The sequence below is a fragment of the Nodosilinea nodulosa PCC 7104 genome (assembly GCF_000309385.1).
GTDB lineage: Bacteria > Cyanobacteriota > Cyanobacteriia > Phormidesmidales > Phormidesmidaceae > Nodosilinea > Nodosilinea nodulosa.
On record NZ_JH976537.1, the window covers coordinates 1,509,885 to 1,566,297 of the forward strand.

Here is a 56,413-nt window from a genome sequence, read left to right on the forward strand (position 1 = left end):
TAGCCACATGCTGATCCCCCCTGCCCCCCTTAAAAAGGGGGGTAGAAGTCCCCTTTTTTAAGGGGGATTTAGGGGAATCTCCACTTTTGCTACAAAAAATAGGACTTTTCAAACATCCTCTAAATAGCTGACTCAAACCGCTCGGGAGCTCGCAGACTCGCCCAGCCTCAGCGCCACAGCCATAATCATTAGGGATTCCCCAGGGCTGCACCTGTAAACTGCAATAAAAGCCTTTGCTCAATTGAGCAAAGGCTTTTGAGGATTAATCGTTCTGCCCCAGGGCTAATCTGCGAAAAATCCTAGGAAGAAAATTAATTTAGTCTTTGTCCAGATTTTCGCGACGAATCTCATCTAGACGGGATGCATCTTTATCCAGATTCTCCTGGCGTAGCTGATCAAAATCTACGCCGCCAGCAACTTCTTCCAGCTGGTCATCGGATAGAGATTCGTCTTCGGCGGCGGTTTTTGCGGTATCTTCAATCATTTGGAAATCCTCCTGTTTGGATTGCCTACTCATCCTAAAACTCGCCACCAAGATTTGTCTGCCTGAAAAAATCGGCGCTTGACCCTAAGCCAATTCTTAACGCTGGCTGAGAGACAAATTAAAGCGACCTTAATTGACGCTATTAATCTTGTTTTCTGAGACTTTCAGCGGAGATATTTTTGCTCTTTCAGGGATCTAGTTACGGACATCCACTTATCAGCAAAATAGTCGGCTCTAGCCATTAAAGAAATGTAGCCTCGACATCAAAAAGACGCTGACGAAGGCTCAAGCTGCCGGATAAAATCTTTTACTTATGTAAAGTAATGCTTTCTATGTAAAGCCCCTCTAGGATGAGTTTGTTGCATCCATTGGGCCGATGACAGACACACTGCTGCGAGTGCTCAGTAATGCCGATCTAGACTGGATGATTTCCTGCGGTGAACGTCAGACCCTGGGGGCAGGCCACGGGGTATTGCACCCTTACACCGTTCCCGATCGCGTGGTTCTGGTCATTGAGGGCAGTCTGGGGGAGAGCTTTGCCGCCGCCCAGGGGGCCGTTGACGACGCCCTGCTGATTGACGAGCTGGGGCAGGGGGAACTGGTAGGCTTTAGCCCGCTGCTCGATGCGCCCAACGTGACGGCGGTGAAGGCGCTGAAGTCAACGCAAATTTTGTCGCTGCCGATCGCCCAGATCCAGGCCAAGCTGGCGGAAGATATTGCCTTTGCGGCCCATTTCTACCACGCGATCGCGCTCATGCTGGCCGATCGCCTGCGCCGCCTGTTCGAGCATCCCGGTCGAGTGCGGTTTTGGGGCGACGGCGCTGGCAGCGACGTGCTGACGGTATTTGGCGAGCTGCGCGACAGCGACATCGACTGGCTCACCGCCTTTGGCCAGATCGAAACCATCCCCGCCGATCGGGTGCTGCTCCAGGCGGCGCGTCCGGTGGAGTCGCTCTACATTTTGCTGGACGGGCAGATGGGGCTATCGGCTCCCCAGGACACCTTTAACCCCCTGGCCCTGTGCTTTTTGGGGCTTGAGGCCAGCACCCCGGGCCAGCCCGCCTTTGCCACCCTGACCCAGGGCAGCATGCCGGGGATTATCTCGTTTTTAGACTTTCGGCCCCTGCCGGTGACGGTGCGATCGCAGAGTGAATGCCTGATCTTCGCCGTGCCCCGCCAGACCCTGGCCACCAAGCTCCAGGTGGATGACAGCTTTGCCTCCCGGTTTTACCGCGTCATTGCCATGCAGATTATGGCCCAGCTGCAGGCCATGGGCATGCGCCTGCTAGAGCCGGGGAAGCCCGCCGCCATGGACGACGAAGAGCTCGACATGGACGACCTGCACCAGGTCTCCGAGGGGGCCAAAAAGTTTAACTGGATGCTGGCCCAGCTGGGGGTAAACGGCCATGGCTGAGCGAGAAAGCCTATTTCGCCAGGAATCGCTGGAGCGGCTGTCGTCGCCCGAGCGGCTGGATGAGCTGATGAAGCTGGTCACCCTCAAGACCTGGCTACCCCTGGGCACCCTCGGCCTGCTGCTGGGTCTGGGTCTGCTCTGGAGCATCGTTGGGCGTGTGCCCATCACCACCACCGGCAAGGGGCTGCTGGTGCAGGACGACAACTCGCCGCAGCTGGTGGCCCTGCTGATTTTTGACAACCGCTACCGGGGGCAGCTGCGGGCGGGCATGCCGGTGGTGCTAATGCCCGAAACCCTGGTCTCGTATAACGCGCCGGGGGTGCCCGCCGAGGTCACGGAGATTGTCGACTCCGGTGCCCTCACCCTGAGCCAGGCCCGCCAGGGAAAAGACCCCTACGCGGGCGGCTTTGAGGTGCTGGCCCACCTGACCCCGATGGCCCAGGCCATGCCCCCCAACACGATCGCGCCGGGGGTGGCGGTGGAGGGGCGCATCACCCTGGCCCAAAAGCCGCCCATTGTGTTTGTCCTGCCGTTTTTAGATCGGTAATGGTTTTCCTGATTCCTTCCACCAAACCGCGCTTCAAGCGGGTCAAAACCCCCACCGTGCTGCAAATGGAGGCGGTGGAATGTGGGGCGGCGGCCCTGGGCAAGGTGCTGGGCTACCACGGCAAGATCATTCCCCTGGCGGAACTGCGCCAGGCCTGCGGCGTGTCGCGGGACGGGGTGACAGCGGCCAGCCTGCTCAAGGCCGCCCGCAGCTACGGCATGGAGGCCAAGGGCTTTAAAAAAAGCCTGGAGCGGGCGCTGGAGCTGGAGCCGCCGTTTATTGTGTTCTGGCACTTTAACCACTTTCTGGTGGTCGAGGGCCAGGATGCGCGCTGGATTTACCTCAACGACCCGGCCACCGGCCCCCGCCGGATTAGCCCCGCCGAGTTTGACGAGGGCTACACCGGCATTGCCCTCACCTTTGCGCCGGGGCCAGAGTTCCAGCAGGGCGGGCAAAAGCCAAGCGTGACGCGATCGCTCTGGCAGCGGCTGCACCGCTCCTGGGGCATTTTGCTGCTGGCCCTGCTGGCGGGGCTGTTTCTGGTGCTGCCCGCCCTGGTGCTGCCCGCCCTCAGCCGCATCTTTGTCGATTCGGTGCTGCTGGCGGGGCGGTCTGACTGGCTGCCCTACCTGCTGGTGGGGCTGGCGCTGACGGCGGTGGTGCAGGGCTGGCTGACGGCGCTCCAGCTCAGGTACCTGCGATCGCTGCAAATCAAGCTGGCCGTCGGCACCACCAGCCGCTTTGTGTGGCACGTGCTGCGCCTGCCCGTGGGCTTCTACGCCCAGCGCTTTGCCGGGGAAATTGCCAGCCGCATTCGCCTCAACGACGAGGTGGCCAGCGTGCTCTCGGGCCGCCTCACCAGCACCTTGATCAGCCTGGTGCTGGTGCTGTTCTACGCTGCGGCCATGGCCCAGTACGACCTGCTGCTGACGGCGATCGTGGTCGGCTTTGCGATCGTCAACGTCGTCACCTTGCAGTGGATTGCCCGCGAGCGGGTGAACGCCAACCTGCGCCTGGCCCAGGAGACGGGCAAAGCGGCGGGGGTGGCGATCGCGGGCCTGCAAACCATGGAAACCCTCAAAGCCTCCGGGCTAGAATCCGACTTTTTTGCCCGCTGGGCCGGGTACTACGCCAAGTCGATCAACGCCCAGCAGGACCTCGGCCTCACCAACCAAACCCTCGGCATTCTGCCCAGCTTGCTCTCGGCCCTGGCCAGCCTGGCCCTGCTGGTGTTCGGCGGCTGGCGCGTGATCAACGGCAGCCTCAGCATCGGCATGCTGGTGGCCTTTCAGCTACTCATGGTCAGTTTTCAGCGCCCGGTCAACAACCTGGTGCGCTTCGCCAGCACGTTGCAGACGTTGCAGGGGAATTTGACAAGATTGGATGATGTGCTAGGGAATGCTGTGGACCCGCAGCTTTTAGAAAACGAAGAAATTCAAAATTCAAAATTCAAAATTCAAAATTCTCTTACTCTCCCATCGTCCTCACCCCCTCACCCACCCACCCATTCACCCCTTCACCCACCCACCCACCGCCTCACCGGCTCCATCACCCTCCACGATGTCGCCTTCGGCTACCATCCCCTCGAACCGCCGCTGATCGACGGGCTGAGTCTGTCGATTCAGCCGGGGCAGCGGGTCGCTCTAGTGGGGGGCAGCGGGTCGGGCAAATCGACGGTGGCGAAGGTAATTGCCGGGCTGTACGAGCCGCGATCGGGGGAAATTTTGTTCGACGGCAGGCCCCGCCGTCAGATTTCCCGCGCGGTGTTGACCAACTCCATCGCCGTGGTGGAACAGGATATTTTGATCTTCGAAGGCTCGATTCGCGACAACCTCACCCTGTGGGACACCACCATTCCGGAGGTAGACCTGCGCCGCGCCGCCCAGGATGCCGCCATTGAAGCGGCCATTCTGGCGCTGCCCTACGGCTATAGCGCCTCGCTGCTAGAGGGGGCCGCCAACCTCAGCGGCGGTCAGCGCCAGCGCCTGGAGATCGCCCGCGCCCTGGTGGGAAACCCCTCGATTTTGATCTTGGACGAAGCCACCAGCGCCCTGGATACCGAAACCGAGCAAATCATCGATCAAAACCTGCGGCGGCGGGGCTGCACCTGCGTGATTGTCGCCCACCGCCTCAGCACCATCCGCGACTGCGACGAAATTTTGGTGTTTGAGCAGGGCAAGGTCGTGCAGCGCGGCACCCACGAAAGCCTCTGGGCCGAGGGGGGGCTGTACGGCAAGCTGATTCAAAGCGAAGGAGGGTGAGCAGAGTGAATGTGAGTGCTGAGAACATTTTGAGTGGTGCATTGCTTCGCGAATGCACCCTACAGCTTACGAAAGTGAGAGTTTGGCTGTTTATCTCAACAGATAGCCAACAGACTGCGACCGATCAACCCTCCAAATTTAGCAATTTTCCAGTTGATCCTTCCGTTGGGTCCAGGGCGGCGGCACGGCCCTGGTCGAGGGGGTCTGGGGACATTTCGATTGTCCCCAGCGGCAAGCTTGGCTTTACTAGATTTTGACCTACAGCACCTAGAACCCCTCTAAATAGTGCATTGCTTCGCTCTGGCGCTTGCACCCCCAGGAAACCCATAAACTTACCGCTACCATGCTGCAATCTGCGATCGCCCCTTTCCCCCGCACTATCACCGCCAACCAACCCCTGCTGCTCACCGATCCCACCCGGCTGTGGCAGGTCAAATCGGGCCGGGTCGCCATCTTTGCGGTGCCCATGGCCGACGGCCAGCCCAGCGGCGAACGGCGCTTTCTCTTCATCGTCGGGGCTGGGGAAGCCCTGTTTGCCGCCGATACTTGCTCCAACACCGGCCTGGGGCTGATCGCCGTCGCCGTCGAACCCGCCGAAATTGCCCCCCTGCCCCTGAGCGAAACCGACGATGCCGACTGCCCCACCCCCCTGCTAAAAGCCCTGATTGACCCCTGGATTCACCACTGGGGTAGCATCGACGGCTTTCCCAGAACCGCCCAAACCGGCCAGGTGCCCGAAGTCCACTACATTTCCCTCACCCGTGGCCAGGTCTGTCGGCCCGACACCCAGGTGCTGTGGATTCGCATGCAGGAGGGCACCGCCACCTGGATGGGCAATCCCAATTTTCCGATTACCGCCGCGCTGGGCTGCTTTCCCCTGGGGCAGGGCACCTATATGCAGGCCCAGGACCACATCGAGTTTTTTGCCCGCCCCACCGCCGAGGTCAAATCTCGCAAGGTTTTGCTGCGAGGCATCGCCCAGCTCCACCGCTACTGCTTTAGCACCCTGGAGCAGATCGACGCCCGCCACCAGCGCCTGAGTTTAAAGCGGTTCCAGCAGCGCCAGCAGCTCAACCAGGCCGTTACCGAGAACGTCGTCCACAGCCTGGCCGGAGTGCTCGACGGCGACGCTGCCGAGGCTGGCGAATCGCCCCTGCTGGCGGCGGCGGGGGCCGTGGGCAAAGCCCTGGGCGTCACCATTCAGCCCCCCGCCCCCTCGGAGAACGCGGCCCGGACGAAAGAACCGCTGGATGCGATCGCCCGCGCCTCCCAACTGCGGCTGCGCCGCGTGCTGCTGCGGGGCCAGTGGTGGCAGCAGGACAGTGGCCCCATGGTCGCCTACCTCAAGGGCGACGGGCAGCAGAGCCAGCGTCTCCCCGTTGCCCTGCTGCCCGCCTCCGGCAGCCGCTACGACCTCTACGCCCCCACCGGCCTCCCTGCGAATCTAGATGCCGGCGGTCAACAATTTTCCGCCCGGCTGCGCAAAGGAACCGGGAAGAATGCCCTGCCCACCCCATCACCCCCATCCACCCATCCACCCACCTCCCCATCCACCCATCCACCCACCTCCCCATCCACCCGCACACCCATCACCCCCACCCTCGCCCAGCACCTCGACCCCGTCGCCTTCGTCTTCTACCGCCCCCTGCCGACTGGCGATCTCAACGTCCTATCGCTGCTGCACTTCGCCTTTCGCGGCCAGGGCAAAGACTGGCTGATGATCGGCTTGACGGGGGTTGCCGTCACGCTCATTGGGATGGCGGTGCCCCAGGCCACGGCGGTGCTGGTGGATACGGTGGTGCCCTACGGCGATCGCGCCCTGCTCTGGCAAATTGGTCTGGGCCTGCTGGCGGCGGCCTTTGGGGCGGCGAGCTTTCAGCTGGCCCAGGCGATCGCCACCCTGCGGGTGGAAACCGGGGCCGATGCCCACCTGCAAGCCGCCGTCTGGGACCGCCTGCTGAAGCTGCAAACCGGCTTCTTTCGGCAGTACCCCACGGGCGATTTGGCCTCGCGGGTGTCGAGTATTTCGGCCATTCGCCGCAAGCTCAGCGGCTCGGCCCTGCAGGGGCTGTTTGCCGGTGTCTTTTCGCTGCTAAACCTGGGCCTGCTGATCTACTACAGCCCCACCCTGGCCGGGGTGGCCCTGGTGGTGGGGCTGCTGGTAATGGGCATCACCCTGGCCTCAGGCCTGGTGCTGGTGCGCCGCTATCGCCCGCTGCTCGAAATTCAGGGCCAGCTCTACGGCCTGGTGGTACAGCTAATCAACGGCATCGCCAAACTGCGCATGGCCGGGGCCGAGGAGCGGGCCTTTGCCGCCTGGGGCCAGCGCTACGGCCAGCAGCTCCGCCTCACCCTCAGCACCCAGCAGCTCGAAGATGCGGTGTCGGTCTTCAACACGGTGCTGCCAATTTTGACCACCGTGGCGCTGTTCTGGCTGGCCAGCCAAATGCTGGGCAGTGCCAGCGCGGGCCTCTCTACCGGCACGTTTTTGGCCTTTTCCGTGGCCTTTGGCACCTTTATTACCGGAGCCACCAGCCTTAGCAACACCCTGGTAGACCTGCTGGATGTGGTGCCCCTGTGGCAGCGGGCCAGCCCCATTCTCCACGCCGAGCCCGAGGTCAACCTGACCAAGGCCGATCCGGGCCAGCTGACGGGGGCATTTTCGGTCGATCGGGTCACTTTTCGCTACAGCGACGAGGGTCCGGTGATTCTCGACAATGTTAGTTTTGCGGCCCAGCCGGGGGAATTCATCGCCCTGGTGGGGCCGTCCGGCTCGGGCAAATCCACCGCCATGCGGCTGCTCTTGGGGTTCGACACGCCCCAGGCGGGCAGCGTCTACTACGACGGCCAGGCCCTGGCGGGGCTGGATGTGGTAGCGGTGCGTCGGCAGTGCGGGGTGGTGCTGCAAACCAGCCGCCTCAGCGCCGGGTCGATTTTTGAGAACCTGGCCGGGGGGGCGCTGATCTCCCTCGACGACGCCTGGGATGCTGCCGAGAAGGCGGGCCTGGCCGCCGACCTGCGGGCGATGCCGATGCAGATGCACACGGTGGTCAGCGAGGGGGGCAGCAACCTGTCGGGGGGCCAGCGTCAGCGCCTGCTGATTGCCCGCGCCCTGGCGGTGAAGCCCAAAATCATGCTGATGGATGAGGCCACCAGCGCCCTGGACAACCGCACCCAGGCGATCGTCACCGAAAGCCTGGACCGCCTCAAGGTGACGCGGGTGGTGATTGCCCACCGGCTCAGCACCATTCGCCACGCCGATCGCATCTACGTGCTGGAGGCGGGTCGCCTGGTGCAGCAGGGCAGCTTTGAGGACCTGGCCGGCCAGCCGGGGCTGTTTAGCCAGCTGATCAAGCGCCAGATGACCTGAAATTCGGCGGCTATGGCGGGCCTGATCGCCCGATCGCCAGGCCAGGGCGCAGAGGGCCGGGTCCGTATGGTTCTACCCGGCGATCGCTGTCGATCCAGCTAGAGCTATGGGCCGTCTGGTTAAGACTTGTCTCCCATAAACGTTCCAGCGTTTGAACGTTCACAGGGTTTCTGGATGTCCTAACCAACGCGACTATGGCTCTAGCTCCAGCTTCCCCAGGCGGCTTAAGAGTTTCTGTCAGTTCACCCGTGTTCCGTGGGAATCAGCCTAGACTGCTTATGTGCAGCGTCAGCATCCGGAGAGCTTTGAGAAACCTACAAAACTACTTCAGCTCTGGCGTATCAGAGGCCCAGCCTATCGGCCCGGAGCCGCCCCTCGACTTGGCCCAGGCCAACCGGGTGGTGCAGGCGTCGCTGGGCAAACTGGCCGATGAACCCGACCTGGAAACGTTTTTGGGCCATTTGCTCAGGGTGTGTGCCGATCGCTTTGGCGCCCCAGAGGCAGGCATTTGGCGCTACGAAAACGGTCTGTTTCGCCTGTTTGTCTCCTACGAAGACGGCGAGATCAAGTCCCAGGAGGCCATTGGCCACCCCGGCGCATCGCTGGCCGTAGCCCGCAAAATTCGCAACCAGCAGGTGCTGAGCCGCCTGCGCAAGCGAGAAATGATTAGCGACTACCCCGAAGACTTTGCCGCCCAGCCGGTGTACGAGCACTTTCGGGGCTACTTTCAGCGGCGGGGCATTCAGGCGGCCCACAAAATTCCGCTATTTTTGGGCGATGACCTGCGGGGCATTTTGGTCATGCGGTTTACCCACCGTCGCCGGTTCAACTCCGCCGAGACCGAGCTGGCCGTCGCCCTGGGCAACCAGGCCGTGCTGGCCCTGGAGCTAACTCGCCTGGCCGAGGCGGCCCAGAGCGCCGCCATTGTGGAAGAGCGCAACCGCATGGCCCGCGACATCCACGATACCCTGGCCCAGACTTTCACCAGCATTTTGATGCGGCTGCAGACGGCCTCCCTCGCGCTCAGCGACCCGATTGCGGCCCCTGCGGCCCCTGCCGAGGCCCAGGCCGCCCTGACCAATATCGATCGCGCCTGCGAACTGGCCCGCGAGGGGCTGGCCAACACCCGACGATCGGTGCAGGCGCTGCGCCCCCCGGATCTGATGGGGCGATCGCTGCCCGCCGCCCTGGCCGACTGCCTCCAGCAGATGACCGGGGGCACCAGCCTCGATAGCCAGTTCTGCCTGGCGGGGCAGCCCTTTGCCCTGCCCGAGGCCACCGAACTAGAGCTGTTTCGCATTGCCCAGGAGGCAATTACCAACAGCTGCAAGCATGCCCAGGCCCGCACGATCTCGGTGCAGCTCACCTACCAAGCCAATGCCCTGCGCCTGCTGGTGGCCGATGACGGCATCGGCTTCACCCCGACCGAAGCAGCGGCGTCTAAAGGGTTTGGGCTGGTCAGCATGCAGCAGCGGGCCGATCGCATTGGCGGACGTTTGACCCTGGGCAGCGGGGCTCAGGCTCCCGCGGCTGAGGGCAACAGGCCGCCCCCCACGCCCGAGGGCGAGGGCAGTCCGGGGACCCAGGTCTGCATCGTGCTGAATGTGAGCCAGAGTTGAACGAAAGCCAGAGTTGAATGTAAGCCAGAGTCAAACCTATGGTGATGCAAACTGACCAGGGGACGATCGCTCAACGGCCAACGGCCCCCATTCGCGTGCTCATTACCGACGATCACCCAGCCATGCGCGAGGGGCTGTCGGCCCTGCTAGAGCGTCAGGTCGATCTTCAGGTGGTCGCCATGGCCGCCGATGGCTACGACGCGATCGCCCTGATTCGCACCCACCAGCCCGACGTCATTTTGATGGATCTGCGCATGCCCCGCCTGGAGGGGGCCGACGCCATCGCCGCCATCTGTGGCGAATGGCCCGAGGCCCGCATCATCATTCTCACCACCTTTGACGGCGACGAGGACATCTTCCGCGCCCTGCGGGCGGGAGCCAGGGGCTACCTGCTCAAAGACGCCCCCTGCGAAGAGCTGTTCACCGCCATTCGCCAGGTGCATGGCGGCCAAAAATACATCATGTCGCAGGTGGCCCAAAAGCTCACCGATCGCTTTCAAAGCTCAGAACTCACCGATCGCGAGATGGAGGTGCTAAAGCTGCTGGTGCAGGGCAACACCAACCGCGACATCAGCGAATTGCTCTGCATCGCCGAGGGCACGGTGAAGTTCCACGTGCGCAACATTCTAGATAAGCTCGGAGCCAGCGATCGCACCCAGGCCGTCACCATCGCCCTCAAGCGCGGCCTGGCGCGGCTTTAGCCCAATTCAGCTCAGACCTGAGCTGAATTGGGCTCATCCCCCGGTAGCGGGTCAACATCGGGCACTCGCGCCAGCAGTTGGGCAAACTGTTCCTCGTCAAATTTTTCAGCATACCGCCGCAGTAGGCGCTCAGTTCTGGCTGCCCCTACCTTCTCTGCGATCGCAGCTACCAACCACTGATCGAGGGAAACACCGCTGTCAGCCGCTAACTGGCGAATTTCCTCCAGCAGGTCGCTGGGGAGCGATAACGGATAAGAACTCATTGGGTTAATCTCTCCACTAACGTATGCCTAGCGAGCACAGTTTGCGGCCTGAGCACTTTAAGGCCAAAGCGTTGAGCTGCGGGCAGAAAATCTTGCACATTAAAGGTCACAATGGCCTGAGCCTGAGCGTTAATGGCACAGTCAAGAACCATTTCATCATCTGGATCCGTAAGCTGAGGACGCCACATAAAATAGATCGGCACTGGAACCATGCGAGACGCCAACATCGCCAAAACCAAATCTATTTCGTGGTCATCGATCCAGAAATTCCTCAGGTTGGCATCTCGGCGCAGTACGTCGTCATACTCTAAAAATAGCGCTTCTGAAACTGCACCGTTAACCAGTCCCTGACTCAGCGCTTGTAAAATTACAAAGCTTGCACCTCGACGCGATCTAAGCGCAGCCACCCAAATATTGGTATCGAAAACATAGAGCATGGCTTTGTGGGCAAGCTTGACAGTTGATGTCCTGCCATGGGCTGATTCTCGCATAGGACGCTGGTGGCATCACAATCTGTAAAACTCGATACCCCCATCGGGCAGTACTCTGGTGAAGGTCATTCGTGAATCCGGGGGAGACAGTCAATGCCTGTAGGATTACCTGAATTCGTAGAAAACCCAGAAAACCGCTGCCCGGTGATCTTGCTGCTCGACACCTCCAACTCCATGGCGGGCGAGCCGATTCAAGAGCTGGGCCGGGGCGTGGAGGTGTTTAAGCAGGACATTCTGAAAGACAGCAAGGCGGCCCTGAGTGTGGAAGTGGCGATCGTCGCCTTTGGGCCGGTGCGGCTGGTGCAAGACTTTACCACCATCGACCAGCTCACCTCGCCGGAGCTGGTGGCCGACGGCCTCACGCCCATCGGGGAGGCGATCGACTATTCCCTGGCGCTGCTGGAAGCGCGCAAAGAAACCTACAAAGAAAACGGCATTCAGTACTATCGGCCCTGGATTTTTTTGATTACCGATGGTGCGCCCACCGATACCTGGCAGGCGGCGGCGGAAAAAATTCGCGCCGGGGAGGCGGCCCGCAAATTCTGCTTCTTTGCCGTCGGCGTGGAGGGGGCCGACATGAAGACCCTCAGCCAGATTGCCCCGGCGGAGCGCCCGCCGCTGCTGCTGAAGGGGCTCGACTTTAGCCCCATGTTTGTCTGGCTGAGCACGTCGATGAAGCGGGTGTCGAGCAGCAAGGTGGGCGAGGCCCTGGCCCTGCCCCCGGTGGAGTGGGGCCAAATCACCACGTAGGGGCACAAGGCGCGTGCCCTACTGTCGGGATTCTAGACAGGCTGAATCTTTCACTTTTTAGGACATCATTGTGGGTTGGAGAGCCATTGCCCGGTCGGCCATCGGCACCCGTCACCAGGAACAGCAGCAGCCCTGCCAGGACTATGGGGCGGTGGTGGTGGCTGCGCCCAGGGCCGAGCGCGAGCGCCACGGGGTGATTGTGGGCGCGGTGGCCGATGGGGCAGGCAGCACCCCTCACTCGGATATTGGGGCGAAGCTGGCGGTAGCGACGACCCTGCGGTATCTGGCGGGCAGCGAAATTTGGCTGCAAAAGCGGCAGCGATCGTGGCAAAACTGGGAGCAGCCGCCCGCCGAGGCAATGATGGGCAAGCTGTTTGCCAAGGCGGTGGCGCGATCGCAGACTCAGCTTGCCCAGCGGGCCAGCACCCAGGGCTGGCAGCAGGAGGAGTTGGCCTGCACCCTGCTGGCCTTTTTGGCCACCCCTAACTGGCTGGCGGCCATGCAGATTGGCGACGGCTTTATGGTGGTGAGCTACGGCCAGGCCCAGGCCGACTATCAGCTGCTGTTTCAGCCCGATCGCGGCGAGTTTGCCAACCAGACCACCTTTGTTACCGCCGCCAGTGCCCTGGACACCATGCAGGTCGCCGTGGTGGGGCAGCCTCCCCGGTTCATTGCCGCCGCCACCGATGGCCTGGAGCGAGTCGCCCTGCGCCTGAAAGACTGGACCCCCTTTGCCCCCTTCTTCAGCCCCCTGGAAGAATACCTGTGGGAAACCCCCCACCCCGAGACCGACGACGCCTATCTGATCAGCTTTCTCACCTCGGAGCGGCTCAACCAAAAAACCGACGACGACAAAACCCTGGTACTCTGCCGCTACGAGGCCTGAGCCACGGTCCGTTTGGCTACCCTCCGGGGCCAAGCAAACCCGGTGGCCCCTGTAACACCGCCCATCTGGCATCTTGAACGATGAATGTGGGGTTTTACGGACAATTTTTGCAGATAGGGCCGGGGTTTTGCGGGTGAACCAGGTTAGTCAATTGCTGAGGCCAGTGTTTATAGTGGTTGCTGATTTATAGGCGAGGCCCGATGGCAGACGGGATGTCAAAAAGCGTAGGAGCAGCCGGGCAGGTGCTGGGCTGTGTCGGCCTCAGTCGGTCGGTGGGGTTGACCACGCGGCTGGCCACCAGCGGCGAGGGGGAAGTTTGGCGCACCGACTGGCCAGGCCAGGTGGCCAAACTCTACTTCAACCCCAGCCGCGATCGCATCCGCAAGCTGGAGGTGATGATCGCCCACCCGCCCGCCGACCCCAACGCCGCCATTGGCCACCACTCCTTTGCCTGGCCCCAGGCGCTGCTGCAAAACGCCGTAGGCAGTCCTGTGGGATTTTTGATGCCCGAGATTGCCCACAGCGTCGGCCTGTTCGATGTCTACAATCCCCAGCGGCGGCGCACCGTATTACCCGGCTTTAACTGGCTGTACCTGCACGTCACGGCGATGAACATTGCCTCCATCACCCAGGCCATCCACGCTAAGGGCTACGTGCTGGGCGACATCAAGCCGCAGAATATTTTGGTCAACAACCAGGCTCTGCCCTCGGTGATCGACACCGACTCCTTTCAGGTGCGCGACCCCAGCAGCGGTCAGGTATATCGCTGCCCGGTGGGGTCCGAGGGCTTTACCCCACCCGAGCTGCTAGGCTGCGACCTGGCCCAGATCGACCAGAGCGAAGGCCACGATCGCTTTCGCCTGGCCGTGATCATTCACCTGCTGCTGTTTGGCGATCAGCCCTTCAAGGGCGTGTGGACGGGCTATGGCGACTCCCCCGACCCCAACCAGCTGCTCAGCCAAGGCCACTGGCCCTACGGCAAGACCACGCTGATTCAGCCCGGCCCGCTGACCATTCCCCTGGAGACCGTACATCCCGAGCTGCAGCAGTGCTTTTTGCGCTGCTTTAACGAGGGCCACCGCGACGCCAGCCTGCGCCCCTCCCCGGCGGAGTGGCTGCGGGCGCTGAAGCTGGCGGTGGCCGACCTGAAGGCCTGCCGAAGGGTCAACTGCCACTACTACAGCCAGAGCTACGGGCACTGCTACTGGTGCGATCGCAAAAAGACCCTGGGCATCGATGTCTTTCCCAAGGCTGCCCTCTCCCACCAGCAGCGGCAGGCCAAAAACCAAGCCGCCGTTAACACCCTGGTCAAGCCCTTGCAGGGTGCCGCTAAAGCCGCCGCCACCTACATAGGCGAACATAAGCTACAGCTGTCGCTGCCGCGATCGCCGGGGTCACGTCCTCAAATTCCCTCTCTGACGTTGCCCAAACGGTGGACTTTGCCCGAACGGTGGATCAAATATGCTGTCACCACCGGCATTGTCTCCACAGCGGTCATCACTGTGGTTTTAATTGGCAAAGTCTTGATGGCCCAGGACGATGCCGAGTCGGTGGTTTTTGGCAGTCTTCTATTCGTCGGGCTGCTCGCCCTCTGGCCCCGCCTGGTGAAGTCGTCGGATCAGAGCGAAAAGTGATTGGCGCGGGCTAGGGCTGCCTCGGGCGGGTCAACCGATGGAAGCGGGCCACAAAAATGATCCCAGCGGTAGCGACCCCGATCGATTGGCCAATCCACAGCCCGACGCCGCCCAGACCCAGCCCAAACCCCAGCAGATAGCCCGTGGTTATTCCCACCCCCCAAAAGGCCAGCCCGCTCAGCACCATGGGCGCGCGGGTATCTTGCAGGCCGTAGAGGGCTCCGGTGGCAACCCGCTGCACGCCATCGGTGAGTTCGGCCAGGGCGGCCACCAGCAGCATGGGCATGGCCAGGGCAACCACCGGAGCATTCGCCGGATCGCTCAGATCCAGGTACAGCCCAACAATGGACTGGCGAAACACCAGCAAACCCACCGCCGCCAGTAGCATAAAGGCGGCGGCGATCGCCATTGCCACATACCCGGCCCGCCGCGCCTGGGCCATATCCCCCTGCCCCAGCGCCTGCCCCACCCGCGCCGTCGCCGCGTAGGACATGCCCAGGGGCACCATAAAAATGAGGTAGATGGTCTGGTACACGGTCTGGTGGGCGGCCAGCACCTCGGGGCCGAGAATGCCCATCAAAAATGTGACCACCGCAAACAGGCCAAACTCCAGGGCAATGGTGACGGCGATCGCGCCCCCAATCCCCAGCAGCCGCCCGATCAGCCGGGGCTGCACTCGGTGCCAGCCCCGCCAAAAGCGATAGACCTGGAGCTGAGGATGCCTGAGGGTGTAGAGCAAAAACAGGCCCGCCATCAGCCAGTAGCTCAGCCCGCTGGCCAGCCCCAGCCCCCCCAGGCCCATCGCCGGAAAGCCCCATTTGCCAAAGCCCAGGGCATAGTTACCGGCAATGTTAAACGCCGTGCCCGCCAGCACAATTACAATCACCACCTGGGCCTGAGACAGGGCCGAGGCATAGCCCCGCAGCAGGGCAAAGCCCAGGGCCGGAAACGCCCCCCAGAGTATCCAGTGGAAGTAGGGGGCGGTCAGGGCGGCGATCGCCTCGGGCTGTCCCAGAAATCGCAGCACCCCATCCATCTGGCTGAGTGCCGCCATCAGGGGCAGGCTGAGGCCCAGCGATAGCCACAGGCCCTGGCGGGCGATCGCCTCAACGTGCTCCCGATGACCTGCCCCAAAGGCCTCGGCCACCAGCGGCCCCACCGCCATCACAAACCCGCCCACCACGGCGATCAAAAACTGAAAGCACATTGCCGCCAGCCCCCCGGCGGCGAGGGTCTCAGCCCCCAGTCGCCCCATCATCAGCGTGTCGACAAAGCCCACCGCCGCCTGGGCCACCTGGGCAGCGGCCAGGGGCACCGCCAGGGCCAGAAAGGCTTGCACCTCTGAGCCAATGTTGGCCGAGGCCGGAGATTTTTCCTGTATGCGCATTGAAAGATAAAACCCGAGGCAGTGAACCTGAGTTTGGGATTAGCACAGTCCCGAAGGGCGGTACCGGACTGTCTCCGCCCCGTTGGATACCCCTACAGCATCGCCAGCCGCGACTTTAAAATCGCGGCCTGGGCCTCAGATTCGGCCAGGGAGTCGCGCGCCCCCTGCACCACCTCAGCCGGGGCCTTATCCACAAAGCCAGCATTGCTCAGCCGCCCCGAGAGCGATTTGATTTCGGCCTCTACCTTGGCCAGGTCTTTCTCCACCTTGGCCCGCAGAGCATCCACATCGACTACCCCGGTGAGGGGAATCAGCACCTGCACGGTGCCGGTCACCCCGGCGAACAGTTTCTGGGGCGGTTGAGCAGAGGTTTCTGACGCCAAAGGCTGAGCTGAGCGGCCACCCTCGCCGGTTTGGGTCGGGGGCACCAGAGTCAGCTTCGGGGTCGTAGCCCTTGGCGCAGCATCGTCTGGGCCAAAAATATTGCGCCGCCAGGTTTGGTAGCGTTGGCCAAGCTGCTGGCGATCGCCTTTAGTGAGCAAATTCCGCCGCACAAAGTTAAACACAAACCACAGGCCCACCAGCTCCATCAGGGTGCCAAACACGGGGGTGGTATCGACCGCCGTCACCAAGGCTCCGCCGAACTTCAGCAAGACCACCGCCGCAAAAATCCACAGCAGCGTAAATGCTGGCCGACGAATATCGGCAAAGAACGACCCGGTGTAGTGCAGGGGTTGCTCTAGCAGGGGCAGCATGCTGTGCCAGAAGTCTTGCACCTCCGCCACCACGGGGTTGCTGCTGAGATTTTCTGGAGGCTTGGCTGGTGAATTGACTGGTGAATTAACTGCGGCCCTGGGTGAATCGGCCCCGGCCTCAAGGGCATGGGCGGTGGAGACAGGCTGCTTGCCGCCGAGAATCACCAGGGTATCGATTTTGCCCAGATCTTTTATGTAGCTGGCGGTGGCGTGCAAAATGTGGCGCTCGTCGGCGCTCTCACTTTCCAGAATGGTCTCAATCCGCAGGCCGGGCTTGATGCCCGCCTCGGCCCGCAGGTTGCGCACCGTGCGCACCGTGTTGAACACTAGGGCAAACTGCTGCTCCAGGCTGTCATCCACCAGGCCGTCAAAGGCGGTGGGGTAGGGCTGCACCGCCAAAAACTGGTCGTCGCCCACCTGGGTCAGGGTGTGCCACACCTCTTCGGTAATGTGGGGCATAAACGGGTGCAGCAGCTTGAGAATGCCGTCGAGCACAAAGGCCAGGGTTTGCTGGGCCACCCGCCTGGAGGCGGGGTTGTCGCCCTGCAGGCGCGGCTTGACCAGTTCAATGTACCAGTCGCAAAAATCGCCCCAGGTAAACTCATACAGTTCCTTGGCGGCTTCGCCCATGCCGTAGGTATCCAGATGGCCGCGCACGCTCTGCACCACCCGGTTAAAGCGCGACAGAATCCAGCGATCGCTCAGCTCCAGCTGGGTCGGGTCGGGTACGCCCAGATCGACAGAGGACTGCCCACCCAGGTTCATCATCACAAAGCGGGAGGCGTTCCACAGCTTGTTGGTGAAGTTGCGGCTGGCTTCGACCGAGGCCGACTCGTCGGTGGTGCGATCGTACTCCAGGCGAATGTCTTGCCCAGCTCCGGTGACCTCGCGAATCAGCGTGTAGCGCAGGGCGTCGGTGCCGTACTTGTTGATTAGCACCAGCGGGTCGATGCCGTTGTTCGACGACTTCGACATCTTTTTGTTGTTTTCGTCGCGCACCAGGCCGTGAATGTAGACAGTCTCGAAGGGCATGGTGTCGGTAAAGTGCCCCGCCATCATGGTCATGCGGGCCACCCAGAAGAAAATAATGTCGAAGCCCGTGACCAGGGTGGTGGTGGGGTAGTAGGTCTGAAAATCTTTGGCCGATTCATCGGGCCAGCCCATGGTCGAGAAGGGCCACAGACCGGAGGAAAACCAGGTGTCGAGCACGTCGGGGTCGCGGGTCAGGGTCACCCATTCGCCAAACCGCTCGGTGGCCTTTTCCCTAGCTTCCGCTTCCGTAGCAGCAACGAAGAATGGGGTATCGTCGGTGATGTCGCCGCCGGTTTCACTCACCGCATACCAGGCCGGAATCTGGTGGCCCCACCAGAGCTGGCGCGAGATGCACCAGTCTTTCAGGTTGACCAGCCAGTCGCGGTACACCTTAGTCCAGCGATCGGGCACGAACTTGGGCGACTGGCGATTGTCGAGATAATCTAGCGCGTTGTCAGCCAGGGGGCGAATCTTGACGAACCACTGGGTCGAGAGCAGCGGCTCGACGGGCACCTTGCCGCGATCGCTGTAGGGCACCGTGTGGTGGTAGTCCTCAATGCGGACCAGAAAACCCTCCTCATCCAGCCGCCGCACCACCGCACTGCGGGCCTCAAAGCGATCTAAGCCCTCAAACGGCCCGGCATTCTCGTTCATGGTGCCGTCTTTGTTCATGACGGTAATCATGGGCAGATCGTGGCGCTGACCCATGGCAAAGTCGTTGGGGTCGTGGGCAGGGGTGACCTTCACGCAGCCGGTGCCAAACTCCGCATCCACGTACTCGTCGGCAATTACTGGAATTTCGCGGTTCACGATCGGCAGCATCAGGGTTTTGCCGACCATATCCCGGTAGCGATCGTCGTTGGGGTTGACCGCCACCGCCGTGTCGCCCAGCATGGTTTCGGGCCGGGTGGTGGCCACCTCAACGTAGCCCGAGCCGTCGGTAAAGGGATAGCGGAAATGCCACAGGTGGCCGTCTACCTCCCGCTGCTCCACCTCCAGATCCGACACCGCCGACTGGCTGGCCGGGCACCAGTTGACCATGTAGTTGCCCCGGTAGATCAGCCCCTCGTCGTAGAGCTGGGTAAAGGCCGTCAGCACCGCAGTGTTGAGTCCCTCATCCATGGTGAAGCGCTCGCGGCTCCAGTCAACCGAAACGCCCAGCTTGCGCAGCTGGTTGACGATGGTGCCGCCCGACTCAGCCTTCCATTCCCAGGCCCGCTCCAGGTAGCGATCGCGCCCCACATCCTCCTTGTTCAGCCCCTCCGCCTGGAACTGGCGATCGAGAATGGTGCTGACCGCAATGCTGGCGTGGTCGGTGCCGGGCAGCCACAGGGTATTGCGCCCCGCCATCCGCTGGTAGCGCACCAGGGTATCGATCAGCGCATTCTCAAAGGCGTGGCCCATGTGCAAACTGCCGGTCACATTCGGCGGCGGAATCACCACGCAGAAGGGCTCGCCCGGATGGTCGGGGTCGGCCCTAAAGACCTGATTTGCTTCCCATTGAGTTTGCCACTTCGTCTCAGTCTGAGTGGGGTCGTACTGGGCAGAAAGCGTGGGAATGGAGGCCGTCATCGCAAAACCTGGAGCGTGGAACCGTGCTAACAGACAGTGTACCTATCGATTCTGCCATTTTAATAACTGTTGCACCGTGGCTTGCGATCGCCCCACCCATCCCAGCCAACGCTACCAACCTGCCCCCCCAGCACAGCAAGCCAAACGTAAGCCTACTCTCCAGCCAACCCAAACCCCTACCCCACCCTCCCACTAACGCACCAACGCACCAGCGCTCTGACGCACCAACCCACCAACGCCCAAAAATTCTTCCCTGTAAATTTTGAACTTTGAACTTTGAATCTTGCCCTTTACCCTCCACACCCCACCACTACCCCCCCAACAACGCCAAAGCCCCCCGCAGCTGCTCCTTAACCGCCGCCGCCGATCGCCCCAGCGCCGCCTGCTCCTCTGCCGTTAGCGACAGCTCCAGAATCTCCTCTACGCCCCCCTGACCCAGCCGACAGGGCACCCCCAGGTACAGATCGTCGAGCCCGTACTGACCCGTCAGGTGGGCCGCCAGGGGCAAAATACGCCGCTGGTGCCGCAGCATCGCCTCCACCATCACGCAGGCGGAAGAAGCTGGGGCGTAGTAGGCTCCGCCCTGCTTGAGCAGCTGCACAATTTCAGCGCCACCGTTACGGGTGCGATCGATTAGCTCCACCAGGCGATCGGCGCTCAGCAGCTCGCTCACCGGAATACCGCTGACGGTGGTGTAGCTGGGCAGGGGCACCATCAAGTCGCCGTGGCCCCCCAGCACCATGGCCGACACATCTTGCGGCGGCACCCCCAGCTCCCAGGCAATAAAGCGCTGAAACCGGGCCGAGTCGAGCACCCCGGCCATGCCCATCACCCGCTGGGGAGCAAGCCCGCTGGCCTTCCAGGCCAGGTAGGTCATCACGTCGAGCGGGTTGGTAACCACAATAATGCTGGCCAGAGGCGACACCGCCAGCGCCTGGTGCACCGTTTCGATCACAATTTTGCCGTTCACCTGGGTGAGGTCGTCGCGGGTCATGCCGGGGCGGCGGGGCAGCCCGGCGGTAATCACCACAATGTCTGAGTTGGCGGTGTCCTGGTAGTCGTTGGTGCCGACGATGGTGCGGTTGTGGCCTTCGCTGCCCGCCGCCTGGGCCAGATCCAGTGCCACCCCCTGGGGCCGACCCGCCACAATATCGATCAGCACCACGTTGGCCAGGTTGTGCTCCAGCAGGCGCTGGGCCAGGGTGCTGCCCACGTTGCCAGCCCCCACCACGGTAACCTGGCTAGACGGGCGAGCAGAGGAAGCGGGGTAGGCAGTCATGGGGTTTTTAAAAATAGAAGAGGGAGTAGCGATCGCTGACCAACAGACACTACATTAGAGTGCCCCAGCTGGTTGAGAAGGCGAGTGGCGTCGCCCATATTCTGGCGGATGCCGGACGGGTTAGAACCTGATTGTTGTGATTTAGATCATGGCTGAGCGTGACCCGTACACAACTCATCTGTGATTGGCCAGGTGTTTTGGAAAAGCTTACGGACACTTTACAATCTGGCCATAGGTGACTCCCAGGAAATAGGAGATGCTAAGACATAGCCTCCGAAAATCGTTCCTGCCATGAAAAATGCCACTTCCCTAGCCAGTTTGTTTGCGGCGAAGGGGCCAGCCGCCCCAGAAGTCATCTCTCCAGAAGCCGACAGCAGTGCCCTGGTAGCCGACATTGCCGTGTCGCCCGAATGCAATATTCGGCTGTTTAGCGCCGGAGAAACCATTTTTGTAGAGGGAAGTTCTGCCGACCGGGCCTACATTATTGAGTCGGGATACGTCGAAATTTTTGTGGGTGCTGGGGAAGACTCTCTCCAGCTAAACGTGCTAGGGCCGGGCGACATTTTTGGCGAAATGGGCATTATTGACGCCTCACCTAGGTCGGCTTCGGCCAAGGCCCTTTGCCCCTGCCGCTGCATCGTGGTGTCTGCGGCTCAGGTGGCCGAGCGGATTGAGTCGTCGTCGCCGATGGTAAGGCTGTTCATCTCCATGTCGCTGCACCGCAACCGGGCCTACAGCGCCTACCTCAAAACCCTGTCCGATCCTCAAATTGGCCTGCCCAGTCCGGCCGTCACCGAAAAATCCTACGTTAAAAATCAGCAGTATCAGCAAATTTTAGAAGATATTAAGCTGGAAGCCGATCTGCAAAATGCGGTGCGCAATGACGAGCTTTTTCTCATGTACCAACCGCTGTTTAATTTGAGCGATCAAAAAATAATTGGGTTTGAGTCTCTGCTGCGGTGGCAGTGCCCCCAGCGCGGCCTGGTAGGCCCCCAGCAATTTATTGCCATAGCAGAAGAAACATCGCTGATCTTACCCATGGGCGATTGGATACTAGAGCATTCCTGCGCTGACCTGAAGCGCTTCCAAACCCAGCTCGATCGCCAAGCACAAAAAAATACCAACTTCTTTGTCAGCATCAATATTTCGGTGCGGCAGTTTCAGCAGCCCGACTTTTTTGATCGGCTGATGGACTGTACCCAGCGCCACGGGGTGAGCGCCCGCCAAATCAAGCTAGAAGTGACCGAGCGCATTTTTTTAGACGAGGTAGAGGCCATTGACTCGATTGACAAATGCCGTGCCGCCGGGTTTGAGGTTTCCCTTGATGACTTTGGCACCGGCTACTCCAGCCTCAACTACCTAGAGCGCTGCGAGATCGACTGCCTTAAAATCGACAAGTCATTTATTCAAAAGCTGTGCAGCAGCGATCGCGCCAAAATTTTAGTGGGTTCTATCATTGACATCGCCCGCCAGCTGGGCCTGCCCACCGTGGCCGAGGGCATCGAAACCCCCAGCCAAATGTCCGCCCTGCAAGCTATGGGCTGCGACATCGGCCAGGGGTTTTTGTTTAGTCACCCCCTGCCCTTCACCGAAGCGCTGGCCCTGATGGAGCAGCCGTTGCGGTGAAGGGCCGCCTCGAACTGGCTTAGCGGTCTCGGGGGCATGGCGCTGTTACCGCCGCACCCTAACCGTGGCCATCGCAACCTGGCGATTGGGCAACAGGCCCTTTTGAGCCAGATACTCTTGCAGCTGTCGGGGCTTCATTCGGCACAGATCTTTGGCCAGTTCCTGCACCTGAAATCGGCTGTTTGCCCCGGCCAAACACTCGCGCAAAATACCTAAAATTTGGGGTTCTGCCGCCAGCACTAAAGTGTTGAGATCGTGCGCTGCGATCAGAGCCTCTATCTGTGCCCCAATGGCCTGGGCAAAGCGACGCTCAAACTCCACCAGGTGATTGCCCCGATGATCGTCATAGCTGTGGCCTCGGCTGCCGTTGCCCCGGTTGCGCCCCGTTTTGGTATTGGCCCACAGGTCCTGGCCCGACATTTCTATAGCCGGGTTCGCCAGTTCGCAACGTTTAATTAAATCGGGGCCAGACTCTAAATCTGGGGTGGCCACAGGCTCTAAAGTTAAGAACCGAGCTTTGGCACCATCGACTACGGCTACGAGGAAGCGAGTCATAGAATCTCCCGTTGCTATTGGTTTGCTGGCGATCCTAACAAGTTATTTCGGGGCTTTGGGGACTGCGCATAAAGGTTAATCTGCGTTCAAAAAGGGTTAAGAAACGGGGGGCTCAGGGCGACTGTCTGTTTCTATTAATGCGGTTTGCCGTTGACTTGGATGGCGTTTTATTGCTGAACATGAAGGCCTCTCATAACTATGGCCGTGAGCGATCGCGCTGGCCCGCTTGGGCCGCCCTTTGCCCATCGCGCCACAGCCGGGCCGTCTAAGTCATCGCGATAGGCACTACAGCAGCAGCGCCGCCCGCTCGGCCAGGCTCGATCGCTCGCCTTTGGTGAGGCTAATGTGCGCCGCCAGCGTTTCGCCCTTAAACCGCTCGACCACGTAGGTGAGGCCATTGCTGGAGGCATCGACGTAGGGGTTGTCGATCTGCTCGGGGTCGCCCGTGAGAATGATCTTGGTGCCCTCCCCGGCGCGGGTGAGAATGGTTTTGACCTCGTGGGGGGTGAGGTTTTGGGCTTCATCGACCACTAAAAACTGCTTGGGAATCGATCGCCCTCGAATGTAGGTGAGCGGCTCGATTTGCAGTAGGCCCTGGTCGATCATTTCCTCGTGGCCGCGCCGCCAGTGCTCGGGGCGACCGCGCATGTCCTGGGTGCCAAAGATCAGGTCAAAGTTGTCGTAGAGGGGCTGCATCCAGGGGTTGAGCTTGTCGCGAATGTCGCCGGGCAGGTAGCCAATGTCGCGGCCCAGGGGCACAATCGGGCGGGCGATCAGCAGGCGCGAGTAGAGTCGCTCGTCGGCAACCTTTTGCACCCCGGCGGCGATCGCCAGCAGCGTCTTTCCCGTGCCCGCCTTGCCCACCAGCGTCACCATCGAAATCGAGTCTTGCAGCAGCAGCTCAAAGGCAAAGCGCTGCTCGCGGTTGCGGGGCTGCACCCGCGATACCCCGGCGTGGGGCAGCTTGCTGAGGGGCACCAGCTTGCCGCTGCTGCCCTGCACCAGGGCTAGGGCCGTGTGGGCCGGGTTAGCCTGATCCACCAGGGTGACAGACTGGTTGGGGTAGAGAGGGATCTCCAGCTTCAGATGGCCATCCCCAAACATCTGGCTAATCGCCTCAGCGGAGGTCATCACCTCCAGGGTGCCGGTGTAGAGCTCGTCGTAGTCAATCTTGTCGGTTTCGTAGTCTTCGGCCACCAGCCCCACGGCATCGGCCTTGATGCGCAGGTTGGTGTCTTTGCTGACCAGCACCACGGGCATGTCGTGGTGGTGCTTGTACTCCAGAGCCACCGCCAAAATAGCATTGTCGCCCTGGTCCCCCTCTAGCTCGGCGGGCAGCTGGCGCAGGGTATCGCGGTGGCAGAGCGCTACCTTGAGGGTGCCGCCCTGCTCTAGATCAATCCCCTGCACCAGCGAACCCTGCTGGCGCAGCTCGTCCAGGGTTCGCGATACGTAGCGGGCGTTGCGACCCGTGTCGGCGGTGCCTTTCTTGAAGCGATCGAGCTCTTCAATAATAGTGATGGGCAACACCACATCATTGTCCTCAAACCTGAACATTGCCATGGGGTCATGGAGCAATACGTTGGTATCGAGGACGAATACTTTTTTCATAGATTAGGGGAACACGTGGGACGGTAGGCCTGGCGCAAAGAGGCGTTGCAGGTGCCCCGCTGGCGCGGGTTTGCTTCCTGGCCAGGGCTATTTTCAGGAACGGTGGGGTAGATGCCGCAGCCTGGGAATACAACAATTCTGTGGATTTTAGGGGCAACGCCCCGGCAACGATTCTAGAATGGCTGTCTAGACACTGTAGCGGATTTCTTTACCATTCCTGAAGGCGGCTCTGGCCGATTGGGTGCAGCCTAGGCTATAGAAGGGCCGACCGTCCTCGTTTACTATGCTCTATGAGTCCTCCCCGTCGAGCACTCTCCGTTCCTCCTTGGAGACCCCCATGCGTCTATCCCAAATGCTGTTTGTCACCCTGCGGGAAGAACCGGCAGAGGCCGAACTCCCCAGCCACAAGCTGCTGCTGCGGGCGGGCTACATGCGTCGTATTGCCAGCGGGGTTTATGCCTATTTGCCCCTGCTGTGGCGAGTGCTGAACAAAGTCTCAGATATTGTGCGCGATGAAATGAACGCCACTGGCGCTCAGGAGTGCCTGCTGCCCCAGCTTCAGCCCGCCGAGCTGTGGCGCGAGTCGGGTCGGTGGGAGACCTACACCAAGGCCGAAGGCATTATGTTTTCGCTGATCGATCGCCGTCAGCAGGAGGTCGGTCTCGGCCCCACCCACGAGGAGGTAATCACCGCCGTTGCCCGCGACATGGTTCGCTCCTACCGGCAGCTGCCCCTGCATCTGTACCAAATTCAGACCAAGTTTCGCGATGAGATTCGGCCCCGCTTCGGCCTCCTGCGCGGGCGCGAGTTCATTATGAAGGACGGCTACTCCTTCCACACCGACGAGAGCAGCCTGAAGGCCACCTACCAGGAGATGTATACCGCCTACAGCAACATTCTGCGCCGCTGCGGGCTGGAGTTTCGGGCGGTGGATGCGGATTCGGGGGCGATCGGGGGATCGGGCTCGACCGAGTTTATGGTGCTGGCGGAAGCAGGCGAAGACGAAGTGCTCTATACCGAAGACGGCAAGTACGCCGCCAACGTGGAGAAAGCGGTCTCTCGCCCGGCCGATGCGGTGCCCTCTACCTTTACCAAATTTGAAAAGCTGGAGACCCCCAACACCCCCACGATTGAGTCGCTGGCCAAATTTCTCAAGTGCTCGCCCACCCAGATCGTCAAGAATGTGCTGTACCAGGTGGTATTCGACAATGGCCGGGTGCTGCTGGTGCTGGTCAGTATTCGCGGCGACCAGGATGTCAACGAAGTCAAGCTGACCAACGAACTCACCAAGCTGGCCGCTGACTACGGCGGGGCCGCCGTCATCGCCCTGGGCGTGCCCGATGCAGAGGCCCAGCGCCAGTGGGCGGCAAAGCCCCTGCCCCTCGGCTACATGGCCCCGGACCTGGGCGATGACTATATTGAGGGCGGCAAGGATATGGAGCCTAAGTTTCTGCGGCTGGTCGATCGCACCGCTGAACCTCTCAAAAACTTCGTCACCGGCTCCAACGAGTCGGGCTACCACACCGTGGGCGGCAGCTGGGGCAAGGAGTTTACCCTGCCCAAAAAAGTTGTGGACGTGCGCAAGGCGGCGGCGGGCGATCGCGCCCTGCACGACCCCAGCCAAACCCTGCAAACCGCGCGGGGCATTGAGATTGGCCACATCTTTCAGCTCGGCACCAAATACTCCCAGGCCATGGGGGCCACCTACACCGACGAAAACGGGGCCGAGCTGCCCCTGGTGATGGGCTGCTACGGGGTCGGCGTGTCGCGCCTGGCCCAGGCGGCGGTGGAGCAGTCCTTCGACAAACACGGCATTGTCTGGCCGGTGGCGATCGCGCCCTACCAGGCGATCGTGGTGATTCCCAACATGGGCGACGATCTCCAGGTCGAAGCCGCCAAGGCCATCTACAAGGAGCTGCTGGCGGTGGGGGTCGAGGCCCTGCTCGACGATCGCGACGAGCGGGCCGGGGTCAAGTTCAAAGACGCCGATCTGATCGGCATTCCCTACCGCATTGTCACCGGGCGGGCTTTGGGCGACGGCAAGGTCGAGGTGGTCGAGCGGGCCACGGGCATTGTGCAGGAAGTGGCCCTGGGCTCGGTAGTGGCCCTGGTCAAGGGCTGGATTGATGACGAATTATTGGCCAGCCGGTAGCGCCTACCCCATCCCAACTACCCCGCAGGACAGGTCATGGAACTGATCACGATTCTTCTCTCGACCCTGTTGGGCGTAGCGGCTACGGGGGGCGTGGTGGTCGATACCCTGGCCGAGACCGCCCTGCGCGGCCAGCTGGCCGGGGCCGAAGACCTCCAGGTGCGGATCGACAATGTGCCCAACTACCAGCTCGCCAACGGCCGCATTGAGCACACCCTGATTGCCGCTCGCGGGGTAGAAACTCGGCAGCTGCCCGGTCTGCGCATTGACTCGATTGATTTGGAAACCGACCCGGTGGATGTCGATCTGGGTCGGCTGCGGCGGGGGGAACTGGTGCTGGATCGACCGGCCCAGGCGGCCCTGCGCCTGCGCCTCAAAGACGACGATTTAAATGCGTTCTTTCAGTCGCCCCTGGTGCAAACCTGGCTCAACACCCTAGAATTTACCCTGCCGGGGGCGGCGGGCGCGCGCGAGCAAAACCGCTACGGCCTGGCCAACCCATCGCTGAGGTTTTTAGAGGGCGATCGCTTTCGCATCCAGGTCGATCTCCAGGACCGAGTCACCCAGGAAACCATTCCGATCGAGATCGACCTGGGGCTGAGCGTTCTCAACGGCCATCGGTTTGCCCTGGTGGATCCTACCATTACCGTCGATGGCGAAGAGACCCCGCCCCAGCTGCTCGAATCCTTCGTGCAGGGCGCTCAGGAACAGCTCACGCTGCGACGGCTAGAGCCCCTGGGCGTGATCGCCCGCGTGATCAACTTTAAAGTGCGTGACAATGAGCTAGATATGGCCATCTTTGCCAGAATAGAGCCAACCTCTCCTTTCCTGAGGCGCCAAGTCTCAACGCGCCAAATCTCAACACCCCAGATCTCAACACGACAGATCTCAACACGGCAGACCGCTCAAGCAGCTGTCACCCCTCTTCCCTAGGTTGACCTGGGGTGATCTAGGCTAGGATTATGACCCCGTTTGGTAACGTACCATGCACTACAGAGACAAGCTAAGGCAAATTCCCCTCGGCATTCTGACCGGGTTAACCACCCTAGTGCTGGCATCGGGCGGGTCCGTTGCCTGGTTTACCTGGCATGCCCTCAACCCCACGCCCCCGGTAGCAGAGTTTCCAAAAATCGACATCGAAACCGACCCCATGCTGTCGCTGCCGAAGGTCGCAGATCCAGTAACCGCCCCCAGCGCCGAGCCAACGGTCCCCAAAGACACCGTAAACCAGCCCGCCGCCGCTGAGGTAAGCGGCCAAATCTACTGGCTCAAGGATGAAGGGACAAACCTAAAGCTGGTGGCCCAACCCATCACCGTCGCCGCCGATGCTTCCCCGTCGGAGCAGGTGACCACCGCATTTAAAGATCTGCTCTCTAAGGCGGGGGACCCCAGCCAGGAGGCGTTTACCACCATTCCCGAGCAAACTGAGCTGATCGCTGCCACCGTAGAAGCAGACGGCGTTCATGTTGACCTGTCCGGCAGCTTTGAAAGCGGCGGCGGCAGCGCAGCAATGGTAGGCCGCCTGGGGCAGGTGATCTACACCGCCACGGCCTTTAATCCCGATGCCCCGGTGTGGATTTCTGTGGACGGTAAGCCGCTCACCCTGCTGGGGGGAGAGGGCCTTGAAATTAGCCAGCCCATGACCCGCAGCGACTTTAATGAAGGGTTTCAGCTGTAGATCGGCCATTCACCCCAAAGCCACAGGCCAGCTAAATGAGATTTGTCCTGGAGCTGCTGTTTCTCGGGTTTACCCTGGCTGGAGCTGAGACCCTGCACGGTATTTTGCGCAATGCGGTTGTCGCCCCCAGGCTTGGCACGAAAAAGGCAAAGCAGGTTAGCCTGATCAGCGGTACGTTGATTCTGTTTGCCATCTGCTATTTCTGGATTCCGAGCCTGGGTATTGACTCAGTGGGGGGGCTGTTGGCCGTGGGTCTCTTCCTCGCTATTTTTATGGGGCTGTTCGATGTCGTGCTGGGCCGCTATTTAATGAAGCTGCGGTGGAAGATGGTGCTGCGGGATTTTGATCTAAGGCAGGGCAACTATTTGCTAGTTGGTTTGCTGATTTTGAGCGGGATTCCCCTGATGGTCATGAAACTGCGGGCGTGATGAAAGACTGGAAAATTTACAGGCCCATAGCTCTACTCAGGTGTTCTGAAGGTTTGACCCGCCCCAAGGGGCCGTCGGTGGCTAAAAACCCACTACAATAAGTACCCATGTTCTGCTAGAGCGTGCTATGGATTTGTTTACTCCGGCTCCAACCCGCTGCCGCCTCGGCAAAGTGGTAAAGTCCAACTCCCACTGCGACTATGTCGTGCAGGTTGACGATGCCCAGGATGTCTGCTCGCCGCCATCGCCTGAGGACTGTGGTTTTGGCCAATTTGTCAGCTTTGACAGCGATCGCCACTGGGCCGTAGGTCTGGTCTACAACTCGCAGCTGTTCAATCCGCTCTTCTTCAACAGCGGCCCCCGGCTCTCCAGTGAGCCCGACCCCCTGTTTACCCCCGACCTGGTACAGGAAACCCGCACGCTGCTGGGGGTAGTACTGATCGGCAGCATGGAGGGCAAAAATGGGAAATTCCACGGCAAGCAGGGCATTCCCCAGGTGGTCGTGCCCGCCAACACCTCGGTTTACAAAATGCTGCCGGAGCAGATTCACAGCTTCCACTGCAATGATCAGGGGCAGACCCAGTTCAGCTACTACAGCCATCTGCTGCGATCGGGGGGCATGTTTGCCGCTCAGCTGGCCCAGCAGGTGCTGGCGGAGCTAGTGGAGAGCGATCTATTTACCGGGGCCGACCAAAAGGCGCTGCTGGTGCTGGGCAAAGAGCTGAGCTGGAAGAATACGCTGGGCGCAATTCGATGACAGTTCGGTGACAGTTAACTGGGGAAGGCGATCGCGTCCTTCAGAAACCGAGTTTCTACGGCTATAGTTCTGGATTGGGTGCATAGCATAGGGAAGAAACCCGGCTTCTGCGCGGAGCCTTAGACCGATAGTGCTGCGGCGATCTCGGCCTGTAAACCACCGATCACGCTGTTGATGTCAGCCTGAGGCAGCAGCGCATCGAGGGCCACACCTTCGGGAACCGTGATGCCGAGGGCAGCCAGGCTGTCTGCATTTAGAGATGGTATCTCTAAGGTCATCAGCAGGTCGCCCAGGCCGCTCAACAGAGCTTGACCGCCGGGAAGATCGGCGGCGATCGCCCCCAAATCCAGACCCACTGAATTCAGCAGGTCGTCTCCGCTGCCAGCCGCTGTGTAACCAGCTTTGGGATCATCACCCAGGGCACCTCCCAATGGGTTAGACAGCGCCACAAATCCAAGAAGATCGTCAGTTTCTGCACTAAAGGTGCCCAGGCTAGTTGCGGCCCCGGTGCCGAGATTAATGGCGTACAGCATGCCGTCAGAGGCGGCAAAAGCCGAATTCTGACCGTCAGGGGTGGAGAAAATGTCAAAGCCACCAACAATATCAAAATCAATTCCCAGGTCTCCCACCGTGACCAGGGTGCCGTCGTTGGGGGGGCTTTGCAGCAGCAGGCTGTCGAGCAGCGGATCGATGTCGTACAACGCTGTGCTGGTGGTGCCCGCAAAGGAGTTGGTATAGGCTGCGGCAGTGATGTTGGGGTTAACCCTGGCATTGGCATCGCCATCTCCAAAGGCCAGGGTGCCATCAACCGTTACATCTCCAGTATCCACATTGATGCGGAAGTTCTGGTCGTTGTCGCCCACCAGCCGCAGGCGATCGGCTACGGGGTTGAAGTCAAAGCCCGATACTACGCCGCCCCCAAAGGGTATCGACAGGGTACTGACCAGGGTAGCTGCACCGCTGCTGGTATCAATGGTGTAGAGGCTGTTAGCGGTGGTGAGGCCATAGAGCAAGCCGTCGGCGGGGCGCACATCAATGCCCAGCAGAGTGCCCTCCAGACCAGTGACCTCCAGAGAGCTAACTTTGTCGGGGTTAGCGGCGGTAAACCCTAGCAGGGTGTTGCTGCTGGTCAGCGCCAAAAAGTCTGGGGCCAAGGGCGCAGTATCTATCGCCGCTAAGCCAAGCAAATTTCCGCTATTGCCCAGGTCGAGGGTGCCCAGGCTAGTTGCGGCCCCGGTGCCGAGATTAATGGCGTACAGCATGCCGTCAGAGGCGGCAAAAGCCGAATTCTGACCGTCAGGGGTGGAGAAAATGTCAAAGCCACCGACAATATCAAAATCAATTCCCAGGTCTCCCACCGTGACCAGGGTGCCGTCGTTGGGGGGGCTTTGCAGCAGCAGGCTGTCGAGCAGCGGATCGATGTCGTACAACGCTGTGCTGGTGGTGCCCGCAAAGGAGTTGGTGTAGGCTGCGGCAGTGACGTTGGGGTTAACACTGGTATTGGCATCGCCATCTCCAAAGGCCAGGGTGCCATCGACCGTCACGTCACCAGTATCCACATTGATGCGGAAGTTCTGGTCGTTGTCGCCCACCAGCCGCAGGCGATCGGCCACGGGGTTGAAGTCAAAGCCTGAGACTACGCCGCCCTCAAAGGGAACTGACAGGGTGCTGACCAGGGTAGCTGCACCGCTGCTGGCATCAATGGTGTAGAGGCTGTTAGCGGTGGTGAGGCCATAGAGCAAGCCGTCGGCGGGGCGCACATCAATGCCCAGCAGGGTGCTGTCTAAGCCGGTGATGGAGGTAGATGTCGACTGGCTGAGGTCTGTGGTGTCGATGGAAATGAGCGAATTGTTGTCAGTCAGAGCAATAAGACGTTGCATGGGTGTCCTCATTTATAGATGCAGGATCGAACGTTGAAAGGGCTTTCAATTGCCGTGAGCGCGCGGGTACTACCCATCCAGCGGAGCCAGTAGCATTGACTACTCGCCACAATGTAGGACTCAGCCGGTGAAGGCTCAGCCTGACAGTAGTGCAATCGAATCAAATGCTCTCAACCCGAGGGCCTTTCAGGCACGGGTCAGCTGGGGATAGAGCCTGCCCCCGCTGGCGGGTGCGGTGTCAAACAAGCACTTGTCTGACACCGCATCACTCACAGTACGGAGATCAGATTTAATCGGTTTCTATATCTAAAGGAATAGTTTGACTAGGGGATGAAGCCCACCTAGAACAATTCGGGCCTACGCCATGGTGACCAGGCAGAGCAGCAGAGCTTCAGTCCATTCCACGATCGCCCCATAGGTGTCGCCCGTGTGTCCCCCCAGACGCTGGTGCAGCCAGGCACCAAGCGCAACGGACAGCACGAGTCCCCCGATCAGACTAATGCCGATGAGCAAGCGCTGATCGGGGTGTCGCCACAGCCAAGCGCCGTGCAGCACCAGCGCCAGCGTTAGCCCTAGTAGCCAGTCCTGGGGCGATCGCCTGTGCTGCCGATGCAGTGCACCTTTGCCCTCGGCCCGCAGGTAGGGGTAGCGAGCGATCGCCACCACCTGGCCCCAGCGCCCCCACACCATGGCCGCCACCAGCACCCAGCCGCGCCCCGTAGCCAGCTCGGCCAGGGCCAGGGTTTTAAGGCCGAGAATCGCGATCGCAGCCATCACCCCAAAGGCCCCCGTATGGCTGTCGGCCATCACCGCCAATCGCCGCTGTGGGTCCATCATCGCCAGCCCGTCGGCGGTATCCATCGCCCCATCCAGGTGCAGGCCCCCGGTCAGCCACACCCCCAGCCCAATTACCAGGGCGCTGCGGGTCAGCGGGGGCATACCCAGCTGAGCCAGGGCAAAATCCACCGCCACCAGGCCTAGGCCCAGACCCAGGCCCACCACCGGAGCCAGCGGGGCAATGCCCTCAAAGCGCGGCTCCCACCCCGGCGGCAGGGGCAGCTTCGTATAGAACAATATGGATCCTCCCAGCCGGGCAAACCAGCCGGGTCTGGGGGTCGTCTCGCCAGGTCTCGCCGGAGGCAAAGGGCTCACGGATCCACCTCTTCGCTGTGAAAAAACATTTCAGCAATCTTACGGAGACTTCAGCATTCTGGCGGAATGCTTAACCCCCGGGCCTTTGGCAAAATTAGCTCAGGGTTTTCCACAGAGCTAAGCCATTGCCGGGCAGATCATTCCCAGCAATATCGAGTATCGTGGATATAGACCCACTGGAGCGATCGCCACGAGGTTTGCTCCACCAGCTAACGTAGCGTGGTTAAAAACCCATGAATCGCGAGCGTGCCAGCAATTTGAGCATCCCCGCTCCCTGCCTGATTGATAGCGGGATCGTCATCAACAAAACCGACATGCTCAGGCTGCTGCAGGACCTGGGTCAGGTGCGTTACCGCCACTTTCAAGACAGCATTCCACTCTCCGAAGGCCAGGGTCTGGTCATGGAAGTTTTTGCCGACAGTCAGCAGGCCACGCTCGTGGCTAATCATACACTTTATATCAACGTTTACAGCTTTGATTGCCTAGAAATTGGCAAAACCGATACCGACGGCAATCATTTCGATCTGGTACAAGACAACCGACGGCTGCGCCTGATTCCGCTGTCTGACCCCATGCACGACCACATTACGCGATCACTCAACACCGCCGCCCTAGAGGCCATGGTCGCCGACGCCCTCTCCGCCAGCTGGGACGCCTGCCTCGACGACGATCGCAACTTCCTAGAGTAGATTTTCCCATTTTTGCAGCCCCGTCAATTCAGTCAATTCAAAAGAAGCGGTGTCCTAAATTAGGGCACCGCTTCTTTTAGATTGGCAGCTTGGCTTTACAACAGCGTTGGCATGCTGTCGTCCTGGGCCGAGTTGGGCTTGTTGGTAATCCACACCGACTGGTAGGGGGCTAACTCGTAGACCGCTCGATCATCGGTAAAGCGGTAGCCGCTGATCAGGTCGTACCAGTCGTCGGTGCTGACCAGGTTAAGATCGCTCAAGCGCAGCTCCTGGGGCTGGTCGCTCAGGTTGTGCACCGAGAAAATGCTCTGATCGCGGGTCAGGCTCTGCCGCCAGAAGGCAAACAGCGCCGGATTCATCGGGTGCAGCGTATACTGGGTGGCGTTGGGGTGGAAGGAGGTCTGCTGACGGCGAATTTTGATCAGCCGCTTGAGCTCATTCAGCACCTTGGCGTGGGCGGTGGTGGGGTTGGCCAGAGCTGTCTCCAGCGTCTTGAGATCCCACTTATAGCGGTTGATGGTGCGGTTGTGGCCTGTTTCCTCAACCCCTTCGGTATAGTTGTGGGTCGCCAGCAGGCTGTGAATATAGAAGGCCGGAATGCCCTCCAGCGCCATCATGATGGTCTGGGAGCAGAGAAAGCGCTCCACCTGCCACTGGTCTTCGCCCTTGACGGTGCCCTTGAGGGCGTCGAACAGCGAGATATTGATTTCATAGGGCGACTCGGTGCCGTCGGGGCGGCTGCGCATGCTGATTTTGCCGCCAAAGTTGCGCATGGCGGCAATCAGCTGGTCGTACTCGTCGCCGCTGAGCAGCCCTTCAGCCGGGCGCATACCAATGCCGTCGTGGGAGGCGGTGAAGTTAAAGTAGGCGCAGCCAATGGGGGCCGGCGGCATGCTCATCATCCAGGTTTTGAGGTGGTCTGAGCGACCCTGCATGAGCGCGTTCAGCAGCAGCGGCGGCAGGCTGAAGTTGTAGATCATGTGGGCTTCGTTGCGGTTGCCGAAGTAGCTCAGGTTCTCACGGTTGGGCACGTTGGTTTCGGTAATCAGCGAAATACCGGGGTCCACCAGCTGCAAAATCTCGCGAAACAGGCGCACTATGGCGTGGGTTTCGGGCAGATGGATACAGTTGGTGCCCTGCTTTTTCCACAAAAAGCCCACCGCGTCGAGGCGAATGTAGCGCGCCCCCGCCTCGACGTAGGAGAGAATAATCTTGACGTACTCGATCAGCACGTCGGGGTTTTCAAAGTTGACATCGACCTGGTCGGCGCTGAAGGTCGTCCACACGTGCTTTTCGCCCTCGGTAGTCTCGACCGGCGTGAGCAGGGGCGAGCTACGGGGCCGCACCACCTGAGACAGGTCTTCGCTGGGGTCGGCAGTGATGAAGTAGTTGCGGCCTGGCAGCTGATTTTGCTTGAACTGCTCAAACCACTCGTGCTGGCTGGAGATGTGGTTAATCACCAGGTCGGCCATCAGGTTGAAGTTGGTGGCAATACGCTTAATGTCGGTCCAGCTGCCCAGTTCGGGGTTGACCTTGAGGTAGTCGATGATGGCAAAGCCGTCGTCGGAGCTGTAGGGAAAGAAGGGCAGAATGTGAACGCCAGTAACGGTGTCGTACAGGTGGGTTTCGAGAAACTCAGCCAGCACCGACAGCGGAGCCCGCTTGCCATCGGTGATGGTGTCGCCGTAGGTAATCAGCAGAACGTTGTTGTGGTTCCACTTTTTCAGGTCTTCCCGGCCCGACGGGCAGAGGGTGTCTTTAATCAGGGCAAAAATTTCTGTGGTCAACCACTCGGCGGTTTCCGGGGGATAGACTTTTTCAAGGAGAGGCTTGATATTATTGGTCACGCGGCAGAAGGGTGGGCTATCTACAGGAATATCTAGCTTATTTATAGAGTAATTTTGAGGGGTCGTCTGGGTCGAAGCCCCCTGGTGCTGACCAGGCGCAAATTGCTTAGTGCGGTTTTTAGCTAGAGTCATATCAACCTACAGTTTTCGATAGTTGTTTACAGTAGTCTTGGCATCAAAACGCGACCGTCGATAGAAGCCTCTACCGAACGGCGACCTTTGATGGGCGATGTGTATTGAAGAGACGATTGTTCTCCGGCCAGGGAAACCGGGTTAAACCAGGATTGTTGTAGCCCTTGATCCAAGCGACCCAGGCAGCCTGTTTTGGCCCCAGAGTTTAGTTCGAGGACATGGGAGAGGGAGCGATCGCGAGCCTTAGAGGCCTGGCCCTGAACGTCACGGCTGGCACCCTATAAAGCCGCTTCAATCATCCCTAGCAGCAGCCCCCTAGTAACGAGTTTCAGATAGATGTGAAGGCAATGGTAGAACGGTGAACTATCGCGTTTGCGTTCCCCGCGATAGTTCTGATGGTGGCACAGGGAAGCAGTGAAGATCAGGGCCTGGCGGGGAAGTTCATCGCTTTTTAGGTATTTCTCTGGAGTCTTCACAAAGGCTTAAGCCCAGCGCTTTGTTGCACTCCGCGTACAGTACACTGCTGAGGTATTTGTGCGGGTGACCTATGGATGCGGAGGAACTGCTGGAGCGCTACCTAGGGGGCGATCGCGCCTTCGCTCACCTCAAGCTGGTCGAAATCGAGCTGCTGCAAACCAACCTCAGCGGCGCTGACTTTAGCCACAGCGACCTGCGCCAGGCCAGGCTGGGCCGCACCCACTTTAATCAGGGCGTATTTAACGGAGCTGACCTCAGCGAAGCCCTGCTGTGGGGAGCCGACTTTACCGAGACCCAGTGCCCCAAAGCCCAGCTGCGCGATGCCGATCTCAGCGGCGCAGTGTTTGTGCGCGCCAACCTGAGCGGCGCCAACCTGATCAAAGCCATTCTCTGCGGGGTCAATTTTCAGCAGGCCAATCTATCCCAAGCGCTGCTCATTGAGGCCGACCTGCGCCCCAGCTCCGACCAGCAAACCAGCCTGGCTGGGGCCAACTTGCAGGGGGCCAACCTCAGCTATGCCAGTCTGAGCGGCGTCCAGCTGGGCGCGGCAAATTTGACCGGGGCCAAGCTCTGCCGCGCCCAATTGGGCCAGAGCTTTCGCCCCGATGCGCCGAAAACCGATCTGAGCGGGGCCAACCTGCACGGGGCCGACCTCAGCTACGCCGACCTCACCGGGGTGCTTTTGCGGGGGGCAAACCTAGAGGGGGCCGACCTGACTGGGGCAACCCTGGCCCAGGCTGACCTCACCGGAGCGACTTTGCCAGAAGGTTATGGCGATCGCTAGATTGCGTGGAGGCGTGGGGGCGTGGGGGCGTGGGGCGTTACGCTCCTAGGCTAGCGGGGGTTAACGAATGGTGCCGCGCAGGGCTTCGGCATCTAGGGGCTTAATTAAATAGAGGCGGAGTAAGTCGCCGACGATGCCCAGCACCAGGGGAGCCTTGCGCAGCTGCTTTAGCCAGCCAGGGGCCGAGCTTTCCATCAGCTGCTTGATTTTGAGGTTGCGGGCGGCGGCCCGCTCCAGGCGGGGAAAGAACTGGGGATGGTCGACGTTTAGGTAAACGGGGAAAGCGCGGGCAGCGGTGTCGTTGGTTTTGCGCACGACCTGGGTGTCAAACTCGGTGGCGTCTAGGCCCAGCATTTCGTAAAATTTAGCCCGCTCGTGGACGGTCAGGCTGTGGGTGGCAAAGACCGAGAGCAGGAAAAAGCGGCTCCAGAGGCGGCCCTGCCAGGTTTGCCACATGGTGGGCTGCGATCGCACCAGCGCCTTAAAGATATCGCCGTGGCGGTTTTCATCCTGACACCAGCTCTCGAAGTAGTTGAACAGCGGGTAGAAGCTGTGTTCGGGATGCTGCTCCAGGTGGCGGTAGATGAGGATATAGCGCCAGTAGCCGATTTTCTCGGAGAGGTACACCGCGTAGACAATCCACTCCACCGGGAAAAAGGTGTAGGTGCGGTTTTTGGTCAGCTTGGCCAGATCGAGAGAGATGTGAAAGTCCTGCATGCACTTGTTGAGAAACCCGGCATGGCGAGCCTCGTCCCGCGCCATCAGGCTAAAAATTTCGGCCAGCACCGGGCTGCGGCCCTTGAGGCGACGCGACAGCTCCTTGAACAGCAAAAAGCCCGAAAACTCCGACACGCAGGAGCGCTCCAGGTAGTCAATAAAGGCCTGCCGCTCCTCTCCCTGAATGTGCTCCCACTCCTGCTTGAAGGAATCGTCGCGAATGAAGTGGTAGCGGTTGTAGTCGGCCCGCATTTCCTCCAGCATGGTCTGGATTCCTTCCGCCTCGCGGGACAGATCCATCGCGGCGGCTTGGTCAAAGTCGGTGGTGTAGAAGCGAGGCGACAGCAGATTTTCTTCGATCGCGGTCTTAATCGAGCTGTCACCGGGCTGAGGGGTTGACTTAGAAAGGGCAGTCACCATGGTTTTTCGGGCTAAACAGTTGAAAGCACTTTATCACTAAATAGCTATCAATAGTCAAGGACATCCGCCAGCACCTAATGCTGCCTGCGCGGGACGCGGCTTCTCAAGCTTATATCCAGGGGTAAAGGCGTGGACTCGTTCAACCCTGAGCAATTTAGGCTGCCCCAAAAGACACAAAACTTAAGCCAAAACGATTGACCAACCACTTAATCGCTGTATAGTGATTGAAAGATTTTAGCCTATTACCGACGAGGAATTGCTATGACTGACCTAGCTCAGCGACTGCGCGAAGGCACCCAAGCCTCCCATACTCTGTCTGAAAATACGGCCTTCATGAAGTGCTTTCTCAAGGGCATAGTCGAGCTGGAACCCTTCCGCAAGCTCACCGCTGACCTCTACTTTCTCTACAACACCCTGGAAGCCGAAATGGCCCGCCACCGAGACCATCCTGTGGTAGGACCCATGATTTTTGCAGAACTGCTGCGCACGCCCAAGCTGGAGGATGACCTGGCCTACTACTACGGCGATCGCTGGCAGCACGACATTGCCGCCACCCCCGCTGGGCTGCGCTACGTCAACCGCATTCTGGAGGTTTCGGCCAGCCACCCCGCCCTGCTAGTCGCCCATGCCTACGTGCGCTACATGGGCGATCTGTCCGGTGGGCAGGGGCTGCGTCACATTGTGCGATCGGCCCTGAGCCTGCCGCCCGACCGGGGGACTGGGCTGCACGAGTTTGACCAGCTGCCCACGGTGGAGGCCAAGCGCGACTTCAAGCTCAAGTACCGCGAAGCGCTCAATGCCCTGCCCGCCGATGAAATCCTGGTCCAGCAGCTGGTGGATGAGGCAAATCTGGCCTTTGCCCTCAACCGCAATGTGTTCCACGAGCTAGAGCCGGATGTGCGCGCGGCGGTGGGCGACCACGTGTTTGACCTGATCACCCGGCAGGATCGGCCCGGCAGCACCGAGCGGCACCCCCACCACGACATGGTTGCCCTGATGGCGACGGAATAAGCCAACCCTAGGGTGCATTGCTTCGCGAATGCACCGTTATGGCCGCAATGCACCACCTCCGCATCCTAGCGGTGCATTGCGGCTCAAAAGCCCAGCCTGGGGTGTTTAGCTCTGGTTGACAAGCCGCCGATGCACCCTACAAATCCATTTTGCCACCACCTAACTACCATGCTCTCCCTTGCCAAACCCGTTGTTTTTGACCCGGCGCTGCTGCACAAGTACAACCAGCCGCTGCCCCGCTACACCAGCTACCCGACTGCGACGGAGATGACCGAAGGCTTTAGCCCCAGGGATTTTGAGGCCGCGATCGCGATCGGCAACTACAAGCAAACGCCGCTGTCGCTCTACTGCCACATTCCCTTCTGCGAGTCGGCCTGCTATTTTTGCGGCTGCAATACGGTGATCACCCGCCAGAAGCGGGTAGCCAATGCCTATCTCGACTACCTGGAGCGCAACATTGCCCAGATGGCCCAGCGGGTTGAGGGCAGAAAGGTCAACCAGCTGCACTGGGGCGGCGGCACCCCCAGCTACCTGACCACAGCCCAGGTAGAGCAGCTGTGGAATGCCCTGCACAAGCACTTTGAGTTTGAGCCGGAAGCAGAAATCTCCATTGAGGTGAATCCTCGCGATCTGAATCGCGACTATGTGCAATTCCTCAAAGACTTGGGCTTTAGGCGGGTGAGCTTTGGCCTGCAAGACTTCAACCTTAAGGTGCAGGCGGCGATCAACCGCATGCAGCCCGAGGCCATGCTGTTCGATGCCATGGGCTGGCTGCGAGAGGCGGGGTTTGAAAGCGTGAACGTGGATTTAATCTACGGGCTGCCCTACCAAACCCTGGCCACCTTTCGCGACACCATCGAAAAAACCCTGCGCCTCGACCCCGATCGCATCGCCGTCTTCAACTTTGCCTACGTGCCCTGGCTAAAGCCCATCCAGAAAAAGCACATTGCCCCGGCTACCCTGCCCGGCCCCGAGGAAAAGCTAGACATCTTCCACATGACCATCGATCGCCTGACGGCGGCGGGCTATCAGTTTATTGGCATGGACCACTTCGCCAAGGCCGAAGATGAACTGGCGATCGCGCAGTCCCAGGGCCAGCTGCACCGCAACTTTCAGGGCTACACGACCCAGCCCGAATCTGACCTGCTGGGCTTTGGCATGACCTCCATCAGCATGCTCCACGATGTCTACAGCCAAAATCACAAGGGGCTGCGCGACTTTTACAGGGCGGTGGATGCCGATGTTCTGCCCCTAGAGCGCGGTGTGGTGCTGAGCCAGGAGGACATTCTGCGGCGGGCGGTCATTATGGAGCTGATGTGCCAGTTTGAGCTTTCCAAAGCCGCCATTGAGGAAAAATATCACCTCAGCTTCGACCAGACCTTTGACGACTACTTTGCCCGCGAACGGCAGGATTTACAGGCCCTGGAGGCCGATGGCCTGGTGCGGCTCACCCCCAACCACATCGAGGTGCTCCCCGCCGGACGGCTGCTGGTTCGCAACATTGCCGCCGTGTTTGACCCCTACCTGCGGAATCGCACCCTGCGCCAGTTTTCCCAGTCGGTGTAGAGCGTCCGTGCCTCGATCGGCTAGATACCCATCGGTTATAGCCATAGTCACGTTGGTTAGGACATCCAGAAATCCTATGAACGTCCAAACGTTTGAACGTTCATAGGAGACCTGTCTTAACCAGACTGGCCACAGCTATAGATCAGCGGATGAACCGCTCCCCGTTCTTTACCCATCTTTCCTATGGCCGCCCCCACCCGCCATCTCAACCTCATGGGCTACGTCAATCGCTCCCAGGTCAACGGCCCTGGCTATCGCGCTGTGGTCTGGGTGCAGGGCTGTCTCAGGGAATGCTCTGGCTGTTTCAATCCGGCCTCCTGGCCCTTTGAACCCAACCAGATCGTAACGGTAGACGAGCTGGTGGAGCGCATTCTGGCCGACCCCCTCAACGAGGGGGTGACCTTTTCTGGGGGAGAGCCCTTCTGGCAGGCCCCCGCCCTGGCAACGGTGGCCCGACGGGTCAAGGCGGCGGGGCTAAACACAATGTCTTTTTCAGGCTTTACCCTGGCTCAGCTCACCTCCCCTGGGGCGCCGCCGGGGGCGCAGAATCTCCTGGACCAGCTCGACATTTTGGTCGATGGTCCCTACGTAGAGGCTCTGGCCATCCACGACCCGACCTCGCCGGTATCCTCCCGCAATCAGCGGGTGCGGGTGTTTAACTCGGTCCTGCGCGATCGCATTTCCTGGGCCAGTGACCAGGTCGAAATTCACATTCTCAAGGACGGCAGCCGCATTGTCACCGGCTACCATGGCACCCTCGGCCTCGACGACTAGCACCATGCGCCCCTTCACCTATTTAATCCATGCAAACCCTCCCCTCCCTTACCATTGGCCGGCACACCGTTCCCTACCCCATTGTTCAGGGCGGCATGGGCATTCGCGTTTCAGGGGCTGGGCTGGCGGCGGCGGTGGCCAACGCGGGCGGCATTGGCGTCATTTCTGCCGTGGGGCTGGGGATGCGATCGCCCTACTTCAACATCGACGAGAAGAATCCCAAAACCCGCCAGGCCGAGTTTTTTGAGGCCAATCGCCTGGCCCTGATCGACGAGCTGCAAAAGGCCCGCACCCTCAGCCCTACCGGCATTCTCGGCGTCAATATTATGGTGGCGGCGCGGGACTACGAATGCCTGGCGCGCACCGCCGTTGACCACGGCATCAACCTGATCTTCTCCGGGGCAGGACTGCCCCTAACCCTGCCCGCCCTCACCGCCCATCGCCCCGAGGTGGCCCTGGTGCCCATTGTCTCCAGCGTCCGGGCGGCGCAGGTGATCTGCAAAAAGTGGCAGCGGCAGTTCCATCGCCTGCCCGACGCCTTTGTCGTTGAGAATCCTCAATCAGCGGGAGGCCACCTGGGCGCTAAGGTCGAAGAATTGGGCGATTCAGCCCTCAGCCCCGAGGTGGTCATTCCGGCGCTGAGGCGCTACCTGAGCGAAAATTTTGACTCTCCCATCGCGATCATCGCGGCGGGGGGAATCTGCGATCGCCCCACCCTGGCCCATGCCCTCGCCCTCGGGGCCCGCGGGGTTCAAATCGGCACCCGGTTTATCCCCACCCAGGAGTGCGACGCTGACTGGCGCTACAAGGAATTCCACCTCCACGCCAGACCAGAGGATGTTGTGCTGGTGCCCAGCCCGGTCGGGCTGCCCGGTCGAGCACTGCGCAATGCCTTTGTCGATCGGGTCAAGGCGGGCGAAATTTTTGACGAGCGGGAGCAGTGCTTCGCCAACTGTCTACAGGTCTGCAAATTCCGCGATCGCCGCGAAACCTACTGCATTCTCCGCGCCCTCGATCGCGCCAGCCGGGGCGACGTCGACAATGGGCTGGTGTTTGCGGGCAGCGCCGTGGGCCAGCCCGGTTCGCAGGGCCATGCGGCCCCAAAACGCATTCAGCCCGTGGCGGAAGTGATGGCGGAGCTGGTGGCGCAGTAGCCCAAAACGTAGCCAAAATCACAGCCAAAAACCAGAGCAGCCCCCAGTTTTCTGGGGGCTGCATATCTATTCGGTGCGGGAAGTCAGCGCCTAAACCGGCACCGGAGCGCCGTCGTGGTAGCGGCGCAGGTTAGCGCCCAGGAGCCGCAGCTTGCCCTCCAGGTCGTCGTAGCCGCGATCGAGGTGGTGCAGGCCCTGAATCGTAGTGGTGCCTTTAGCGGCAAGCCCCGCCAGCACCAGCGCCGCCGAGGCCCGCAGGTCCGTGGCCAGCACCGGCGCGCCGGAGAGCTGGTGCACGCCTTTAATGATGGCGCAGTTGCCGTTCAGGCGAATGTCGGCCCCCATGCGGTTGAGTTCGGCCACGTGGCGGAGGCGATTTTCAAACACCGTTTCGGTGATCAGGCTGCTGCCTTCGCAAACCGCCATCAGCGCCATAAACTGGGCCTGCATGTCAGTAGGGAAACCTGGAAATGGCCCCGTTTGAATGTCGGTGGGCGAAATTCTATGGGAGGGCACATATCGCACCCGACTGGGGCCATCGACCACCACCTGGCCACCGATTTCGTGGAGCTTGGCGATCACCGCCGTCAAATGTTCAGGAATAATGGGCGCGATGCTGATTTCGGAGCGGGTCATGGCTCCGGCCACCAAAAACGTGCCCGCCTCAATGCGGTCTGGAATAATGCCGTAGTCGGTGCTGTGCAGGCTGGGCACGCCAACAATCGTAATGGTGTTGGTGCCCGCCCCGCGAATACGCGCTCCCATGGCCCGGCAGAAGTTGGCCAAGTCAGCAACTTCAGGCTCCTGGGCAGCATTTTCAATAATGGTTTCGCCGTCGGCCAGGGTGGCCGCCATCATCAGCGTTTCGGTGGCTCCCACGCTGGGGTAGTCGAGGTAGATTTTGGCCCCCTTCAGCCGCCCCCCGCTGCCCGGCACGTAGGCATGAACGGTGCCGTGCTCGATGTGCACGTCGGCCCCCATGGCCTGGAGCCCGCGCACATGCAGCTCAACCGGGCGCGCCCCAATGGCGCAGCCGCCGGGCAGTGGGATCCGCGCCACCCCCATGCGGGCCAGCAGTGGACCAATTACAAAGAAACTGGCCCGCAGCCGACTGACCACGTCGTAGGGAGCCTTGGTGTGGGCAATGGTGCTGGCATCGACGGTGAGGGCATCGCCTTCGCGCTTGAGCTTGACCCCCAGGGCGGTCAGCACCTCACCCATGCGCGCGATATCCATCAGGTTGGGGATATTGCGAATGCGGCAGGGCTGGGAGCAGAGCAGGGTGCCGGCCATCACTACCAGAGCGGAGTTCTTCGCTCCACTGATGGTGACCTGGCCCGCTAGGGAAGCACCGCCAGTGATCTCAAGCACAGCACCATCCGCCTCGGCAGCGGTCACAGGGTTGGGCAAACCAATGGATGTAACGATGGCGGTGTCCTCCACAACTGATAACTCCACTTTTTGCCAAATTTTCGTCTAGATTCTACCCGAAACCATCGTTTTCGCCACAGCAATCTAGATTCATTTGCCAAACTTGGCCACATCAGGATAGCCGATTCATCCAGAATTACGAAATCTTTTTTCATACGCTTGACTCTGGTGCAGTCTCAGGGCATGATTACAAATCGCGGCGCTAATAACGCGCCCGGCCAGCGGAACTGGCGGAATTGGTAGACGCGCTAGGTTCAGGTCCTAGTGTTAGCAATAACATCCGGGTTCAAGTCCCGGGTTCCGCATTCTCAATCAAAAAGCCCCAAAAGCCTAAGGGAAGCCCCAAAAGGTTTCATGCAAAGGCCGGACAGGTGGTACAGCGTAGGGAACAGTCAGGGGGAATGGCCCATGCTCACGAGCCTGCAAAATCCCCTGGTGAAGTCGATTCGGAAGCTGCACCAGGCTAAGGGGCGGCGATCGCAGGGCCAATTCCTCCTGGAGGGCACTCACCTGATTCAGGAAGCCCTCGCCACCGCCTACCCCCTCCAGACTGTCTGCTATACCCCCGAGTGGCAGCAGCAGCATCCCCATTTAGCCACGGCCCTCGATCAGCACGCCGAGCGAGTCGAGCAGGTCTCTGGGCCAGTGCTCGAAGGCATGGCCACTACCCAGCATCCCGATGGGGTAGTGGCGGTGGCTCCACATATTCCCCAGGCTCCCCAGGCCTCCCTTCGGGGCGTTGGGCTAGCGATCGAAACCCTGCAAGACCCCGGCAACCTGGGCACCGTCATCCGTACAGCGGTGGCCGCCGGAGCCGAGGGCCTGTGGCTCAGCGCTGACAGCGTTGCCCCCGACCATCCCAGGGTGCTGCGGGCCTCGGCGGGGCAGTGGTTTCGGCTGCCCCTAGCGGTTGTGGACGATCTGGGTTCGCGACTGGCCGATTGGGCCAGGGCAGGGGTGCAGCTAGTGGCCACCAGCTCCCACGCTGCGGTGGACTACTGGGCCGTAGACTTTACGCAGCCGACCGTCATCGTGCTGGGCAACGAGGGGGCCGGGCTGTCTGAAGCCCTCCTGCGCCAGTCTACGGTGCAGGTGCGCATTCCGATGGCGGAAACCGTGGAGTCGTTGAACGTGGGGATTTCGGCGGCGCTGCTGCTCTATGAGGCGCAGCGACAGCGGCGGGCAGCAATCCAAGATTAGGAGTTGTCTGATTGCTCCCGGTGGTCAAGAATGAAAGAAAACTTTATTCGCCCTGGGGCCAATGCGAGTTGCGAATTGAGTCCATGATTTTATTCGGGCGGCGCATGTCTGGGCGATGACTGTTTCAGCGACGAACGTTTCAGCGATCAATGTTTTGGCTCAGGTGAGATCACTATCCCCTCCGCCGATCTAGCCTGGAATTAACTCTGTTTTTGGATCACCTGTTCAGGAGCCTGCTGTGAGCGACGCATTTGATTACGACCTGCTGATTATTGGCGCTGGGGTAGGAGGCCACGGGGCTGCCCTGCACGCGGTGAAGCGGGGGCTAAAGACCGCCATCGTAGAGGCGGATGTGATGGGGGGCACCTGCGTCAACCGGGGCTGCATTCCCTCTAAGGCGCTGCTGGCCGCTTCGGGCCGGGTGCGCGAGCTGCGCAACGACCACCACCTCAAGTCATTGGGGATTTCGGTAGGCTCGGTGAGCTACGATCGCGAAGCCATTGCCAACCACGCCAAAACCCTGGTCAGCAAAATTCAGGGCGATATGACCAACAGCCTGACCCGGCTCGGGGTCGATATCATTAAGGGCTGGGGGCGGCTGGCCGGGGAGCAAAAGGTGGCGATCGCCACGCCCGACGGCGAAAAAATTGTTACCGCCCAGGACATTATTCTGTCCACTGGCTCGATTCCCTTTGTGCCCCCCGGCATTGAAACCGACGGCAAAACCGTCTTCACCAGCGACGAAGCCCTCAAGCTCGACTGGCTGCCCGACTGGGTGGCGATCATTGGCAGCGGCTACATCGGCCTGGAGTTTTCCGACGTGTACACCGCCCTGGGCTGCGAGGTCACCATCATCGAAGCGCTGGATCAGCTGATGCCCACCTTCGACCCCGACATCGCCAAGATTGCCCAGCGGGTGCTGATTGCCCCTCGCGACATTGAGACCCGCGCCGGAGTGATTGCCCAGAAGATCACCCCCGGTTCCCCCGTGGTGATCGAGCTGGCCGATCGCGAAACCCGAGAAGTGGTCGAGACCCTGGAGGTGGACGCCTGCCTGGTGGCCACGGGCCGCATTCCCGCCACCAAAGATCTGGGGTTTGAAAAGGTTGGCGTTGAGACCGATCGGCGGGGCTTTATCCCGGTGGATGACCACCTACAGGTGTTGCGCAACGGCGAGCCGGTGCCCCACCTGTGGGCGATCGGCGATGCCACCGGCAAAATGATGCTGGCCCACGCGGCCTCAGCCCAGGGCATTCTCACCGTCGAGACCATCTGCGGCGACCCTCGCACCATCAACTACATGAGCATTCCGGCGGCGGCCTTTACCCACCCGGAGGTGAGCTTTGTGGGCCTGACCGAACCCGCCGCCAAAGCCAAGGCCGAGGCCGAGGGGTTTGCCATCGACACCGTGCGCACCTACTTCAAGGGCAACTCCAAGGCCCTGGCCGAGGGCGAGTCCGACGGGCTAGCCAAGGTGATCTACCGCAAAGACACCGGGGAAATTCTGGGGGCGCACATTATCGGCCTGCACGCGGCGGATCTGATTCAGGAGGCGGCCAATGCGATCGCCAATGGCCAGACCGTCACCGACCTGTCGTTCTGCGTCCACACCCACCCCACCCTCTCGGAAGTGCTCGACGAAGCCTTTAAGCGCGCCGTCGTCGTCCCCGCCTGATGGCACGGCCCACCTCACGCTGGGGAGAAGATGGGGGCTGTCGGTTTTTGCGATCGCCACAAGGCTCCCATTCCCAGCCGTTGACCAGCCCAGAAATGGTGGGCCTTGCCCACCCTACGCCCCGTCGAGATTCAAATGCCAAAATCGATGAAAATTCGCCGCCGCCCTCCCAACCCCGCCGTTGCGGTTAAACACTTGCAATACCAAATCAAAGCCGACGATGCCGAACCCAGGCATATTTTAGAGAAAATCGTTTGGCACAAAGAAGCCGAGGTAGCCCAGCTGCGGGAGCGCCTGCCCCTGGCCGATCTCCAGCGGCAGATTCTAGACGCCCCGCCGCCCCGCGACTTTGTGGCGGCCCTGCGCGATGGCCGCACAGTGCCGGCGCTGATTGCCGAGGTCAAAAAGGCCTCCCCCAGCAAAGGGGTGATGCGGCCCGACTTTGACCCGGTGGCGATCGCCCAAACCTACGCCGCCCACGGGGCCACCTGCCTCTCGGTACTCACCGACAAAGCCTTTTTTCAGGGCGACTTTGAGTACCTGGCCCAAATTCGCCAGGCGGTAGACCTGCCCCTGCTGTGCAAAGAGTTCATTATCTACCCGTACCAAATGTACCTGGCTCGCCTGAAAGGGGCCGACGCGGTGCTGCTGATTGCGGCCATTCTCACCGACCAGGATCTGACCTACTTTGTGCAGATTGCCAAGGCGCTGGGCATGGCGGTGCTGGTCGAAGTGCATACCCTAGAGGAGCTAGACCGGGTGCTGGCAGTGCCCGGCCTGGCGCTGATCGGCATTAACAACCGCAATCTGGAGACCTTCACCACTCGGCTAGAGACTACGGCTGAGCTAATTGAGGCGCGGCGCGATCGCCTGACCGCCAGTGGAGCCTTAGTCGTCAGCGAATCGGGCATTCATACCCCAGCGGACCTGCGGGCTGTAACCACCGCCGGGGTAGCGGCGGTACTGGTGGGCGAGTCGCTCATTCGTCAACCCGATCCAGGGCTGGCCATCGACAAACTTTACGAAAAAAACACTGCCTAGATACTGAAGTCTTCAGGCACTTCCTGGTTTAATCAACAGATCGCACCTCTGGGGCACCGCAATGGCAAATCTGGGCAAACCGCTCCCGCTACCCTCCCATATCCACTACGAGCTGCTGCTGCGGCTGCTCGAGCAGCAGACCATGGCGGTGGCCTACCAAAACCCCCAGATTCGGGGACAGGTGCAGGAGCTGATTATTGCCCTCCGCAAGGCCCTGTCGCAGCAGCGCCAGCTCGAAGAGACCTGCAAACAGGCCAAAATCGACGTGGAATACCAGTGGTCAACGAACCAGCTAGGCGATCGCTTTTTGCCTGAGGATGTCGCTCCCTAGGGGCAAGAAGTAGACAAACGGTAGCTCTCACTACTTCCCAAGATATTTTTTCTCTGCAAGCTATATCCAGCTCCGGCTGGCATAGCCTATCGGATACTAGCCAAAGAGCACGCCCTCGCTTTAAAGTATGGCTTCGGGTAGGGCAACCGCTGCCCCAGTGATTTGTGAGGAAAGACCATGAAACGCCGCCGGTTTCTAGCATCCACCGCCGCTGTCGCTCTGCTCACCGTGGGGCTGACCTCAGCCTGCGGAGGCGGTCAATCGGCCGGAGATAGCGAAGCCGCCGGAGATAGTGAAGCCGCCGGGAAAGGCACCCTAACCATGGCCACCTCCGCCGACTACCCCCCCTACGAGTCGGTCGATACCACCAGCGGCAGCGAGGAAATCGTGGGCTTCGACGTGGATATTGCTCGCCACATTGCCAAAGAGCTGGGCTACGAGCTAGAGATCACCAACATGGATTTCAACGGGCTAATTCCAGCCCTCCAGGCCGACCGAGCCGACTTTGTGATGGCGGGCATGACCCCCACCGAAGAGCGCAAGCAGAACGTCGATTTTTCTGACATTTACTACGACGCCAAGCAAACCATTGTCTTCCCCAAAAGTAACGCCATTACCGGGCCGGACGATTTGGGCGGCAAAACCGTGGGCGTGCAGTTGGGCTCCATTCAAGAAGGGCTGGCCAAAGACCTGGCCGAAAAGACCCCCGGCATGAAGCTCTCTCCGCTCAACCGGATCAACGAAATCGTGCAGGAACTCAAGTCGGGCCGCATTGATGCCGCCATCATTGAAGACACCGTAGCCAAGGGCTTTTTGGCCAACAACCCGGAGCTAACCTCGGTAGAAATCCCGGAAGAAGGCCCGGTGGGGTCTGCGGTAGCGTTCCCCAAGGATTCGGAGTTGACCAGCGAGTTTAACCGGGTGCTGGGCGAAATGGAGTCGAGCGGCATGATGGAAGAGCTAATTAACAAGTGGTTTGGCGACGGGGCTAAGTAGTCAACGCCCATGCACCTAGCCCTATGAACCTAGACTTTGGCCAAATTATTCCGTCCTTGCCCTTCATCTTGAACGGCATTGTCGTCACCCTTAAGTTCACCCTGCTGTCGGCCCTGTTTGGGTTTACCCTGGGCACGCTGCTGTCGCTGCTGAAGATTTCCAGCATTAAGCCGCTGCGCTGGTTTGCGGAGTTTTACACGTCGATTTTTCGCGGTACGCCGCTGATTTTGCAGCTGGCCCTGGTGTACTTTGCCACCCCACAGCTAATTGGCTACAAGATTTCTCCCATTGAGGCGGGGGTACTTACCTTTGCCCTCAACTCGGCGGCCTACAGCTCGGAGACCATTCGGGCGGGCATTATGGCGGTGGACAAGGGCCAGCGGGAAGCCTCAATGTCGCTGGGGGTGCCCTATCGACCGATGATGCTCGACATCATTTTGCCCCAGGCGTTTAAGAACATTCTGCCCGCCCTGGTCAACGAGAGCATTGCGCTTCTGAAAGATTCGGCCTTGGTGTCTACCATTGGGGTGCTAGACCTGATGCGGCGAGCCCAGGTGGTAGCGGGGCAGACCTTTCTCTACTTTGAGCCGCTGATAATAGTGGGTGTGATCTACTACGTCATGGTCATGGGGCTGACCCAGGCCGCCCAAGTCCTAGAGCGGAGGATGCGCCGCAGTGATTAGAATCGAGCATTTGGTCAAATCCTTCGGGCCGCTGGAGGTTTTAAAGGATATTTCGACGGAGGTGGGCAGCGGCGAGGTGGTGGCGATTATTGGCCCCTCGGGGTCGGGCAAGTCGACCCTGCTGCGCTGCATTAACCTGCTGGAGATTCCCACCGCCGGGCATATCTTTGTCGATGGCGTCGATATTACCTCGTCCAAGTGCGACATTCTCAAGGTGCGCCAGAACGTAGGCATGGTGTTTCAGCATTTCAACCTGTTTCCCCACAAGACGGTGATGGGCAACCTCACCTATGCGCCCATGAAGGTGCGGGGCCTCTCTAAGGCCGACGCCAGCGAAATTGCGCTGGATTTGCTGACCAAGGTGGGGCTATCGGAGAAAGCCGACCAGTACCCGTCGCGGCTGTCGGGGGGGCAAAAGCAGCGGGTGGCGATCGCCCGCGCCCTGGCCATGCAGCCCGACGTGATGTTGTTTGATGAGCCAACCAGCGCCCTCGACCCGGAAATGGTAAAAGAGGTGCTCGACGTAATGAAGGGCCTGGTTAAAACCGGCATCACCATGGCGATCGTCACCCACGAGATGGGCTTTGCGCGGGAGGTGGCCGATCGCGTGCTGTTTCTCGACGGCGGCTACCTGGTGGAAGACGCCCCACCGGACGTATTTTTTAGCGCCCCCAAGAGCGATCGCGCCCAGCAGTTCTTAGAAAAGGTGCTGTAAGTCCCTGGGGGATAGCACGACGGTGGGGCAATTCGTTTAAGCTAGGCAGATATTCTAGCTTTGCCAATACCTATGTCTGTGCTGACGGTACCCGCTCCGTGGAAAATTCGCGATCGCACCTTTAGCTGGGGCAGCCGCACCTACCTGATGGGGGTGCTGAACGTGACCCCCGACAGCTTTAGCGACGGAGGCCGGTTCAGCTCGGTGGATCAGGCCCTGGCCCAGGCGCGCCACCTGGTGCACCACGGCACCGACATTCTCGACATTGGCGGCCAGTCCACCCGACCTGGGGCGGTGGGCATCTCCCGCGAAGAGGAGCTCCGCCGGGTGATTCCGGTGATTGAGGCCATCCGCAGGGATGACGACGACACCCTGGCCCAGGCGGTTATTTCGGTCGATACCACCCGATCGTCGGTGGCGCGGGCGGCGGTGCGGGCGGGGGCCGACATTATCAACGACATCTCGGCGGGCACCTACGACAAGGCCATGCTCTCGACGGTGGCCGACCTGGGCGTGCCGATTGTGATCATGCACCTGCGGGGCACGCCTGCCACCATGCAGCAATGCACCGACTATCAAGATTTAATTGGTGAAATCTACGAGTTTTTGCAGCACCAGATTGAAGACGCGATCGCCGTGGGCGTTAAACCCAGCAAAATTGCCGTCGACCCCGGCCTGGGCTTTGCCAAAACCTATGCCCAAAACCTGGAGCTGCTGCGCAAGCTGAGTCAATTTCGAGAGCTGGGCAGCCCGCTGCTGATTGGTCCCTCCCGCAAGAGCTTCATCGGCCACATTCTCGATCAGCCCGACCCCCGGCAGCGCGTCTGGGGTACGGCGGCGGCCTGCTGTGCCGCGATCGCAGGGGGTGCCGATATTTTGCGCGTCCACGACGGGGCGGAGATGTATGACGTGTGCCGGGTGGCGGATGCGGTGTGGCGGGGGGATGGGTGAGCGGGGGGATGGGTGGATGCGTGGATGCGTGGATGCGTGATGGGTGGTGGGGTGATGGGGTGGTGGCGAAGCCTGCCTGGAGGGCTTAGGGGTGGTGCGGTAGTGGGGTGCGGTTAGAATTGAATTGAGGCAGAAACGAAGGGTTGTTGCATGGTACAAACTCCTACCAAACCCCTGACATTGGCAGAGTTTTTGGCCCTACCAGAAACCACCCCTGCCAGCGAATATGTTGACGGAGCCATTGTTCAGAAGCCGGTGCCCCAAGGAGAGCACAGCACATTACAGGGCGATTTAGTTACTGCCTTGAATGCAGTTCTCAAACCACCAAAGGTGGGGCGCGCTTACCCAGAATTACGCTGTACCTTTGGCGGACGCTCTGTTGTGCCAGATGTATCTCTGTTTCGTTGGGATCGAATTCCTCGACGGGCCGATGGTCGAGTTGAAAATGCATTCAACATTGCCCCGGATTGGATCATCGAGATTCTTTCTCCCCAGCAGAGCCAAACCAAAGTGATTCGCAACATTTTCCACGGGCTTGACCACGGCACTGCCATGGGTTGGCTAGTGGACCCAGAGGAGTCCTTCATCTTTGTCTACGGAGCCGATAAATCGGTGCAGGGGTTTGAGGCCGCAGAGGTGGTACTGCCGGTGCCTGCCTTTGCCGAAGCCGTACAGCTCCAGGTCGGTGAAATCTTTTCCTGGTTGCAGGCTTAGTCGTAGCCCCAGGCTTTGCCTCCAGCCGACATCCAGACCCACGACCATGGGAAGCACGTGGACAGGCAGAGTTTAATCGTGGGGTTTGTTGGTACTGAGCAGGCCAAGGAGGGTGGTGGTGCCGGTGGTCCAGAGGGCGATCGCGCTATTGAGCACTTTGGTTTGAGCTTCGGTAAGGGTGGGCTGGCTGGCCAGGTGCAGCGCTGCTCCGCCAGAGCCGAGGGTGAGCGATAGAACGGTGGCGAAAATTAGGTTGAAGGTGGGCGGGGTTTTGGTGGCTTTCATAGTGAACTCCGTTGCTGTATTGGATGAGTTCATCTTCTTTGGAATGCCGCGAAAGTTCAGTCCCCGCAAGGGTTTCAGTCGGTATGACTTGGGTGTGAGTTGAGGATGAGTTGCGTTACCCTGGGTAAAACCGTGGTCAAGCGAGATAAAACGGCATGGCAGGGCGATCGCTCACTGCAACCCCAAACGGCATTCAGCAGATCAACCGGGCGCTGACTGGACGGGGCTGGAGCCGAGATGACCTGGCGAAGAATTGCGACTGTAGTCGTCAGCCCGCCGTTAAATTTTGCTCCGGCCAAGCCGTTAGCAACAAGCTATTTATCAGCTTTTGCAAGACTCTAGATTTGGATTGGGAAGACGTCACTGGGTTTCAATCCGTCCCTCCTGTGCCCGCTGGGACTGTAAAACCCAAAACAGATATTGATGCCCTAGTGCAGACCGTCCGCGCTCAAGTTCATGCTGATATCCAAGAGCGTTGCGGAAAAATGCGAGTGCTGGATATGGAACAGCCCATTGGCCTGGGCGATATCTACACCAGCGTCAACATTCTCGAAAAGCTCTCCGGTAGGCGACGGTTGGGCCTAGATGAACTGCTGCAAGACTGCGACCTAGAAAACTTTGACCGCTTTTTGCTGGGCCAGGTGCGCCATGAGCGAGTCCCTGGATTGGAAGCTGTGGAGCGTCACAACCAACTAATGATTTTGGGCAAGCCAGGGGCAGGCAAAACCACCTTTATGAAGCGGCTGGCTATTCTGTGTAACCAGGGCGAATTTCAGCCCCAGCGGGTGCCGGTATTTGTAACACTGAAGGACTACGCCGAGGCTGAAGGAAAACCAAATCTGCAAACCTACATTCAACACCAGTGGAAAGCCTGCGGTGTAGAATCGGCGGATACACTCTCGACAGTATTGGGCAATGGCAAAGCCCTGGTGCTGCTGGATGGCCTAGATGAGGTCTACGAAACCGACCACGACCGAGTGCTGCAAGACATTAAAACCTTTGCCCACCAGTTTAGAAACTGCCAGTGCGTCATCACTTGCCGCATCGCGGCGAGGGAATACATCTTTGAGCGATTTACCGAGGTGGAGGTAGCCGACTTTGACCTAGAGCAAATTGCCGAGTTTTCCACCAAATGGTTTGCCGCTAAAAATGACTCCAAAAAGGCTAAAACCTTTATTCAGAGGCTAAAAGACAACAAGCCGATTCAAGAACTGGCGACTAACCCGCTGCTGCTGACGCTGCTGTGTCTGGTATTTGGCGAGGCGGCAGATTTTCCTGCTAACCGGGCCGAACTCTACAGAGAAGGGCTAGATGTGCTGCTGAAAAAGTGGGACGGTAAACGTAACATCGAGCGCGACCAGGTTTACAAAAAACTCTCTCTCAAACGCAAGGAAGACTTGCTAAGTCAACTGGCTTTCACCACCTTTGAACGGGGCGATTATTTTGTCAAGCAAGCCACCGTAGAGCAACACATCATCCAATATATTCGCAATTTGACTGGTTCTAGTGATGATGAGGAAGTCCTGCAAATGGATGGTGAAGCGGTGCTGAAATCGATTGAAGCCCAACACGGCCTATTGGTAGAACGGGCTAGGGGCATTTACTCCTTTTCACATCTTACCTTTCAGGAATACTTTACTGCCCACTATATTATAAGTCCCACGCCGACGTTAAACCAAGCCCTACAAAATCTGGCCACCCACATAAATGAGAAACGCTACCGCGAAATCTTTTTCCTCACGGCGGGGATGTTAGCCGAAGCTGACATACTGTTGTTTTTGATTAAACGGCAAATTGATCTGCTTATGACTAATGTTTCTATGGAAAAATGCAAGCTACAGGAAGCGTTGACAAGGATTCAAGAGACAGTAAGCACAGTGGACGCCACTTATAAGCCCGCCTCTATTCGGGCATTCTATTTCGCCCTTGCCTTCGACTGCGGCTTTGACCTCGACTACTCCCTCAACCTCGCCCGCGAACTCGACTACTCCCTTGCCCAAGGTCTTGACTACTCCCTCAGCCCGAATCGTAATACAAAGCTTCGCTATGGCTTTGCCCATGACTTTAACCGAGAAGGACTAAGCCGCGACCTTGACCAGGCGCTTCACTTCATTCTGCATTATAATCACCGCGCGCCTGCTTTCGATCTCGATATTAACGACGATCGCAACTTGGAGATTGCCTGTGACCTTGTTTTTCAGTTTGGTTGCGCCATTAGTGAGCAGATGGCAAGCACGACAAGTCCCGCGTTGAGAGCTAAATTGAGAGCGCTAAAAAACAATTTGCCCAATATACCCAATATATATGATCAAAATGATTCCGTTCAGAAAGCCTTTAAGCGTTGGTGGATAGCAAACGGGGATACATGGCCAAATCGGTTACAGGCAGTAATGAATCAACATTACAACATTGGTCGCGACTGGCGGTTTCACTCAACTGAAAAAGAAAAGCTGCGACAGTACTACAATGCCAACAAACTTTTAGTCGAATGCCTCAACAGCGATTGCTACGTCACCAAAGCCACCCGGCAATACATCGAAGACACCCTGCTGCTGCCTCTCAGCGAAATCGAAAAATATCCAGTCCCCGACGCAATAGCAAATTTATAGCGGCAAAGACCTCGGAGTTTTTGAAAAACTCCGAGGTCTGGCAACCTTTCAGAATAACTTCAACGCTCCCTAACCCATGCCCCTAACCACCACCGACTACAAGCACATCGTCCTCAACGATCGCCAGGTGCCCGTCATCGAAGGTAGCACCATGAAGGTGATTGAAATTGCCATGGCCCAGCGCGCCCACGGGTGGACGCCTGAAGAAATTCACATCAACCATCGCCATCTGACCATGGGCCAAATTCACAGCGCCCTCTCCTATTACTGGGATCATCAGTCGGAGCTAGAAGCGGCTATGGATGCCGAACTGCGGGAAATAGCAGCCTTGCGGCAGGCTGCGGGTGAGTCTCCCTTTGTGGCCCGGCTCAAAGCTCAAAACCTACTCCCATGAGCCTTGGCCTGTACATGGATGAAAACGTCCACGGCGCCATCACCAGCGGGTTGCGTCTCAGAGCAGTGGATGTCTTAACCGTTCAGGAAGATAGCCGCTCCGGTATTGATGACGATCTGGTGTTGAGCCGGGCCACAGAACTGGGGCGCATTGTTTTCTCTCAAGATCGAGACCTTCTGGTTGAAGCCCAGCGATGTCAAATCGAGGGCATTCCTTTCCCTGGAGTAGTCTACGGGCATCAGCTCATGGTTCGCATTGGCGACTGCATTCGAGACCTAGAGATGATCGCTAAATTGGGACAACCAGAGGAATTTGAGAATCAAGTCCAGTTTCTACCGCTGTAGCCGGTCATTGATGCGCTAGTAGGGTTTGGATACATTATCAGCAGAGGGCTGAGAGGAGTCTAGCGACCCATGCTGAGGTATCTGGGCGCTTCACAAGTCCCCATCGCGGCGTAGAATACAGACGGCTGATGTAGAGAGCGCAAAAGGTTAACTATGGGACGCTTTAGACCTCTTTTGGGAATTTTGCTGGCGGTGGTGGCTACCTGTCTGGTGGCCTGTGGTGGCCCGGCGGCAAAGATACCGACCACCTACACCCCCGAGATTTTGCAGCAGGTGGAGCTGTATACCCCTGGTGTGGTGAGCCTGCGCGATCGCTTCCCCGAGCTTGAAAGCTACATTCAGCAAAAAGATTGGGTGAATGTGCAGAGCTTTATCCACGGCCCCATGGGCGAAATGCGGGCGCGGGTCAACCGACTCGCCGCTACTCTGCTGACCAAAGATCAGCCCAAGGCCAAAGCCGTGGCCAAAGAGCTTTACACGCATCTGGAGCGCCTCGATGAAGCCGCTGCGGAAGGGCAGCAGGTGCTTGCCGGACAGGAGTACCGCAACGCCCTGGACGATTTTGACGCGTTCTTGAACCTGGTGCCGACGGTTTAGTAACGGCCATTTTTAGCACAGACCACTCCTTGAAGCGAATTGTAATTGTTGGCTGCGGCGTGGTGGGGGCTGCGATCGCCTACGAACTGAGCCTCTGCCCAGGGCTTCATGTCACCGCCATCGACCAAGCGACCCCGGCCCAGGGCTCCACCGCCGCCGCCCTGGGTGTGGCCATGGCGGTGATTAGCCATAAGGTCAAGGGGCGCAACTGGCGGCTGCGAGAGCGCAGTCTGCGCCGCTACCCGACCTTAGTTGCAGAATTGGAGACGCTGACGGGGCAGACCGTCCAGCTCAATACCCAGGGTATTCTCAGCCTCTGCTTTGACGCCGAGGATCTGCCTCGCTGGCGATCGCTCCAGCAGATTCGTCAGCGCCAGGGTTACTCCCTAGAGCTGTGGGAGCCAGAGCAGGTGCGCGATCGCTGCCCCCACCTCAATCCCGAAGAGGTTGTAGCAGGTATTTTTTCGCCCCAGGATTTTCAAATCAACCCCACAGCGTTGACAGAGGCTCTCGTCGCTGGTGCCCAGATCCAAGGGGCAGAGTTCTATTTCAACCAACCCGTGGTGGGGTTTGAGGTCGAGGCTTCAACCGG

Annotated in this window: 49 protein-coding genes and 1 tRNA gene (1 of these 50 running past the window's edge); 36 read left to right on the forward strand and 14 right to left on the reverse strand. The window is 59.8% G+C overall.

Going from position 1 to position 56,413, the window contains the following annotated elements; translation table 11 throughout:
- Positions 1-316 precede the first annotated feature (316 nt).
- Positions 317-484, reverse strand: a complete 168-nt coding sequence (locus tag LEPTO7104_RS41160; RefSeq protein WP_017297799.1) for a hypothetical protein — start codon at positions 482-484, stop codon at positions 317-319.
- A gap of 376 nt (positions 485-860) precedes the next feature.
- Between LEPTO7104_RS41160 and LEPTO7104_RS0106785 the strand changes: the two genes are divergently transcribed.
- The 6 genes from LEPTO7104_RS0106785 to LEPTO7104_RS0106810 all read left to right on the forward strand — a co-directional run bounded on the left by LEPTO7104_RS0106785 (position 861) and on the right by LEPTO7104_RS0106810 (position 10,396).
- On the forward strand, positions 861-1,898 hold the full coding sequence (locus LEPTO7104_RS0106785) for a cyclic nucleotide-binding domain-containing protein (protein ID WP_017297800.1): 1,038 nt from the start codon (positions 861-863) through the stop codon (positions 1,896-1,898).
- A complete protein-coding gene (locus LEPTO7104_RS0106790; RefSeq protein ID WP_017297801.1) occupies positions 1,891-2,445 on the forward strand; it encodes a hypothetical protein in 555 nt (184 codons plus the stop codon). Before LEPTO7104_RS0106785 ends, LEPTO7104_RS0106790 begins: the two co-directional genes overlap by 8 nt.
- Positions 2,445-4,706, forward strand: a complete 2,262-nt coding sequence (locus tag LEPTO7104_RS0106795; RefSeq protein WP_017297802.1) for an NHLP family bacteriocin export ABC transporter peptidase/permease/ATPase subunit — start codon at positions 2,445-2,447, stop codon at positions 4,704-4,706. The genes LEPTO7104_RS0106790 and LEPTO7104_RS0106795 overlap by 1 nt, the downstream gene beginning before the upstream one ends.
- Before the next feature lie 343 nt (positions 4,707-5,049).
- Positions 5,050-8,076, forward strand: a complete 3,027-nt coding sequence (locus LEPTO7104_RS0106800) for an NHLP bacteriocin export ABC transporter permease/ATPase subunit (protein WP_051158569.1) — start codon at positions 5,050-5,052, stop codon at positions 8,074-8,076.
- 305 nt (positions 8,077-8,381) lie between these two features.
- Positions 8,382-9,695: a GAF domain-containing sensor histidine kinase gene (locus LEPTO7104_RS36790; RefSeq protein ID WP_017297804.1), complete on the forward strand. Its 1,314-nt coding sequence runs from the start codon at positions 8,382-8,384 to the stop codon at positions 9,693-9,695.
- 38 nt (positions 9,696-9,733) lie between these two features.
- Positions 9,734-10,396 carry a response regulator transcription factor gene (locus LEPTO7104_RS0106810; RefSeq protein WP_017297805.1) on the forward strand — a complete coding sequence of 221 codons (663 nt, stop codon included), beginning with the start codon at positions 9,734-9,736 and terminating at the stop codon, positions 10,394-10,396.
- Between the two features lie 11 nt (positions 10,397-10,407).
- Here LEPTO7104_RS0106810 and LEPTO7104_RS0106815 read toward each other — a convergent pair whose 3' ends face one another.
- Both LEPTO7104_RS0106815 and LEPTO7104_RS0106820 read right to left on the reverse strand, forming a co-directional pair.
- A complete protein-coding gene (locus tag LEPTO7104_RS0106815) occupies positions 10,408-10,659 on the reverse strand; it encodes a hypothetical protein (RefSeq protein ID WP_017297806.1) in 252 nt (83 codons plus the stop codon).
- A complete protein-coding gene (locus LEPTO7104_RS0106820) occupies positions 10,656-11,150 on the reverse strand; it encodes a putative toxin-antitoxin system toxin component, PIN family (RefSeq protein ID WP_225886939.1) in 495 nt (164 codons plus the stop codon). Before LEPTO7104_RS0106820 ends, LEPTO7104_RS0106815 begins: the two co-directional genes overlap by 4 nt.
- Before the next feature lie 93 nt (positions 11,151-11,243).
- On the opposite strand from LEPTO7104_RS0106820, the gene LEPTO7104_RS0106825 reads away from it, so the two are divergent.
- The 3 genes from LEPTO7104_RS0106825 (at position 11,244) to LEPTO7104_RS33035 (ending at position 14,420) form a co-directional block, all read left to right on the forward strand.
- Complete coding sequence (locus LEPTO7104_RS0106825) at positions 11,244-11,900, forward strand: vWA domain-containing protein (RefSeq protein ID WP_017297808.1); 657 nt, start codon at positions 11,244-11,246, stop codon at positions 11,898-11,900.
- A 70-nt stretch (positions 11,901-11,970) separates the two neighbouring features.
- A complete protein-coding gene (locus LEPTO7104_RS0106830; protein ID WP_017297809.1) occupies positions 11,971-12,786 on the forward strand; it encodes a PP2C family serine/threonine-protein phosphatase in 816 nt (271 codons plus the stop codon).
- A 212-nt stretch (positions 12,787-12,998) separates the two neighbouring features.
- Entirely contained in the window at positions 12,999-14,420 is a 1,422-nt protein-coding gene (locus LEPTO7104_RS33035; protein WP_017297810.1) for a helix-hairpin-helix domain-containing protein, read from the forward strand.
- A gap of 10 nt (positions 14,421-14,430) precedes the next feature.
- On the opposite strand, the gene LEPTO7104_RS0106840 is transcribed toward LEPTO7104_RS33035, so the two are convergent.
- The 3 genes from LEPTO7104_RS0106840 to mdh form a co-directional block, all read right to left on the reverse strand.
- Positions 14,431-15,807, reverse strand: coding sequence for an MATE family efflux transporter (locus tag LEPTO7104_RS0106840; protein ID WP_017297811.1), 1,377 nt, complete (start codon positions 15,805-15,807; stop codon positions 14,431-14,433).
- Positions 15,808-15,899: 92 nt separating this feature from the next.
- Positions 15,900-19,166, reverse strand: a complete 3,267-nt coding sequence (locus tag LEPTO7104_RS0106845; RefSeq protein WP_017297812.1) for a valine--tRNA ligase — start codon at positions 19,164-19,166, stop codon at positions 15,900-15,902.
- Between the two features lie 310 nt (positions 19,167-19,476).
- A complete protein-coding gene (gene mdh, locus LEPTO7104_RS0106850; protein WP_017297813.1) occupies positions 19,477-20,445 on the reverse strand; it encodes a malate dehydrogenase in 969 nt (322 codons plus the stop codon).
- A gap of 291 nt (positions 20,446-20,736) precedes the next feature.
- On the opposite strand from mdh, the gene LEPTO7104_RS33040 reads away from it, so the two are divergent.
- The gene (locus LEPTO7104_RS33040) at positions 20,737-22,071 is read left to right on the forward strand and encodes an EAL domain-containing protein (protein ID WP_017297814.1); all 1,335 of its coding nucleotides are present in this window, start codon (positions 20,737-20,739) and stop codon (positions 22,069-22,071) included.
- A gap of 45 nt (positions 22,072-22,116) precedes the next feature.
- Here the strand turns inward: LEPTO7104_RS33040 and LEPTO7104_RS0106860 are convergent, their stop codons facing one another.
- Positions 22,117-22,626, reverse strand: coding sequence for a host attachment protein (locus LEPTO7104_RS0106860; RefSeq protein WP_017297815.1), 510 nt, complete (start codon positions 22,624-22,626; stop codon positions 22,117-22,119).
- A 285-nt stretch (positions 22,627-22,911) separates the two neighbouring features.
- Positions 22,912-24,237: a PhoH family protein gene (locus LEPTO7104_RS0106865; RefSeq protein WP_017297816.1), complete on the reverse strand. Its 1,326-nt coding sequence runs from the start codon at positions 24,235-24,237 to the stop codon at positions 22,912-22,914.
- Between the two features lie 337 nt (positions 24,238-24,574).
- Here LEPTO7104_RS0106865 and LEPTO7104_RS0106870 point away from each other — a divergent pair, with 337 nt between their 5' ends.
- The 5 genes from LEPTO7104_RS0106870 to LEPTO7104_RS0106890 all read left to right on the forward strand — a co-directional run bounded on the left by LEPTO7104_RS0106870 (position 24,575) and on the right by LEPTO7104_RS0106890 (position 29,252).
- Entirely contained in the window at positions 24,575-26,389 is a 1,815-nt protein-coding gene (locus tag LEPTO7104_RS0106870; protein WP_026072448.1) for a proline--tRNA ligase, read from the forward strand.
- 36 nt (positions 26,390-26,425) lie between these two features.
- Positions 26,426-27,322 (forward strand): LmeA family phospholipid-binding protein, encoded by an 897-nt coding sequence (locus tag LEPTO7104_RS33045; RefSeq protein ID WP_017297818.1) that lies wholly within the window; start codon positions 26,426-26,428, stop codon positions 27,320-27,322.
- 52 nt (positions 27,323-27,374) lie between these two features.
- Positions 27,375-28,067 carry a GerMN domain-containing protein gene (locus LEPTO7104_RS0106880; protein ID WP_017297819.1) on the forward strand — a complete coding sequence of 231 codons (693 nt, stop codon included), beginning with the start codon at positions 27,375-27,377 and terminating at the stop codon, positions 28,065-28,067.
- 35 nt (positions 28,068-28,102) lie between these two features.
- Complete coding sequence (locus LEPTO7104_RS0106885) at positions 28,103-28,495, forward strand: hypothetical protein (RefSeq protein ID WP_017297820.1); 393 nt, start codon at positions 28,103-28,105, stop codon at positions 28,493-28,495.
- Positions 28,496-28,622: 127 nt separating this feature from the next.
- Complete coding sequence (locus LEPTO7104_RS0106890; protein ID WP_017297821.1) at positions 28,623-29,252, forward strand: DUF8166 family protein; 630 nt, start codon at positions 28,623-28,625, stop codon at positions 29,250-29,252.
- A 119-nt stretch (positions 29,253-29,371) separates the two neighbouring features.
- On the opposite strand, the gene LEPTO7104_RS41565 is transcribed toward LEPTO7104_RS0106890, so the two are convergent.
- Positions 29,372-31,132 carry a DUF4394 domain-containing protein gene (locus tag LEPTO7104_RS41565; RefSeq protein WP_017297822.1) on the reverse strand — a complete coding sequence of 587 codons (1,761 nt, stop codon included), beginning with the start codon at positions 31,130-31,132 and terminating at the stop codon, positions 29,372-29,374.
- A 357-nt stretch (positions 31,133-31,489) separates the two neighbouring features.
- A complete protein-coding gene (cobS, locus tag LEPTO7104_RS0106900; RefSeq protein WP_026072449.1) occupies positions 31,490-32,221 on the reverse strand; it encodes an adenosylcobinamide-GDP ribazoletransferase in 732 nt (243 codons plus the stop codon).
- A gap of 296 nt (positions 32,222-32,517) precedes the next feature.
- Between cobS and LEPTO7104_RS0106905 the strand changes: the two genes are divergently transcribed.
- Positions 32,518-32,973: a hypothetical protein gene (locus tag LEPTO7104_RS0106905; protein WP_017297824.1), complete on the forward strand. Its 456-nt coding sequence runs from the start codon at positions 32,518-32,520 to the stop codon at positions 32,971-32,973.
- A gap of 95 nt (positions 32,974-33,068) precedes the next feature.
- Here LEPTO7104_RS0106905 and LEPTO7104_RS0106910 read toward each other — a convergent pair whose 3' ends face one another.
- Positions 33,069-34,952 carry an alpha-amylase family glycosyl hydrolase gene (locus LEPTO7104_RS0106910; RefSeq protein ID WP_083887018.1) on the reverse strand — a complete coding sequence of 628 codons (1,884 nt, stop codon included), beginning with the start codon at positions 34,950-34,952 and terminating at the stop codon, positions 33,069-33,071.
- Between the two features lie 547 nt (positions 34,953-35,499).
- Between LEPTO7104_RS0106910 and hetL the strand changes: the two genes are divergently transcribed.
- Entirely contained in the window at positions 35,500-36,213 is a 714-nt protein-coding gene (gene hetL / locus LEPTO7104_RS0106915) for a heterocyst differentiation pentapeptide repeat protein HetL (RefSeq protein WP_017297826.1), read from the forward strand.
- Between the two features lie 60 nt (positions 36,214-36,273).
- Here the strand turns inward: hetL and acsF are convergent, their stop codons facing one another.
- Positions 36,274-37,350: a magnesium-protoporphyrin IX monomethyl ester (oxidative) cyclase gene (gene acsF, locus LEPTO7104_RS0106920; RefSeq protein ID WP_017297827.1), complete on the reverse strand. Its 1,077-nt coding sequence runs from the start codon at positions 37,348-37,350 to the stop codon at positions 36,274-36,276.
- A gap of 261 nt (positions 37,351-37,611) precedes the next feature.
- Here acsF and LEPTO7104_RS0106925 point away from each other — a divergent pair, with 261 nt between their 5' ends.
- The 4 genes from LEPTO7104_RS0106925 (at position 37,612) to LEPTO7104_RS0106940 (ending at position 41,855) form a co-directional block, all read left to right on the forward strand.
- Positions 37,612-38,361, forward strand: coding sequence for a biliverdin-producing heme oxygenase (locus LEPTO7104_RS0106925; protein ID WP_017297828.1), 750 nt, complete (start codon positions 37,612-37,614; stop codon positions 38,359-38,361).
- A 168-nt stretch (positions 38,362-38,529) separates the two neighbouring features.
- Positions 38,530-39,927, forward strand: coding sequence for an oxygen-independent coproporphyrinogen III oxidase (gene hemN, locus LEPTO7104_RS0106930; protein ID WP_017297829.1), 1,398 nt, complete (start codon positions 38,530-38,532; stop codon positions 39,925-39,927).
- 183 nt (positions 39,928-40,110) lie between these two features.
- The gene (locus tag LEPTO7104_RS0106935; RefSeq protein ID WP_017297830.1) at positions 40,111-40,701 is read left to right on the forward strand and encodes a 4Fe-4S single cluster domain-containing protein; all 591 of its coding nucleotides are present in this window, start codon (positions 40,111-40,113) and stop codon (positions 40,699-40,701) included.
- A 29-nt stretch (positions 40,702-40,730) separates the two neighbouring features.
- On the forward strand, positions 40,731-41,855 hold the full coding sequence (locus LEPTO7104_RS0106940; protein WP_017297831.1) for an NAD(P)H-dependent flavin oxidoreductase: 1,125 nt from the start codon (positions 40,731-40,733) through the stop codon (positions 41,853-41,855).
- A gap of 90 nt (positions 41,856-41,945) precedes the next feature.
- Here the strand turns inward: LEPTO7104_RS0106940 and murA are convergent, their stop codons facing one another.
- On the reverse strand, positions 41,946-43,313 hold the full coding sequence (gene murA / locus LEPTO7104_RS0106945; RefSeq protein WP_040695309.1) for a UDP-N-acetylglucosamine 1-carboxyvinyltransferase: 1,368 nt from the start codon (positions 43,311-43,313) through the stop codon (positions 41,946-41,948).
- Between the two features lie 194 nt (positions 43,314-43,507).
- Here murA and LEPTO7104_RS0106950 point away from each other — a divergent pair.
- The 10 genes from LEPTO7104_RS0106950 (at position 43,508) to LEPTO7104_RS0106995 (ending at position 51,592) form a co-directional block, all read left to right on the forward strand.
- Positions 43,508-43,591, forward strand: a tRNA-Leu gene (locus LEPTO7104_RS0106950).
- Between the two features lie 103 nt (positions 43,592-43,694).
- Entirely contained in the window at positions 43,695-44,486 is a 792-nt protein-coding gene (locus tag LEPTO7104_RS0106955; protein ID WP_017297833.1) for a TrmH family RNA methyltransferase, read from the forward strand.
- 238 nt (positions 44,487-44,724) lie between these two features.
- A complete protein-coding gene (gene lpdA, locus LEPTO7104_RS0106960; protein ID WP_017297834.1) occupies positions 44,725-46,161 on the forward strand; it encodes a dihydrolipoyl dehydrogenase in 1,437 nt (478 codons plus the stop codon).
- Between the two features lie 147 nt (positions 46,162-46,308).
- Complete coding sequence (gene trpC, locus LEPTO7104_RS0106965) at positions 46,309-47,202, forward strand: indole-3-glycerol phosphate synthase TrpC (protein WP_026072451.1); 894 nt, start codon at positions 46,309-46,311, stop codon at positions 47,200-47,202.
- Positions 47,203-47,263: 61 nt separating this feature from the next.
- Positions 47,264-47,533 (forward strand): DUF5340 domain-containing protein, encoded by a 270-nt coding sequence (locus LEPTO7104_RS0106970; RefSeq protein WP_017297836.1) that lies wholly within the window; start codon positions 47,264-47,266, stop codon positions 47,531-47,533.
- A 177-nt stretch (positions 47,534-47,710) separates the two neighbouring features.
- Positions 47,711-48,529: a transporter substrate-binding domain-containing protein gene (locus tag LEPTO7104_RS0106975; RefSeq protein WP_017297837.1), complete on the forward strand. Its 819-nt coding sequence runs from the start codon at positions 47,711-47,713 to the stop codon at positions 48,527-48,529.
- A 23-nt stretch (positions 48,530-48,552) separates the two neighbouring features.
- Positions 48,553-49,212 (forward strand): amino acid ABC transporter permease, encoded by a 660-nt coding sequence (locus LEPTO7104_RS0106980; protein WP_017297838.1) that lies wholly within the window; start codon positions 48,553-48,555, stop codon positions 49,210-49,212.
- Positions 49,205-49,927 (forward strand): amino acid ABC transporter ATP-binding protein, encoded by a 723-nt coding sequence (locus tag LEPTO7104_RS0106985; RefSeq protein WP_026072452.1) that lies wholly within the window; start codon positions 49,205-49,207, stop codon positions 49,925-49,927. Before LEPTO7104_RS0106980 ends, LEPTO7104_RS0106985 begins: the two co-directional genes overlap by 8 nt.
- Before the next feature lie 72 nt (positions 49,928-49,999).
- Positions 50,000-50,878, forward strand: a complete 879-nt coding sequence (gene folP, locus LEPTO7104_RS0106990) for a dihydropteroate synthase (RefSeq protein WP_017297840.1) — start codon at positions 50,000-50,002, stop codon at positions 50,876-50,878.
- A gap of 150 nt (positions 50,879-51,028) precedes the next feature.
- A complete protein-coding gene (locus LEPTO7104_RS0106995; protein ID WP_017297841.1) occupies positions 51,029-51,592 on the forward strand; it encodes a Uma2 family endonuclease in 564 nt (187 codons plus the stop codon).
- 72 nt (positions 51,593-51,664) lie between these two features.
- On the opposite strand, the gene LEPTO7104_RS33055 is transcribed toward LEPTO7104_RS0106995, so the two are convergent.
- Positions 51,665-51,877 (reverse strand): hypothetical protein, encoded by a 213-nt coding sequence (locus LEPTO7104_RS33055; RefSeq protein WP_017297842.1) that lies wholly within the window; start codon positions 51,875-51,877, stop codon positions 51,665-51,667.
- Positions 51,878-52,221: 344 nt separating this feature from the next.
- On the opposite strand from LEPTO7104_RS33055, the gene LEPTO7104_RS0107005 reads away from it, so the two are divergent.
- The 5 genes from LEPTO7104_RS0107005 to LEPTO7104_RS0107025 form a co-directional block, all read left to right on the forward strand.
- On the forward strand, positions 52,222-54,486 hold the full coding sequence (locus LEPTO7104_RS0107005) for an NACHT domain-containing protein (RefSeq protein ID WP_225886941.1): 2,265 nt from the start codon (positions 52,222-52,224) through the stop codon (positions 54,484-54,486).
- A gap of 76 nt (positions 54,487-54,562) precedes the next feature.
- A complete protein-coding gene (locus LEPTO7104_RS0107010; RefSeq protein ID WP_017297844.1) occupies positions 54,563-54,880 on the forward strand; it encodes a DUF433 domain-containing protein in 318 nt (105 codons plus the stop codon).
- Positions 54,877-55,224, forward strand: coding sequence for a DUF5615 family PIN-like protein (locus LEPTO7104_RS0107015; RefSeq protein ID WP_017297845.1), 348 nt, complete (start codon positions 54,877-54,879; stop codon positions 55,222-55,224). Before LEPTO7104_RS0107010 ends, LEPTO7104_RS0107015 begins: the two co-directional genes overlap by 4 nt.
- 153 nt (positions 55,225-55,377) lie before the next feature.
- Positions 55,378-55,821: a photosystem II protein PsbQ gene (gene psbQ / locus LEPTO7104_RS0107020; RefSeq protein ID WP_026072453.1), complete on the forward strand. Its 444-nt coding sequence runs from the start codon at positions 55,378-55,380 to the stop codon at positions 55,819-55,821.
- A gap of 29 nt (positions 55,822-55,850) precedes the next feature.
- Positions 55,851-56,413, forward strand: the 5' end (the start) of a protein-coding gene (locus tag LEPTO7104_RS0107025) for an NAD(P)/FAD-dependent oxidoreductase (protein WP_017297847.1). It continues 571 nt past the right edge of the window; only the first 563 of its 1,134 coding nucleotides appear in the window; the start codon lies at positions 55,851-55,853; its stop codon lies off the right edge, out of view.

What these genes read in the sequence shown, in the direction of transcription:
- LEPTO7104_RS41160 (WP_017297799.1), bottom strand. Translation starts at nt 484, where the DNA reads ATGATTGAAGATACCGCAAAAACCGCCGCCGAAGACGAATCTCTATCC.
- LEPTO7104_RS0106785 (WP_017297800.1), top strand. Translation starts at nt 861, where the DNA reads ATGACAGACACACTGCTGCGAGTGCTCAGTAATGCCGATCTAGACTGG.
- LEPTO7104_RS0106790 (WP_017297801.1), top strand. Translation starts at nt 1,891, where the DNA reads ATGGCTGAGCGAGAAAGCCTATTTCGCCAGGAATCGCTGGAGCGGCTG.
- LEPTO7104_RS0106795 (WP_017297802.1), top strand. Translation starts at nt 2,445, where the DNA reads ATGGTTTTCCTGATTCCTTCCACCAAACCGCGCTTCAAGCGGGTCAAA.
- LEPTO7104_RS0106800 (WP_051158569.1), top strand. Translation starts at nt 5,050, where the DNA reads ATGCTGCAATCTGCGATCGCCCCTTTCCCCCGCACTATCACCGCCAAC.
- LEPTO7104_RS0106810 (WP_017297805.1), top strand. Translation starts at nt 9,734, where the DNA reads ATGGTGATGCAAACTGACCAGGGGACGATCGCTCAACGGCCAACGGCC.
- LEPTO7104_RS0106815 (WP_017297806.1), bottom strand. Translation starts at nt 10,659, where the DNA reads ATGAGTTCTTATCCGTTATCGCTCCCCAGCGACCTGCTGGAGGAAATT.
- LEPTO7104_RS0106820 (WP_225886939.1), bottom strand. Translation starts at nt 11,150, where the DNA reads ATGCGAGAATCAGCCCATGGCAGGACATCAACTGTCAAGCTTGCCCAC.
- LEPTO7104_RS0106825 (WP_017297808.1), top strand. Translation starts at nt 11,244, where the DNA reads ATGCCTGTAGGATTACCTGAATTCGTAGAAAACCCAGAAAACCGCTGC.
- LEPTO7104_RS33035 (WP_017297810.1), top strand. Translation starts at nt 12,999, where the DNA reads ATGTCAAAAAGCGTAGGAGCAGCCGGGCAGGTGCTGGGCTGTGTCGGC.
- LEPTO7104_RS0106840 (WP_017297811.1), bottom strand. Translation starts at nt 15,807, where the DNA reads ATGCGCATACAGGAAAAATCTCCGGCCTCGGCCAACATTGGCTCAGAG.
- LEPTO7104_RS0106845 (WP_017297812.1), bottom strand. Translation starts at nt 19,166, where the DNA reads ATGACGGCCTCCATTCCCACGCTTTCTGCCCAGTACGACCCCACTCAG.
- mdh (WP_017297813.1), bottom strand. Translation starts at nt 20,445, where the DNA reads ATGACTGCCTACCCCGCTTCCTCTGCTCGCCCGTCTAGCCAGGTTACC.
- LEPTO7104_RS33040 (WP_017297814.1), top strand. Translation starts at nt 20,737, where the DNA reads ATGAAAAATGCCACTTCCCTAGCCAGTTTGTTTGCGGCGAAGGGGCCA.
- LEPTO7104_RS0106860 (WP_017297815.1), bottom strand. Translation starts at nt 22,626, where the DNA reads ATGACTCGCTTCCTCGTAGCCGTAGTCGATGGTGCCAAAGCTCGGTTC.
- LEPTO7104_RS0106865 (WP_017297816.1), bottom strand. Translation starts at nt 24,237, where the DNA reads ATGAAAAAAGTATTCGTCCTCGATACCAACGTATTGCTCCATGACCCC.
- LEPTO7104_RS0106870 (WP_026072448.1), top strand. Translation starts at nt 24,575, where the DNA reads ATGCGTCTATCCCAAATGCTGTTTGTCACCCTGCGGGAAGAACCGGCA.
- LEPTO7104_RS33045 (WP_017297818.1), top strand. Translation starts at nt 26,426, where the DNA reads ATGGAACTGATCACGATTCTTCTCTCGACCCTGTTGGGCGTAGCGGCT.
- LEPTO7104_RS0106880 (WP_017297819.1), top strand. Translation starts at nt 27,375, where the DNA reads ATGCACTACAGAGACAAGCTAAGGCAAATTCCCCTCGGCATTCTGACC.
- LEPTO7104_RS0106885 (WP_017297820.1), top strand. Translation starts at nt 28,103, where the DNA reads ATGAGATTTGTCCTGGAGCTGCTGTTTCTCGGGTTTACCCTGGCTGGA.
- LEPTO7104_RS0106890 (WP_017297821.1), top strand. Translation starts at nt 28,623, where the DNA reads ATGGATTTGTTTACTCCGGCTCCAACCCGCTGCCGCCTCGGCAAAGTG.
- LEPTO7104_RS41565 (WP_017297822.1), bottom strand. Translation starts at nt 31,132, where the DNA reads ATGCAACGTCTTATTGCTCTGACTGACAACAATTCGCTCATTTCCATC.
- LEPTO7104_RS0106905 (WP_017297824.1), top strand. Translation starts at nt 32,518, where the DNA reads ATGAATCGCGAGCGTGCCAGCAATTTGAGCATCCCCGCTCCCTGCCTG.
- LEPTO7104_RS0106910 (WP_083887018.1), bottom strand. Translation starts at nt 34,952, where the DNA reads ATGACTCTAGCTAAAAACCGCACTAAGCAATTTGCGCCTGGTCAGCAC.
- hetL (WP_017297826.1), top strand. Translation starts at nt 35,500, where the DNA reads ATGGATGCGGAGGAACTGCTGGAGCGCTACCTAGGGGGCGATCGCGCC.
- acsF (WP_017297827.1), bottom strand. Translation starts at nt 37,350, where the DNA reads ATGGTGACTGCCCTTTCTAAGTCAACCCCTCAGCCCGGTGACAGCTCG.
- LEPTO7104_RS0106925 (WP_017297828.1), top strand. Translation starts at nt 37,612, where the DNA reads ATGACTGACCTAGCTCAGCGACTGCGCGAAGGCACCCAAGCCTCCCAT.
- hemN (WP_017297829.1), top strand. Translation starts at nt 38,530, where the DNA reads ATGCTCTCCCTTGCCAAACCCGTTGTTTTTGACCCGGCGCTGCTGCAC.
- LEPTO7104_RS0106935 (WP_017297830.1), top strand. Translation starts at nt 40,111, where the DNA reads ATGGCCGCCCCCACCCGCCATCTCAACCTCATGGGCTACGTCAATCGC.
- LEPTO7104_RS0106940 (WP_017297831.1), top strand. Translation starts at nt 40,731, where the DNA reads ATGCAAACCCTCCCCTCCCTTACCATTGGCCGGCACACCGTTCCCTAC.
- LEPTO7104_RS0106955 (WP_017297833.1), top strand. Translation starts at nt 43,695, where the DNA reads ATGCTCACGAGCCTGCAAAATCCCCTGGTGAAGTCGATTCGGAAGCTG.
- trpC (WP_026072451.1), top strand. Translation starts at nt 46,309, where the DNA reads ATGAAAATTCGCCGCCGCCCTCCCAACCCCGCCGTTGCGGTTAAACAC.
- LEPTO7104_RS0106970 (WP_017297836.1), top strand. Translation starts at nt 47,264, where the DNA reads ATGGCAAATCTGGGCAAACCGCTCCCGCTACCCTCCCATATCCACTAC.
- LEPTO7104_RS0106975 (WP_017297837.1), top strand. Translation starts at nt 47,711, where the DNA reads ATGAAACGCCGCCGGTTTCTAGCATCCACCGCCGCTGTCGCTCTGCTC.
- LEPTO7104_RS0106980 (WP_017297838.1), top strand. Translation starts at nt 48,553, where the DNA reads ATGAACCTAGACTTTGGCCAAATTATTCCGTCCTTGCCCTTCATCTTG.
- folP (WP_017297840.1), top strand. Translation starts at nt 50,000, where the DNA reads ATGTCTGTGCTGACGGTACCCGCTCCGTGGAAAATTCGCGATCGCACC.
- LEPTO7104_RS0106995 (WP_017297841.1), top strand. Translation starts at nt 51,029, where the DNA reads ATGGTACAAACTCCTACCAAACCCCTGACATTGGCAGAGTTTTTGGCC.
- LEPTO7104_RS33055 (WP_017297842.1), bottom strand. Translation starts at nt 51,877, where the DNA reads ATGAAAGCCACCAAAACCCCGCCCACCTTCAACCTAATTTTCGCCACC.
- LEPTO7104_RS0107010 (WP_017297844.1), top strand. Translation starts at nt 54,563, where the DNA reads ATGCCCCTAACCACCACCGACTACAAGCACATCGTCCTCAACGATCGC.
- LEPTO7104_RS0107015 (WP_017297845.1), top strand. Translation starts at nt 54,877, where the DNA reads ATGAGCCTTGGCCTGTACATGGATGAAAACGTCCACGGCGCCATCACC.
- psbQ (WP_026072453.1), top strand. Translation starts at nt 55,378, where the DNA reads ATGGGACGCTTTAGACCTCTTTTGGGAATTTTGCTGGCGGTGGTGGCT.